General features: G+C 36.9%; 57 protein-coding genes and 2 tRNA genes (2 of these 59 cut by a window edge). 43 read left to right on the forward strand and 16 right to left on the reverse strand.

Annotated elements, in window-relative coordinates; translation table 11 throughout:
- The 3 genes in view from LUD75_RS16385 to LUD75_RS16395 are tightly spaced (at most 47 nt apart) and all read left to right on the forward strand, a layout consistent with a single transcriptional unit that may run on beyond the window.
- Nucleotides 1–2,155 carry the 3' portion of a putative LPS assembly protein LptD gene (locus tag LUD75_RS16385; protein ID WP_232706896.1) on the forward strand. It extends 467 nt beyond the left edge of the window, so only the last 2,155 of its 2,622 coding nucleotides appear in the window; the start codon falls outside the window, past its left edge; it ends in the stop codon at nucleotides 2,153–2,155.
- Nucleotides 2,156–2,202: 47 nt separating this feature from the next.
- A complete protein-coding gene (locus LUD75_RS16390) occupies nucleotides 2,203–2,583 on the forward strand; it encodes a RidA family protein (RefSeq protein WP_232706897.1) in 381 nt (126 codons plus the stop codon).
- A gap of 2 nt (nucleotides 2,584–2,585) precedes the next feature.
- Nucleotides 2,586–3,050 carry a hypothetical protein gene (locus tag LUD75_RS16395; protein ID WP_232706898.1) on the forward strand — a complete coding sequence of 155 codons (465 nt, stop codon included), beginning with the start codon at nucleotides 2,586–2,588 and terminating at the stop codon, nucleotides 3,048–3,050.
- Nucleotides 3,051–3,112: 62 nt separating this feature from the next.
- Here the strand turns inward: LUD75_RS16395 and LUD75_RS16400 are convergent, their stop codons facing one another.
- Together LUD75_RS16400 and LUD75_RS16405 are read right to left on the reverse strand one after the other, a co-directional pair.
- Nucleotides 3,113–3,478 carry a hypothetical protein gene (locus LUD75_RS16400; protein ID WP_232706899.1) on the reverse strand — a complete coding sequence of 122 codons (366 nt, stop codon included), beginning with the start codon at nucleotides 3,476–3,478 and terminating at the stop codon, nucleotides 3,113–3,115.
- 287 nt (nucleotides 3,479–3,765) lie between these two features.
- The gene (locus tag LUD75_RS16405) at nucleotides 3,766–4,254 is read right to left on the reverse strand and encodes a hypothetical protein (protein ID WP_232706900.1); all 489 of its coding nucleotides are present in this window, start codon (nucleotides 4,252–4,254) and stop codon (nucleotides 3,766–3,768) included.
- A gap of 301 nt (nucleotides 4,255–4,555) precedes the next feature.
- Between LUD75_RS16405 and LUD75_RS16410 the strand changes: the two genes are divergently transcribed.
- Genes LUD75_RS16410 through LUD75_RS16420 form a run of 3 tightly spaced genes read left to right on the forward strand, consistent with a single transcriptional unit; the run spans nucleotide 4,556 to nucleotide 7,552 of the window.
- A complete protein-coding gene (locus LUD75_RS16410; protein ID WP_232706901.1) occupies nucleotides 4,556–6,070 on the forward strand; it encodes a hypothetical protein in 1,515 nt (504 codons plus the stop codon).
- Nucleotides 6,071–6,084: 14 nt separating this feature from the next.
- A complete protein-coding gene (locus LUD75_RS16415) occupies nucleotides 6,085–6,663 on the forward strand; it encodes a DUF6705 family protein (protein WP_232706902.1) in 579 nt (192 codons plus the stop codon).
- A 31-nt stretch (nucleotides 6,664–6,694) separates the two neighbouring features.
- Complete coding sequence (locus LUD75_RS16420) at nucleotides 6,695–7,552, forward strand: M23 family metallopeptidase (protein ID WP_232706903.1); 858 nt, start codon at nucleotides 6,695–6,697, stop codon at nucleotides 7,550–7,552.
- A gap of 84 nt (nucleotides 7,553–7,636) precedes the next feature.
- On the opposite strand, the gene asnB is transcribed toward LUD75_RS16420, so the two are convergent.
- On the reverse strand, nucleotides 7,637–9,298 hold the full coding sequence (gene asnB, locus LUD75_RS16425) for an asparagine synthase B (protein ID WP_232706904.1): 1,662 nt from the start codon (nucleotides 9,296–9,298) through the stop codon (nucleotides 7,637–7,639).
- 523 nt (nucleotides 9,299–9,821) lie between these two features.
- Here asnB and LUD75_RS16430 point away from each other — a divergent pair.
- The 8 genes from LUD75_RS16430 to coaE all read left to right on the forward strand — a co-directional run bounded on the left by LUD75_RS16430 (nucleotide 9,822) and on the right by coaE (nucleotide 18,386).
- Nucleotides 9,822–11,108 (forward strand): adenylosuccinate synthase, encoded by a 1,287-nt coding sequence (locus LUD75_RS16430; protein WP_232706905.1) that lies wholly within the window; start codon nucleotides 9,822–9,824, stop codon nucleotides 11,106–11,108.
- A gap of 143 nt (nucleotides 11,109–11,251) precedes the next feature.
- Complete coding sequence (locus tag LUD75_RS16435) at nucleotides 11,252–11,809, forward strand: YMGG-like glycine zipper-containing protein (protein ID WP_232706906.1); 558 nt, start codon at nucleotides 11,252–11,254, stop codon at nucleotides 11,807–11,809.
- Nucleotides 11,810–11,871: 62 nt separating this feature from the next.
- Complete coding sequence (locus LUD75_RS16440; RefSeq protein WP_232706907.1) at nucleotides 11,872–13,479, forward strand: hypothetical protein; 1,608 nt, start codon at nucleotides 11,872–11,874, stop codon at nucleotides 13,477–13,479.
- A 108-nt stretch (nucleotides 13,480–13,587) separates the two neighbouring features.
- Entirely contained in the window at nucleotides 13,588–14,610 is a 1,023-nt protein-coding gene (gene ruvB, locus LUD75_RS16445) for a Holliday junction branch migration DNA helicase RuvB (protein ID WP_232706908.1), read from the forward strand.
- Between the two features lie 284 nt (nucleotides 14,611–14,894).
- Nucleotides 14,895–15,764, forward strand: a complete 870-nt coding sequence (locus LUD75_RS16450; RefSeq protein WP_232706909.1) for a T9SS type A sorting domain-containing protein — start codon at nucleotides 14,895–14,897, stop codon at nucleotides 15,762–15,764.
- 54 nt (nucleotides 15,765–15,818) lie between these two features.
- Entirely contained in the window at nucleotides 15,819–16,685 is an 867-nt protein-coding gene (locus LUD75_RS16455; protein WP_232706910.1) for a T9SS type A sorting domain-containing protein, read from the forward strand.
- A 203-nt stretch (nucleotides 16,686–16,888) separates the two neighbouring features.
- Nucleotides 16,889–17,755, forward strand: a complete 867-nt coding sequence (locus tag LUD75_RS16460) for an MBL fold metallo-hydrolase (RefSeq protein WP_232706911.1) — start codon at nucleotides 16,889–16,891, stop codon at nucleotides 17,753–17,755.
- Between the two features lie 7 nt (nucleotides 17,756–17,762).
- Nucleotides 17,763–18,386 carry a dephospho-CoA kinase gene (gene coaE, locus LUD75_RS16465; RefSeq protein ID WP_232706912.1) on the forward strand — a complete coding sequence of 208 codons (624 nt, stop codon included), beginning with the start codon at nucleotides 17,763–17,765 and terminating at the stop codon, nucleotides 18,384–18,386.
- Between the two features lie 71 nt (nucleotides 18,387–18,457).
- On the opposite strand, the gene LUD75_RS16470 is transcribed toward coaE, so the two are convergent.
- The 10 genes from LUD75_RS16470 to LUD75_RS16515 all read right to left on the reverse strand — a co-directional run bounded on the left by LUD75_RS16470 (nucleotide 18,458) and on the right by LUD75_RS16515 (nucleotide 26,050).
- A complete protein-coding gene (locus tag LUD75_RS16470) occupies nucleotides 18,458–21,355 on the reverse strand; it encodes a reprolysin-like metallopeptidase (RefSeq protein ID WP_232706913.1) in 2,898 nt (965 codons plus the stop codon).
- Between the two features lie 119 nt (nucleotides 21,356–21,474).
- Complete coding sequence (locus LUD75_RS16475; RefSeq protein ID WP_034966230.1) at nucleotides 21,475–21,726, reverse strand: GlsB/YeaQ/YmgE family stress response membrane protein; 252 nt, start codon at nucleotides 21,724–21,726, stop codon at nucleotides 21,475–21,477.
- Between the two features lie 35 nt (nucleotides 21,727–21,761).
- Nucleotides 21,762–22,715 (reverse strand): signal recognition particle-docking protein FtsY, encoded by a 954-nt coding sequence (gene ftsY / locus LUD75_RS16480; protein WP_232706914.1) that lies wholly within the window; start codon nucleotides 22,713–22,715, stop codon nucleotides 21,762–21,764.
- Nucleotides 22,716–22,826: 111 nt separating this feature from the next.
- A complete protein-coding gene (locus tag LUD75_RS16485) occupies nucleotides 22,827–22,982 on the reverse strand; it encodes a DUF4295 family protein (RefSeq protein ID WP_064506456.1) in 156 nt (51 codons plus the stop codon).
- Between the two features lie 19 nt (nucleotides 22,983–23,001).
- Nucleotides 23,002–23,184 (reverse strand): 50S ribosomal protein L33, encoded by a 183-nt coding sequence (rpmG, locus tag LUD75_RS16490; protein ID WP_028123137.1) that lies wholly within the window; start codon nucleotides 23,182–23,184, stop codon nucleotides 23,002–23,004.
- Nucleotides 23,184–23,432, reverse strand: a complete 249-nt coding sequence (gene rpmB / locus LUD75_RS16495; protein WP_028123136.1) for a 50S ribosomal protein L28 — start codon at nucleotides 23,430–23,432, stop codon at nucleotides 23,184–23,186. The genes rpmG and rpmB overlap by 1 nt, the downstream gene beginning before the upstream one ends.
- A gap of 157 nt (nucleotides 23,433–23,589) precedes the next feature.
- Nucleotides 23,590–23,940 (reverse strand): ArsC/Spx/MgsR family protein, encoded by a 351-nt coding sequence (locus LUD75_RS16500; RefSeq protein WP_232706915.1) that lies wholly within the window; start codon nucleotides 23,938–23,940, stop codon nucleotides 23,590–23,592.
- A gap of 68 nt (nucleotides 23,941–24,008) precedes the next feature.
- Nucleotides 24,009–24,623: a deoxynucleoside kinase gene (locus LUD75_RS16505; RefSeq protein ID WP_232706916.1), complete on the reverse strand. Its 615-nt coding sequence runs from the start codon at nucleotides 24,621–24,623 to the stop codon at nucleotides 24,009–24,011.
- A gap of 65 nt (nucleotides 24,624–24,688) precedes the next feature.
- Complete coding sequence (locus LUD75_RS16510; protein WP_232706917.1) at nucleotides 24,689–25,453, reverse strand: hypothetical protein; 765 nt, start codon at nucleotides 25,451–25,453, stop codon at nucleotides 24,689–24,691.
- Nucleotides 25,454–25,483: 30 nt separating this feature from the next.
- On the reverse strand, nucleotides 25,484–26,050 hold the full coding sequence (locus LUD75_RS16515) for a DUF6759 domain-containing protein (protein WP_232706918.1): 567 nt from the start codon (nucleotides 26,048–26,050) through the stop codon (nucleotides 25,484–25,486).
- Nucleotides 26,051–26,289: 239 nt separating this feature from the next.
- On the opposite strand from LUD75_RS16515, the gene tsf reads away from it, so the two are divergent.
- The 6 genes from tsf (at nucleotide 26,290) to LUD75_RS16545 (ending at nucleotide 34,927) form a co-directional block, all read left to right on the forward strand.
- Nucleotides 26,290–27,114, forward strand: a complete 825-nt coding sequence (gene tsf, locus LUD75_RS16520; RefSeq protein WP_232706919.1) for a translation elongation factor Ts — start codon at nucleotides 26,290–26,292, stop codon at nucleotides 27,112–27,114.
- Between the two features lie 116 nt (nucleotides 27,115–27,230).
- Entirely contained in the window at nucleotides 27,231–29,960 is a 2,730-nt protein-coding gene (locus tag LUD75_RS16525; protein ID WP_232706920.1) for a T9SS type B sorting domain-containing protein, read from the forward strand.
- Between the two features lie 58 nt (nucleotides 29,961–30,018).
- Entirely contained in the window at nucleotides 30,019–32,742 is a 2,724-nt protein-coding gene (locus LUD75_RS16530; protein WP_232706921.1) for a T9SS type B sorting domain-containing protein, read from the forward strand.
- Nucleotides 32,743–32,890: 148 nt separating this feature from the next.
- Complete coding sequence (locus LUD75_RS16535) at nucleotides 32,891–33,691, forward strand: hypothetical protein (protein ID WP_232706922.1); 801 nt, start codon at nucleotides 32,891–32,893, stop codon at nucleotides 33,689–33,691.
- Between the two features lie 104 nt (nucleotides 33,692–33,795).
- Nucleotides 33,796–34,476 (forward strand): tRNA (guanosine(46)-N7)-methyltransferase TrmB, encoded by a 681-nt coding sequence (trmB, locus tag LUD75_RS16540; RefSeq protein WP_232706923.1) that lies wholly within the window; start codon nucleotides 33,796–33,798, stop codon nucleotides 34,474–34,476.
- Complete coding sequence (locus LUD75_RS16545; RefSeq protein ID WP_232706924.1) at nucleotides 34,469–34,927, forward strand: DUF6759 domain-containing protein; 459 nt, start codon at nucleotides 34,469–34,471, stop codon at nucleotides 34,925–34,927. The genes trmB and LUD75_RS16545 overlap by 8 nt, the downstream gene beginning before the upstream one ends.
- Before the next feature lie 61 nt (nucleotides 34,928–34,988).
- Here the strand turns inward: LUD75_RS16545 and LUD75_RS16550 are convergent, their stop codons facing one another.
- Nucleotides 34,989–36,008: a glutaminyl-peptide cyclotransferase gene (locus tag LUD75_RS16550; protein ID WP_232706925.1), complete on the reverse strand. Its 1,020-nt coding sequence runs from the start codon at nucleotides 36,006–36,008 to the stop codon at nucleotides 34,989–34,991.
- Nucleotides 36,009–36,207: 199 nt separating this feature from the next.
- Here LUD75_RS16550 and LUD75_RS16555 point away from each other — a divergent pair, with 199 nt between their 5' ends.
- The 3 genes from LUD75_RS16555 to LUD75_RS16565 are packed head-to-tail and all read left to right on the forward strand — an operon-like array spanning nucleotide 36,208 to nucleotide 38,186.
- Nucleotides 36,208–36,702 (forward strand): dihydrofolate reductase, encoded by a 495-nt coding sequence (locus LUD75_RS16555; protein ID WP_232706926.1) that lies wholly within the window; start codon nucleotides 36,208–36,210, stop codon nucleotides 36,700–36,702.
- A gap of 39 nt (nucleotides 36,703–36,741) precedes the next feature.
- Nucleotides 36,742–37,353 carry a recombination mediator RecR gene (gene recR, locus LUD75_RS16560; protein ID WP_232706927.1) on the forward strand — a complete coding sequence of 204 codons (612 nt, stop codon included), beginning with the start codon at nucleotides 36,742–36,744 and terminating at the stop codon, nucleotides 37,351–37,353.
- Nucleotides 37,353–38,186 (forward strand): glycosyltransferase family 2 protein, encoded by an 834-nt coding sequence (locus LUD75_RS16565; protein WP_232706928.1) that lies wholly within the window; start codon nucleotides 37,353–37,355, stop codon nucleotides 38,184–38,186. The genes recR and LUD75_RS16565 overlap by 1 nt, the downstream gene beginning before the upstream one ends.
- On the opposite strand, the gene LUD75_RS16570 is transcribed toward LUD75_RS16565, so the two are convergent.
- Both LUD75_RS16570 and LUD75_RS16575 read right to left on the reverse strand, forming a co-directional pair.
- Entirely contained in the window at nucleotides 38,183–38,698 is a 516-nt protein-coding gene (locus LUD75_RS16570) for a hypothetical protein (RefSeq protein WP_232706929.1), read from the reverse strand. The genes LUD75_RS16565 and LUD75_RS16570 overlap by 4 nt on opposite strands.
- A gap of 33 nt (nucleotides 38,699–38,731) precedes the next feature.
- Nucleotides 38,732–40,066: a PDZ domain-containing protein gene (locus LUD75_RS16575; RefSeq protein ID WP_232706930.1), complete on the reverse strand. Its 1,335-nt coding sequence runs from the start codon at nucleotides 40,064–40,066 to the stop codon at nucleotides 38,732–38,734.
- A gap of 178 nt (nucleotides 40,067–40,244) precedes the next feature.
- On the opposite strand from LUD75_RS16575, the gene LUD75_RS16580 reads away from it, so the two are divergent.
- The 20 genes from LUD75_RS16580 to LUD75_RS16675 all read left to right on the forward strand — a co-directional run.
- Nucleotides 40,245–41,072 (forward strand): energy transducer TonB, encoded by an 828-nt coding sequence (locus tag LUD75_RS16580; RefSeq protein WP_232706931.1) that lies wholly within the window; start codon nucleotides 40,245–40,247, stop codon nucleotides 41,070–41,072.
- A 187-nt stretch (nucleotides 41,073–41,259) separates the two neighbouring features.
- On the forward strand, nucleotides 41,260–42,033 hold the full coding sequence (locus tag LUD75_RS16585; RefSeq protein WP_232706932.1) for an AAA family ATPase: 774 nt from the start codon (nucleotides 41,260–41,262) through the stop codon (nucleotides 42,031–42,033).
- Between the two features lie 81 nt (nucleotides 42,034–42,114).
- Nucleotides 42,115–43,005, forward strand: coding sequence for a ParB/RepB/Spo0J family partition protein (locus LUD75_RS16590; RefSeq protein ID WP_232706933.1), 891 nt, complete (start codon nucleotides 42,115–42,117; stop codon nucleotides 43,003–43,005).
- A complete protein-coding gene (locus tag LUD75_RS16595; RefSeq protein WP_232706934.1) occupies nucleotides 43,006–43,635 on the forward strand; it encodes a DUF5683 domain-containing protein in 630 nt (209 codons plus the stop codon).
- 29 nt (nucleotides 43,636–43,664) lie between these two features.
- The gene (gene dapB / locus LUD75_RS16600; RefSeq protein WP_232706935.1) at nucleotides 43,665–44,363 is read left to right on the forward strand and encodes a 4-hydroxy-tetrahydrodipicolinate reductase; all 699 of its coding nucleotides are present in this window, start codon (nucleotides 43,665–43,667) and stop codon (nucleotides 44,361–44,363) included.
- A gap of 69 nt (nucleotides 44,364–44,432) precedes the next feature.
- Nucleotides 44,433–46,067: a signal peptidase I gene (gene lepB / locus LUD75_RS16605; protein WP_232706936.1), complete on the forward strand. Its 1,635-nt coding sequence runs from the start codon at nucleotides 44,433–44,435 to the stop codon at nucleotides 46,065–46,067.
- A gap of 237 nt (nucleotides 46,068–46,304) precedes the next feature.
- The gene (locus LUD75_RS16610) at nucleotides 46,305–46,922 is read left to right on the forward strand and encodes a WbqC family protein (protein WP_232706937.1); all 618 of its coding nucleotides are present in this window, start codon (nucleotides 46,305–46,307) and stop codon (nucleotides 46,920–46,922) included.
- Nucleotides 46,923–46,983: 61 nt separating this feature from the next.
- Nucleotides 46,984–48,672, forward strand: a complete 1,689-nt coding sequence (locus LUD75_RS16615) for a S8 family serine peptidase (RefSeq protein ID WP_232706938.1) — start codon at nucleotides 46,984–46,986, stop codon at nucleotides 48,670–48,672.
- 107 nt (nucleotides 48,673–48,779) lie between these two features.
- A complete protein-coding gene (locus tag LUD75_RS16620; RefSeq protein ID WP_232706939.1) occupies nucleotides 48,780–49,271 on the forward strand; it encodes a lipocalin family protein in 492 nt (163 codons plus the stop codon).
- Between the two features lie 17 nt (nucleotides 49,272–49,288).
- On the forward strand, nucleotides 49,289–49,987 hold the full coding sequence (locus LUD75_RS16625; protein WP_232706940.1) for an OmpA family protein: 699 nt from the start codon (nucleotides 49,289–49,291) through the stop codon (nucleotides 49,985–49,987).
- A gap of 87 nt (nucleotides 49,988–50,074) precedes the next feature.
- On the forward strand, nucleotides 50,075–50,962 hold the full coding sequence (locus LUD75_RS16630) for a decaprenyl-phosphate phosphoribosyltransferase (protein WP_232706941.1): 888 nt from the start codon (nucleotides 50,075–50,077) through the stop codon (nucleotides 50,960–50,962).
- 78 nt (nucleotides 50,963–51,040) lie between these two features.
- The gene (locus LUD75_RS16635) at nucleotides 51,041–52,357 is read left to right on the forward strand and encodes an FAD-binding oxidoreductase (RefSeq protein WP_232706942.1); all 1,317 of its coding nucleotides are present in this window, start codon (nucleotides 51,041–51,043) and stop codon (nucleotides 52,355–52,357) included.
- A 75-nt stretch (nucleotides 52,358–52,432) separates the two neighbouring features.
- Nucleotides 52,433–53,158: an SDR family NAD(P)-dependent oxidoreductase gene (locus tag LUD75_RS16640; RefSeq protein WP_232706943.1), complete on the forward strand. Its 726-nt coding sequence runs from the start codon at nucleotides 52,433–52,435 to the stop codon at nucleotides 53,156–53,158.
- An 86-nt stretch (nucleotides 53,159–53,244) separates the two neighbouring features.
- Complete coding sequence (locus tag LUD75_RS16645; RefSeq protein ID WP_232706944.1) at nucleotides 53,245–53,832, forward strand: HAD family hydrolase; 588 nt, start codon at nucleotides 53,245–53,247, stop codon at nucleotides 53,830–53,832.
- 51 nt (nucleotides 53,833–53,883) lie between these two features.
- Nucleotides 53,884–55,056, forward strand: coding sequence for a cysteine desulfurase family protein (locus LUD75_RS16650; RefSeq protein WP_232706945.1), 1,173 nt, complete (start codon nucleotides 53,884–53,886; stop codon nucleotides 55,054–55,056).
- A gap of 66 nt (nucleotides 55,057–55,122) precedes the next feature.
- A complete protein-coding gene (gene trxA / locus LUD75_RS16655) occupies nucleotides 55,123–55,440 on the forward strand; it encodes a thioredoxin (RefSeq protein WP_034972729.1) in 318 nt (105 codons plus the stop codon).
- A 139-nt stretch (nucleotides 55,441–55,579) separates the two neighbouring features.
- Nucleotides 55,580–55,653, forward strand: a tRNA-Asp gene (locus LUD75_RS16660).
- 33 nt (nucleotides 55,654–55,686) lie between these two features.
- Nucleotides 55,687–55,760, forward strand: a tRNA-Asp gene (locus LUD75_RS16665).
- A 277-nt stretch (nucleotides 55,761–56,037) separates the two neighbouring features.
- The gene (locus LUD75_RS16670) at nucleotides 56,038–57,504 is read left to right on the forward strand and encodes an ATP-binding protein (protein WP_232706946.1); all 1,467 of its coding nucleotides are present in this window, start codon (nucleotides 56,038–56,040) and stop codon (nucleotides 57,502–57,504) included.
- A 4-nt stretch (nucleotides 57,505–57,508) separates the two neighbouring features.
- On the forward strand, nucleotides 57,509–57,671 hold the beginning of the coding sequence (locus LUD75_RS16675) for a response regulator (protein ID WP_232706947.1). Its footprint extends 3,455 nt past the window's final position; the window shows 163 of its 3,618 coding nt (coding positions 1–163); it begins with the start codon at nucleotides 57,509–57,511; its stop codon lies beyond the right edge, outside the window.

A 57,671-nucleotide genomic window follows, 5' to 3' on the forward strand; every position in this document is an offset into this window, starting at 1 on the left:
TGCAAGGACGGAGGAAAGTGAAGGTGTGATCGTCGCTCAGAAAACCAAAAAGTATAATGATTCGGTGTTTGTAATGAGCCGAGCCATGTACACAACCGACGAATATTTCCTAAAGAAAAAAGATTCGCTTGCGGATTATCATATGTCTGCAAGGATGATCAAACTTCTGAAAGGCAAAGACAATGCACAGATCGTAACAGGACCGATTCAAATGTACATTGAGCAGGTTCCGACACCTTTAATATTACCATTCGCCATTCTTCCTTTTTCTGATAAAAGATCTGCCGGGATTTTGATTCCGAGTTTTGGAGAGCGTCAGGATGTGGGGTTCTTTCTGAATGGTTTGGGATATTATCAGCCGATCGGCGATCATTTTGATTTGAAAATTCTGGCAGATCTCTATACCAAAGGAAGCTGGAACTTAAAACCGGAACTCAACTACCTCAAAAAGTACAGATATTCAGGAAATTTTGCAGCAGATTATGGCTACACCGTTCGTGGTATCAAAGGTTTGGATGATTACTCCAGAACCAAAACATTTAGGATTGCGTGGCGACATTCACAGGATTCTAAAGCCAATCCTTACTTTACCTTCAACGCGAGTGTCGATATCGTAAGCAGCAAGTTTTATAACAATACGGTTAATAACAATTATATCTTCAACCAGAATGTCCTGAACACGCAGCAGACTTCCAGAGTCAACGTGACCAAGCGTTTTCTGAATCTTCCGTTGACGATCAGTGCGAGTATGGCTTATTCCCAGAACTTTGCGACTGGATTGACTGATCTTCGTTTGCCGGATATGACTGTAGCAATCAATCAGTTTTATTTGTTTAAACCAAAAACTGGTGTTAGAACTGGCCTGCTAGAGAATATTAATGTGAATACTGGTTTAGCTTTCAGTAATTATGTGACGACTACGGAAGATCAGCTTTTCAAAAAAGGGATGTGGGAAGACCTGAAAACAGGTGCGAAGAACAACATCTCGATGTCCACAAACACCACTTTGGCAAAGTACTTCACATTCACGATTTCTGCCAATGCAGACAATGTGATTACGACGAAAACATTAGAGAAAAAATACAATCCCATTACCAATCTTGTGGAAGATAACTTCGTGAATGGGATTGCAGGATATTCTACTTTCTCTGCCAGCACCAGTTTGCAGACTGTGTTGTACGGGCAGAAAAACTTCAGCAAAACGTCTCCGATTGTCGCGATCCGTCATATGATCACGCCGAGTATGAGTTTCAATTATTCTCCGGATTTTGGCGACAGATCTTGGGGCTATTTCAAAAATTATTCTAATGCCAGAGGCGAGATGACGCCTTATTCTATCTTCGAACAGGGGATTTATGGGGCACCGACTTCCGGACTCACGCAGAGTGTTGGTTTTAATATCAACAATAACCTGGAGATGAAAGTAAGATCCAAATCGGATTCTACCGGTGTTAAAAAAGTAAAAATCTTCGAAAACCTAAACGTTACAGGGAACTATAACTTCGCAGCAGAGCGAAACAAATGGTCGGTTTTCACAGTGAACGGACAGTCTTCTTTCTTTAATAATAAACTAAATGTCAACACAAGTCTTACTTTAGAACCTTACAGAATTGCTTTCACAGATGGAAGTGACATCGGGGTGAGAACAGAGGATTTCGGACATTTCAGTCTTCAGGGTTTCAATCTTCAGTTGTCATATCCTATGAGTGAGGCAATTTTTGGAAAGAAGGAAGAACTCTCGAAAAAATATAAAAAGAAGGGTGAGATCCGAAATGAAAATTATTTCTTCGATGATGATAATTATTCCCACTACACCCCAACCTGGACCTTGAATGTGAATGCCAATTATGCCTACACCAGAAGTCTTTCCAGATTGCCAACCAAAACGGCAACACTAGGTCTGGACGGCAGCATCAAACTGACACCTTACTGGAATATCAACGGAAGTACCAACTATGACATTGAGCAAAAAGCTCTTGGCTACACCCGTCTTGGGTTTGCAAGAGATCAGCGTAGTTTTACGATCACGTTCAACTGGGTACCGTTTGGGCAGTACAAGGTTTACGATTTCTTCATCGGAATCAAAGCCAACATCCTGAAAGATGCCGTGAAGTACAAGGAGAGAAGTTTCACGCAACCCAACAGTACTTTCTAGGATTTGTCAAAAATTTGTATAGTTTTGTAAAAATTAATATTTAAGCAATGAAGAAGATTATTCATACCTCAGAAGCTCCTGCTGCAATTGGTCCTTATTCACAGGCCACGTTGGTCAACGGGACTTTGTATATTTCCGGTCAGATTCCTGTAGATCCCGAAAACGGCAAACTGGTGGAAGGCATCCAAAAAGAAACACATCAGGTAATGAAAAACCTAAAAGCGATTCTAAAAGCCGCGGATATGGATTTCAGCAATGCGGTGAAAGCTTCTATCTTCCTGAAAAATATGGACGACTTTGCTGAGGTGAATGAGATCTATGCTTCATACTTCGAAAACGAAATCTATCCGGCAAGGGAAACCGTTCAGGTCTCATGCCTTCCCAAAAATGTAGATGTGGAGATCTCGATGATCGCCTTCAAAGATTAAGAATGAATTTCTGTAGGAATACCATAGGTGTTTTGGCTGGCCTGGCAGTCGCTGCTCTCATTATCACACTGGGGATAAAGATTGACTCCTCGTGGGTAACCTACAAACAGTTTGCGCCGTTTGACCATTGGGAAACGCTGCTGAGATCTGTCCAGCACAAGGATTCCTTCTTTGTAGCTCTATTATTCTTCGGAGGATTGGGTGTTACGTTTGGTGGTGTGGTGACTGCCATTATTGTAAAATATGCTAAGGTAGCTTATGCCATTCTGATAGGCTTCATTATGCTTTTCATTGCGATGCTGGATATTATTATCTATCCTTACCATCCGGTTTTCTACAAAATCTCCATCTTCCTCATCTTCTTCCCATTCTCCTGGATTGGCGGGAAAATCACCGAAGTCATCTACGAGAGACGAAAAAAACGAGAGAAACAATTATTACTGAAAAATAAGAAACCACAAGTTTAGGCTTGTGGTTTTTTGTTTGAATTTATTCAGCTGCTATATTTAATAATGCTGTTATTCCTAGACTATTCAATTTTATGGATCTGCTTATATACTCCGATCTGAGTTTTCAGTGAAAGAATTTCTTCATCCCTTTCTTTTAATTGTTCCCGGAGTGCTTTTTCCTTTTCCGTTTCGAAATCCACATCCAGTTTCTGCCCCAGATACATCAGGAAATTAAACTGTATCGCTCTGCTTAGTCGCCACAGGATCTTGGTCTGCAGCGATGATTGTTTGAAGTATTGGTTCAGCGTTGTGGGGATGATGCCGAGGTGATCTGCCACATCTTTTTTCTTCAGGTTTTGTTGTTTGATCTCCCAGTGCACCAGATTACCAATATGCAAAGGATCTGACTCCTCTTTTTGTGAAAATTTTTTTGCAGTTGTTTCCATATCTGTATTTATTAGTTTATTATAAAGCTATTATAAGCTGGTTATAAAGACCAAGTGGGTAATTGATTTTAATAAGTCTGCTGGTTAAAATGCCTAATTATGTTGGTAAAAATGACCAACTTAATTGGTTAAGAAACTGTGGTAAGTTGGTGTTAAAAACCAACTTAGTTATTATTTATTGTTATTTACTTGGTTAAGATAGCCAAGTATTTTGGTTGTTTTAACCTGATTTTATCAAAAAACTCCGCTTATTTGCGGAGTTAGGAAGTTTTGCCGGTGCCGGGCTTCTACTCCGGATTGGTAGGTGTTTTGCCAGTGCCGCCTTGCCCTGCAAAGCGCTGCTTGAGCTGGTTGTAGACGGCATCGGAACCTGCCACGCCCGCCTCTGCAGCAGAGGCGAACAGTTTGTAAAGTGTCAAAGCGCCAACGTAGGCTTCGCTGCCTGCCAGGAGTTGGGTGTCCTGCAATTTTTCTCCCAACTGGTTATGAAGTGCAATCAGTTCGTCCAGCTGGCTGAATAGCGTGAGGTCTGTCTGCATGGCTGTTGGGGAAACGTAGGCAGGCAGGAGAGCGGCGTTGTTCACCCCTGCAGAGATGGCATCTTCTGTAAAGGTTTTGTTGTTGACGTCTATAGCCGGCAGGCTGCTGCGCTCCTCGGTGGTCAGCCCAAGAAGGAATGACAGGTTGGTGAGGATGGTTTGGTAAGCTGTTTTTACTGCAGTGATTTGTGCAGGAGTCGCCGTGATATTAAGGCGATTGTTTGTAAGGTTTGACATAATTGTGTTTTTAAGTAAAATTATATTTCGTTGTCTAAGTAAAATTAAAATAAATATTGATATGACCAAACGGATTGATGGAAATTTTTAATTGTTTTTGTCTTATTGGCAATTGATTTAATTTTTTTGCGTTTTAATTTTCTGTTAATTGGTGTTTTGTGTTAAATTATTGTGATGTGTGTATTGATTTTTATAATTAATTGAAAAATAATTATAAAATAATGTTCATTTTACGGTTTACCGTAATGTTTGTATTGTGAAAAATATTATTTTTATCACACTAACTAAAAACATTTTTTTTATGATGAAAACCTATTTATTCTGGTTTGCTATATTAGCATTCCTTCTGTTGGGCTGTAGGAATGACAATTTCAATCCTAATGACACCAACAGTAACCATCAGGCTTTAAAGTTCCGGATTGTCCCAAAATCGGAAATACCGAAGATCATTGATGAACTGCAGGCGAAGACGGATCACTTCAAAGTCCCATTGAAAAATCTTTCTTCTTCGATTGGGAAAACGGAAACTGTGTTTGGAGAGATCAATACGAATTACATTATTGAAACTACTAACGGCACAGATGAGATTTATTACACATTCGGTGTAATCCCAAGTGCAGCGTATGCTGCTGAAACCTACAATCTGGAAGTGCAAGCAAATGGTACAAACACTGCTATTGCCAAAATATTCGTTTATGAGCCGACGGCAGAGTGGGCACTGAACGGAAATAATAATTACTTGACATTTTCTGGGAGTAAAAAAACCTATTCATTAGACGGGACTCTAGAAGATACAGTAACGTACCTTGCCGGAATGCCTAATTGTGACCCTCCGGTGCCATGTCCGGATTGTCCTGGACCGTCTACTCCTGGTGGTGGAACCGGAGGAAATGGCGGTGGGATTCCTGGCGGTGGAGCTGGTGGAGGCGGTGGGACTGGTGGGGGCTCGGGGGGCGGCACGACTGGTGATGGTGGTGATGGCGGCGGTGGGGGCGGTGGTGGTACGCAATGCCCCGTATGTGTGACGGTAGACCCACAAAGCGGAAACTGTACTCAATGGATTATGGTAACTTGTTCTGGAGGATTGGTTGGAAAATTAATTAAAAACTGCCCTAAAAATGGGAATCTAGGTGGCGGCGGTGGAATCGTGATTTATGATCCAAACAAATCGCCCTGTGCACGAACCAAAAAAATGATTGAAAATAGTGATTTGAAAAATGTAGTGCAGGATCTTAAAACCCATATTGCAAATGGAGCAACCGGAGAGAAAGGATGGAAACTCAATAAAGTTGGCAGTCCAACACAAACGACAGAAAATGGGGATCACAGTGTGGATTTTGGAGATCCTTCTTTATTGAATGGAGGTTATCATAACCATACAGGAACAAAAGTTGATGTATTTTCGCCAACAGATATAGGAACATTGATTGAAATCGCCAGATATAATGGTGCTTCTGATCCTAATAATGCATTTATGGGACTTGTGGCACCAAATAATGTTCATTATGTTATCCGTTTTGGAGATACTCATGCAGGTTTACCAATTACGGGAAGCTATTCTCAGACGCAAATTGAAATTTGGAAAATTGATCAAATAACATTATGGCAACAATTGTTAATGAGTGATAATTATTATTCATTAATTAGCGGAAAAAAAGTGCTGAATGCGAAAGGTCTAGAAAGAATTCTTTTTGATACATTAGAAAAAATGGGATTAAAAAATAAAGTTAATTTACTCAAAATTGATGAAAACAATTCAGTAAGTATTATTGTACAAAATTCTGATAAATCTACTATTTCAATTCCTTGTCCTTAACGAAAATAAACCCTATGAAAAATATTTTATTATTAAGCTTTATAGTTGCAATAGTATCGTGTAAAGCGCAACAGACATATCCATTAAGCCAATCAGCGGTTGACATGCCAGAAAATTCATATTTTAAAGATTTTAATAACGAATTGGATCCTTATATCGGAACTTGGAAAGCGAGTTTCAATGGGAAACTAATAACATTAAACATTAATAAAGAATTGGAAAGAACATTTTCCTTACTTGGAAAATATTATTTAACAGACCAATTAATCGTGAGGTACGAAGTAAGAGATTCAAGCGGTACTGTAATACAAACATCACTAAGTAATACATATCCGGCAGGAGGTTCTGTAAAATATTTAATAATTAGTACGAGTATTAATATAAGAGGTAATAATGAAGTGAATTTTGCTTATGCGGGTGGGAATTGTGGCGTTGGCGGCGGAGAAATTTCATTAAAACAGATAAGTAGTACGCAGTTTTATTGGAGCTATTATCCAGGTGTTACCACTTTAAACGATATAACCTGTCCACCAAACTTAGATTATCATATTTATCTGCCAGAAACGGAGAATCTGGTTTTCACAAAACAATAAATAACAAAGCCTCAGCAATGGGGCTTTCATAATGATGAAAAAATTAATTTCCTTACTGATATTTTTTAAAAGCTTTATGCTATTGTCACAGGAATATCATTTCAGACTATATTATCAAAAGAAAGAAGATACAATCAGTGTTCTTATGGATAATAATGATCCTTATCCTTACTCATTTGAGTTTTTCGATGAGCCAAAAGGAGCAAATATGCGCTCTTTAAGAGAGCTTTTTAGTTCCAAATTTGCTATAGAGGGTAACACTTCCGGATTGATTCTGGCGAAATTTGTGCCTCTTGACGCTAAAAAGCCATTTACTATTAAGGATGTTTCTTTTTTTAAAGTGAAAAAAATATTTTTCAAAGTAGTTGTCGGAAATATCTGGAAAACGGACTATGATGAGAATTATGTCTATGATTTGCCGTATGCCAAAAAGGAAAAGTTTTTACTATATCAAGGCTATGATGGGAATGAAACGCACCAAGGCCAAAATGCTTTAGACTTTTCAATGCCAATTGGGACGGAGGTTCTGGCAGCCAGGGAAGGTTATGTAATAGAACTAAAACAAGACAGCAATACTGGATGTCCAGAGAAAAAATGTGTAAACCAGGGGAATTTTATCAAAATTATTCATCCAGATGGAACTATTGCAGAGTACTATCATCTTAAAATGAACAGTTCTAAGGTAAAATTCGGAGATAAAGTGGAGAAAGGGCAAACTATTGCAGTAAGTGGAAATACTGGCTGGAGTAGCCGTCCACACCTTCATTTTATGTGCTATCTACCAAAGCCAAAAGGAAAAAATATCAGCATTAAAACTTTATTTCGAATAGATAATGGTGATAAAGCTAAGTTTCTTAATCCTGGAAATGCCTATAAAAGGAATTATTAAAATATTTTGATCTTTATGCAAAAAACCACAAGCCAAGCCTGTGGTTTTCTTTTGTAGTTAGTTTATGGTAGTTTTAATAAATGTCTAATAAGCCGTCTCATGCACTTTCACCGCTCTTCCGCTTGGGTCATTCATTTTTTTGAAAGCTTCGTCCCATTCTAATGCAACAGGCGTAGAGCAAGCTACTGATGGGACAGAAGGCACACAACTCGCTGCAGAATCACTTGGGAAGTGGCTTTCGAAGATCGTTCTGTATCGGTATTCTTCTTTGCTCATTGGCACGTTAATCGGGAATCTGAATTTAGCATTCGCCATCATTTCGTCCGTCACTTCATCTTCAGCCACTTGTTTCAAAGTATCAATCCACGAGTATCCAACGCCATCACTGAACTGCTCTTTCTGTCTCCACGCAATGCTTTCCGGCAACAAGTCTTCGAACGCTTTTCTAAGCACCCATTTTTCCATTCTTTCCGGTGTGATCATTTTATCTTTAGGATTGATGGTCATTGCGATGTCCATAAATTCTTTGTCAAGGAAAGGAACTCTGCCTTCGATTCCCCAAGCCATCAAAGATTTGTTGGCTCTAAGACAATCGTAAAGGTGTAGTTTACCCAATTTTCTCACCGTTTCTTCGTGGAAAGCCTGTGCAGATGGTGCTTTGTGGAAATAAAGATAACCTCCGAACAATTCGTCAGAACCTTCGCCAGAAAGTACCATTTTGATTCCCATTGATTTGATGACTCTTGCCAGAAGATACATCGGCGTGGATGCTCTTATCGTCGTTACATCATAAGTTTCCAAATGGTAGATTACATCTTTAATAGCGTCCAAACCTTCCTGAACTGTGTATTTAATTTCGTGGTGTACAGATCCGATGTGATCTGCAGCTTTTCTGGCTGCTGCCAAATCCGGCGAACCTTCCAACCCAACTGCGAAACTGTGCAGTCTTGGATACCAGGCTTCCTGTGTGTCGCCACTCTCAATTCTTTGTCTTGCGTATTTTGCCGTTACAGCTGCGATGATCGAAGAATCCAAACCGCCGGAAAGTAAAACACCGTAAGGCACATCACTCATTAACTGTCTATGAACAGCTTCTTCCAGTCCTTTTCTGATGGCTGCAATGTCGGTTTCGTTATCTTTTACATTGTCGAATTCTGTCCAGTCTCTTTTGTACCATTGCTGAAGTTCCTGTCCATCTTTGCTGTAAAGAAAATGTCCGGGTAAGAATTCTTCGATTTTGTTGCAGACACCTTCAAGGGATTTCAGTTCAGAAGCTACGTAGAAACTTCCGTTTTTGTCCCAGCCCATATATAAAGGCACGATTCCCATATGGTCTCTGCCGATGAGGTAAGCATCATTTTCTTCATCATATAAAGCGAAAGCGAAAATTCCGTTTAGTTTTTCAAGGAAATCTTTTCCGTCTCTTCTGTATAATGCCAAAATAACTTCACAGTCAGATTGGGTTAGAAATTCGTAATCCGGGAATTCTAATCTGAGTTCCTGATGGTTGTATATTTCTCCGTTTACGGCTAGTGCCACTTTATTATCTTTGGTAAATAGCGGCTGTTTTCCGGATGTTGGATCTACGATTGCCAATCTCTCGTGGGAGAAAATGACGTTGTCGTGTTGGTAGATCCCTGACCAGTCCGGACCTCTGTGTCTTATTTTTTTGGACATTTCGAGGATCTGAGGTCTTATCGCTTCATTTTTTTGTTTGGTGTCAAACACACATACAATTCCACACATTATTTTATTTGTTTTTTGATTTTGATTAAAATTATATTGCAAAAGTAGAATTGATAATTCGAAAATAAAATTATTTTTGCTTTAATATTAAAATAATCAGTAAATTAATTTAAATCAGTTGATTATATTCCGAATATTCATTAAAATTAATAATTCTTCTTAAAATTTTATAGATGTTATTTTTAAAGCGTTAATTTATTTAATTTTTTAGAAAATAGATTTAATTTAGATATTATTTGGTTTAAAATTTTAAAAATAACCGATTATTTTTAATAAAAATTTAAGGCGATAAAATAAAGTTTAATTTTTATTAGGATAATTAATAAAAAATGTACGATTTTTGCACCGAAAATTGTATTGTAAATGTGAGGTAAGAAATTACTTCAAATGCATTTATAATTTTTTTCATCATTTGTGTTTTTGCCCTCTTATTTTCATTAGTAAGAGGGTTTTTTGTGCAATCGATTTTGCCAGCCAATATTTAAGATTTAACTTTGTCAATAATCTAAAAAAAGTAAAAAGTATGTCAACTTACGTAGTTGTAGGTCTCCAGTATGGGGACGAAGGAAAAGGAAAGATCACGGATGTCTTATCGGCAAAGTCAGATTATGTTGTTCGTTTTCAGGGCGGAGACAATGCTGGCCACACAGTGTATGTAGGCGATGAGAAATTTGTACTGCATCTTTTGCCTTCCGGTGTTTTGCAATGCAAAGGAAAATGTATCATCGCCAATGGTGTAGTGGTAAATCCAAAAGCTTTTGTGAAAGAAATCAACCAAATCGAAAGCAAAGGAATGCGCACAGATCACGTTTTCATCAGCAGAAGAGCACACGTGATTATGCCTTACCACATTTTGCTGGATACTTATAGAGAAGAAGAGCAGGGCGGAACTCAGATCGGGACTACAAAAAAAGGAATCGGACCTTGTTACGAAGACAAAATAGCAAGAGTCGGAATCCGAATGATCGACCTTCTGAATCCTGAAGTTCTAAGAGAAAAAATCGAGAAAAACCTAAAAACAAAAAATTCACTTTTCGAAAAATACTTCGAGAAGCCAACTTTGGACGTTGAAGAAATTTTCCAGGAATTCATCGCTTTGGGAGAATTGTTGAAAGACAGAATCGTAGATACAGAACTGGAACTGAACGAAGCGATAAGAGACGGAAAAAATATCCTTTTCGAAGGCGCACAGGCTTTGATGCTGGATATCGACTTTGGAACTTACCCGTTTGTAACTTCATCTTCACCTTCTACTGGTGGCGTTTGTACAGGTGCTGGTGTGCCTCCGACGGCGTTGCAAAACTTAATTGGCGTTGCAAAAGCTTATACAACAAGAGTTGGAAACGGTCCTTTCCCTACGGAACTTGACAATGAATTGGGAGAAAATATTCGACAAATCGGAGCAGAATTCGGAGCGACCACAGGAAGACCGAGAAGAACCGGCTGGCTAGACCTTGTTTCCCTGAAACACGCTTGTATGATCAACGGAATCAATAATTTGGTGATTACGAAACTGGATGTTCTTACAGGTATTCATCCTTTGAAAATCGCTACAAAATATAAAACTGAAGACGGAAAAATTATTGATTATTTCACATCTTCTACGACCAAATTGTACGATTACGAACCGCAATACGAAGAGTTAGACGGCTGGGATGAAGATATTACAAATGCAAGAACGTACGACGAGCTTCCTGCAAATGCTAAAAAATATATCGAATTCATCGAGGAGCATTTGGGAATCAACGTTTATTTGGTTTCAGTGGGTCCGGAACGTTCTCAGAATATCATCAGAAAAGAACTTTTCTAAAAAAAATTAATATACTTACAAAGCTTTTCCACAAAGGGAAAGCTTTTTTTGTTTTAACAAACTTTGGCAGTGATTTTATTTTTTGGAATAATAATTGAAAAGTGTAACTCAACAATTCACATTGAGTGAAAAAATGAATGATTATGAAAAAGTTATTTTTAACAGGATTCGCAGCAACATTGATTTTGACATCGTGTAATAAAGATGAAAAAATTCAGACTGCATCCTTAGAACAGCAAAAATTAGATTATCAGGCGAGACAGATCGACCTTGAAAAACAAAAACTTGCAATAGAAAAAGAAAAAATATCTTTCGAGAAACAAAAAGACAGTCTCAACAAAGTAGCGGAAGCAAAAGAAGCTGAAAGAAAAGCCGAAGCTAACAGAGTTGCAAGAAACTCGACGCCTAGAAGAAGTTCATCTTCCGGCAGTTCTGGTGGAGGCGGAGGGTCATCTTCCGGTTCTACAGCATCTAACTCCGGATCATCCAGCTCAGCGGGAACTACCGCAACGCAGAAAAAAGGATGGAGTAGTGCGGCAAAAGGTACTGTGATCGGTACAGTTGGTGGTGCAGCTGCAGGAGCGATTATTTCTAAGAAAAATCCTGGTCTTGGTGCCGTGATTGGTGGTGTTGCCGGTGGTGCAACAGGTTACACAATTGGTAGAGCCAATGACAGAAAAACCGGACGAGTTCAGAAGTAAATTTTCTTCACACTTATATATTAAACACGGAAAGATTGCTTATTTTTAAGCAATCTTTTTTTATGCTTTTCATTTTCTTTACCATTTTGATTTTGCTGGCTGTTAATTTCGGGATCGGAATTATCACCAGGAATTTGCTTAAAATTGAGAGTCAGAATTTCGCGCTGACCTCATTTTTGGGAATGATGGGAATTACAGTAACAGAGACGGTTTTCGCATTCTTCTTTCCACTGAATTCATATTTTGAACTTTTTTTTGTTGTAGCAGGATTGTCTGGAACTGGCTTTTTTTTGATTAAAGAAAAGCTATCAAAATTCAATTTTAAATTTGATTTTTGGTTTTACTTTTTTCTTTTTGTGATCATTTTTTCAGCGTCATTTTCACCTTACTTGTTTGATCATTATGGTTATTATGTTCCAACCATTTCGTATTTGAATGAGGTTGGTTTCGTGAAAGGGATTTCAAATCTTGATTTGTTGCTTGGCCAGACATCGTTTTGGCATATTTATCAGGCTGGATTTTCTCATTTTACAGATCCATTTTTGAAGATTAATTCTTATTTGTTGGTTCTTTTTTTAATTTATATTTATGAACGAAAACAATATTTTTTACTGATTTTGCTTCCCATATTTTTACTTTTCGTTCAGCAGCCAAGTCCGGATTTACCGATATTAATTATCAGTTTAATTGTAATTAATGAATTAATTAATAAAAGAGAAAGCAAAGTCCTTTTGTATTTATCACTATTTGCGGTTTGCATCAAGCCGATTGTTTTTTGGTTGCCGCTTTTTGTGATTTTTAATGATTTCAGTCGGAATAAATTTAAGCTAAAATCAATTTTTCCAATTGCTGTATTTGGGATTTTACTGGTGATGAAAAATCTTTGGCTTTTCGGATTTCCAATATTTCCGGTTTCATTTCCTGATTTTAATTTAGCCTGGAAACCAAGTCAGGAAATGATGACTTACTCATCACAAATTGGCTTAATGAAGTCTTATGATATGAAATATTCTTTTGAACAAGTTTCACGTTTTAATTCGATCAACAAAATATATCATTGGTTTACAATTGGTTATAAATCTGTTTTGAATCTTGGAATCATCATTTCATTAATCATTATTTCAATTGTTGCATTAAAGAAAAAGAATAAATTTTATTATTTATTATTGATTTGTTTACTTTTAAAATCAGTTTTAATACTAGCATTTTCAGCGCAATACAGATTTTTTCTTGATGTTTATTTGATCGCCATATTTTTATTGATTAAGAATTTTTCGGAGCAGAAGGCAGTTTTCACAACAGTTTTTCTGTCAATATTTATCAGCGTGATTTTTACATTTCCCGGATTCATTCAAAAGTATAACATTGGAAAAAGAATGTCGGCGTTTAGTTTTTCTCAACTTTATAAACCACATGTAAGTTCTGCGATCGACATTTACTCAGAATATCAGATTGGGAATTTCATTTTTAATGTGTCAAAATATCCTTTAACTAAAGAAGCTTTTCCTGCACTTAACATTTATGATCTGAAACTTTATGATTATTACGGCATTTTCCCGCAGTATTTCGGAAAGGATTATAAAAATGGATTTTTTCAAAGAAAATTAACAGAAACTGAAAAAGTTCAGTTGAAAAATATCATCTCTGAAACTGAAAAACTGAACCCATAATTCCTCTATTTTTTCTTTATCTTTGAATCTGATTTTCTATCAAAGATTTAGTTTTTAAAACATTGATTTTAAGTCTGATATATAAAGTTTAATATCTAAGTTCCTGTTATGCCCGATTTTTTACATCCCGACAAAGAAAATTATTCCAATGACGATTTGATTCAGGAGGAAAAGATCCGTCCGCAAAGTTTTAATGATTTTGCCGGACAAAGAAAAACCCTTGATAATCTTGAAGTTTTTGTTGCGGCTGCGAAAAATCGTGGTGGCGCCCTGGATCACGTTCTTTTGCACGGTCCACCGGGACTTGGGAAAACGACTTTGGCAAATATTATTGCGAATGAATTGGGTGTTGGCTGCAAAATCACATCTGGTCCGGTTCTCGACAAACCAGGAAGTTTAGCCGGATTGCTGACCAATCTTGAAGAAAATGATGTGCTTTTCATCGATGAAATCCACCGGCTTTCTCCGATTGTAGAAGAATATCTTTACTCCGCAATGGAAGATTACAAGATCGATATTATGCTGGAAACCGGTCCCAATGCACGTTCTGTACAGATCGGACTCAATCCATTTACATTAGTTGGTGCAACTACCAGAAGTGGAATGTTGACCAAGCCAATGCTTGCCAGATTCGGAATTCAGTCACGACTGGAATATTATACTATCGAACTTCTCGGAATGATTATCAAGCGAAGTGCAAGGGTCTTGGGTGTGAAAATCTACGAAGATGCTGCTCTGGAGATCGCCAGAAGAAGTCGCGGAACGCCTAGAATAGCTAATGCACTTTTAAGAAGAGTCCGTGATTTTGCCGAAATCAAAGGTAATGGCGAAATCGAAATTGAGATTACAAAATTTGCACTTAATTCACTCAACGTAGATGAATTTGGTTTGGATGACATGGATAACAAGATTATGCGTGTTATGATCGAGAATTTCCGTGGAAAGCCGGTTGGAATTTCAGCTCTGGCAACTTCTATCGCAGAGAATCCTGAAACATTGGAAGAAGTCTATGAACCATTTCTAATTCAGGAAGGTTTTATCATCAGAACACCACGCGGAAGAGAAGTGACCGATAAAGCCTACAAACATTTGGGTATCTCTAGACCAAAAAATCCAGGTGAACTTTTCTGATAAAATTCATTTTTTATGTACATTGAGAGTACAAATTATGTACATATTATAAAATTTTTCACGATCAAATTATCGCTTTTATAAATCTTTATTAAAATTTAAAATATATAATAATTTAATTATTAATTGTTTTAATTTATTTTATTGACTTTATGTTTGTTGATTTGATAATTTGAAACCTTGTTGTTTTTTGCTTTTTTGTTGATATAAGAGTAAAATTTAAAGGATTCAGAATTCTTATGGCTAATTTTTTATTAATTTAGTATTAATAAAATAAAAGCATAATGAAAAAATCAATTTTCTCTTTTGTGTTTTGTGCAATCGGTGCATTTGCATTTTCACAAACAACTTATACAACCACAAATTTCGGAGCCTGGGATGATCCGGCTCGTTGGGCTGGCGGAATGGTTCCACCAACAACAATTGGTGCTACCGACATCGTCAATCTAAATCACAACACATTTATAAAATCGAAAGATATTGTAAACAACGGTACGATTAATATCAACGCAGGTGCCGGATATCAGGATGGTTCTACGATTACTAATAATGGTAAGATCATTATTGCAAAAAATGCTTCTTTGACGGGAAACAGGAATGCCGGCAATTTTACAAATAATTATGCGATTGATATAAATGGCTCATTGACTCATGTCAAAGATTTGCTTAACTACGGTTATATCTTTAATCAGGGCGATATTTATAATTTTCAAAAATTATTCTATGACGGTGTTACGATGAACTGCAGCGATTGGGGAAGATTGGTCAATAACAATGTACTGTGTAACAACAATGGCGGTTTTGTGAACAATGACTGCGGAAGTGTGACAACTGGAACTCCTGCGATAAACAGTTGTGATGCTTTGAAATCCACCATTATGAATGCGCCGTTGCTGGCAGTCAGTGATGCGAAATCTAAGGATTTAAAAGTCTATCCTAATCCGACAACCGGCGTTTTCACTATAGATTTGGATTCTGACAATTCCGAAGTCAAAATCTTTGATATGACCGGGAAAACTATAGTTACTAAAAGTAGCCAACGGGCAAAAAACAATCAGACTTTTGATATTTCGAATCTGCCAAAAGGAACTTATATTTTGAAGATCAAAACTGCTGACAACAATGAAGTCGTAAAAAAAATCATCAAAAAATAGGACTCGAAACAACAATACATTTTTCACTATATAATTCTAAAAAATAAAAACATTATGAAAAAAGCACTATTAATTTTAGGGATTTTAACTATTGGTTCAAAATTATTTGGTCAAACCACTTACACTACCACGACTTTTGGTAGATGGGATGATCCTGCACATTGGGTAGGAGGTGTAGTTCCTCCAAGTACACTCGGAACGGGAGATGTTGTTAATATAAATCACAACACCTTTTTTTACGGCCAAAATATTATTAACAACGGTACATTCAACATAAAAGCAATCGCAGACTCTCGTGAAGGAACCAAAATTACCAACAACGGTAAAATGATTCTTACCACTGAAGGCAGATTGTATTCAAATGACAATGACAGCGATATCACAAACAATTATGCGATTGATAATTCCGGAGTTATAACTCAAATTGGTACATTTACCAACAATGGCTATGTATTCAATCAAGGTCATATCATTAACTATCAAAAATTATTTTACGATGGTGTAACGATGAACTGCAGTGATTGGGGAACGCTGATCAACAACAATGTGCTGTGTAACAACAATGGCGGATTTGTAAACAATGATTGCGGAAGTGTGACAACAGGTGCTCCTGCCATTACCAGTTGTGACGATTTGAAATCAACTATTATGAATGCCTCACTGGCAGTAGGAGAAACTGGAAAGTCTAAAGAAATGAAAGTTTATCCTAATCCGACAACTGGTGTGTTCAAAATAGATTTGGATTCTAATTCGGAGGTTAAAATCTTCGATATGACAGGGAAAAGCATAGTTTCCAAGAATAGCCAAATAGATGGCAACAGTCAGACTTTTGATATTTCGAATCTGCCTAAAGGAACTTATATTTTGAAGATCAAAACGGCTGATAACAATGAAGTCATTAAGAAAATTATTAAGAAATAAATTATAGACCTTAATATAATTTCAGAAGCGGAAGTACAGATTGTTTGATTTGAGCTTTCGCTTCTTTTTTTTGTGATTGATTTAATTTTTTTATAAATCTACAACTTTGGTAATTCTGCCGAAGTTTTGTATTTTAGCCAAAAGCGACAATTGCATTTGATATTTTGCAAATAAATATCAATCGAGATAAAAAACGAAAATTTATGAAACTGTATCCAATCCAATGTGGGAAATTTAAATTAGACGGCGGCGCAATGTTTGGCGTAGTCCCAAAAACAATTTGGGAAAAGACAAATCCGGCTGACGAAAAAAATCTGATCGAATTAGGAACGCGCTCTCTTCTCGTGGAAGACGGCAAAAAATTAATCCTCATCGATTGCGGACTCGGAAACAAACAGGATGAGAAATTCTTCGGACATTATTCACTTTGGGGCGATGATTCTTTGGATAAGAATTTGAAGAAATTTGGTTTCGTGCGCGATGATATTACGGACGTTTTCCTCACGCACCTTCATTTCGACCATTGCGGTGGCGCAGTAGAGTGGAATGATGACAAAACTGGTTACAGACCTGCATTCAGAAATGCACATTTCTGGACAAATGAAAACCATTGGAAATGGGCAACAGAACCAAATCCCAGAGAAAAGGCAAGCTTCTTGAAGGAGAATATTCTTCCAATGCAGGAAAGCGGACAGCTTAACTTCTTACCTTTGCCAGCAACAGGAAATTACGGCTTTGCACCAGACCTGAAAATGGATGTGATCTTCGTTGATGGTCACACTGAAAAGCAAATGCTGCCAGTTCTCCAGTATCAGGAAAAAACTATTGTCTTCGCAGCAGATTTGATTCCGACTTCAGGTCATATTCCGCAGGTTTATGTGATGGGTTATGATACAAGACCGATGCTGACAATGGAGGAAAAAGGTAAATTTTTAAAACAATGTGTGGATAATGATTACCTTTTGTTTTTCGAACACGATGCGCACAACGAATTGGCAAGTCTGAAGATGACCGAACGCGGCGTGAAACTGGATCAGACTTTTAGTTTTAATGAAGTTTTTGGATATTAATTAAATTATGGAAATACAAGATATAACACAAAATCAGGAAGATATTCCTCCTCCCAGGATCATTGGGCTGACAGGCGGAATAGGGTCAGGGAAAACATCCGTGGCGAAATTTTTGGAGAACAAAGGTTTTCCGGTCTATTATTCAGACGATCAGGCAAAAAATATTGTCAATATTGATCCTGTCTTGAAAGAAAAAATAATTGCACTCCTTGGAGAACAAGCCTACCTGGATGGAATTTACAACAGAAAATATGTTGGAGAAAAAGTTTTCAATGATGCAGAACTTCTGGATCAGTTGAATCATTTGATTCATCCGGCTGTAAGAATGGATTTTGAAAAATGGGTGGCTTCTCAGACTTCAGAGTTTGTTTTTAAAGAAACAGCGCTGTTGTTTGAATTAAAATTAAATGAGCAATGTTACAAATCTCTTTTGGTAACAGCTGATGACAATCTCAGGATCAAAAGAACGATGGATCGCGATCATAAAACCTACCGGGAAATTGAAACCATAATGCAGAATCAAATGCCGGAAAAAGATAAAATGAAACTGGCAGACTACATTATTTTTAACAATTCCGACAGAGATAATCTGGAAGCTGAAACCGATATATTTCTCACAGAGCTCAATTAATCTCAATATATAAAAACAAAAATCCCCGAAATTAACTTTCGGGGATTTCTTATTTAAGTAAAATCTCAATCTTAATTCTTGATGAATTTGGTTTGGGATTTTTCTCCGTTAGATTCTACTGTCAGGATGTAAACACCTTTTGTCAGTTTAGAAACATTTACTTTTCCGTCAGTTGTTCCTTGGTTTACCAGTTGACCTCCAACGTTGTAGATTTCAAATTGGGTTTTAGAAGAAACATTAGAAATATTAATCACGTCAGTTGCAGGATTTGGATAAACCTGAATGTTATTTTTCTTAACATCTGCTACTGCAAGTACTCCGATATTCACTGAGTAATCTTCAACCTGTCCGAAGCTGGAAGTTCCGCAAGGTGTAGAGTTAGGTGTCAAAGAGGAATCGTGAAGACGAACTCTCATTCTTGTTTTTCCAGTAAGAGCAGTTGCCGGAATTGTGATGTTTCCTGTCCAAGGAGATAATTTCTTAGCAGTTGTCAAAACCAATTCACCAGCATCTTCGAAGTCGCCATCTTGGTTGAAATCGATCCAAACAAGAACCTGATCATCAGCATAAGATGTACCGCCAAATGATGCAGAGAAAGGATAAACTTGTCCCTTGTTGACGTTTCCTGTAATAGTTGTGAAATCTTCGTAACCTGCTGTAGAAGTAGATGCGTTGTTGATGTTTGCAAATGTTACGTTAGCAATTTTTTCAAAACTTGTAGAAGTTGCACCAGCTGTACAGTATGCAATACCGGCTGTTGTAAAGTCAACATTAGCATAAGTTCCAACCGTTCCTGTACAGATAGAGGCAACACTTACGTTGTAAGCTGTATTAAGCGTTAATCCTGCGATGGTGTAAGTGTTTGTTGTAAGATTATTTACTTCAGTCCAGGTTGCGTCAGTTGCTTTTTTATATCTTAAAATATAAGTAGCGTCTGCAATTGCATCCCAATCTATTTTAGCACCAGTCTGAGTGATGGCAGAAGCTGCTAATCCTGCAGGAGCAGCACCGTTGCAAGTTACCATTGCAGAAACAGTTACTTTTCCAACAGCGTAGAAAACATTGTCAATAGCTGAAACTCTGATGGTAATAACTGTATTTGTAGGAATACCTGCAAAACTCAAATTCTCCGTTCCGTCATTCGCAGTAGATGCTGCTAAAACTGTCCAGGAAGTACCATTGTTTGTAGTGTAATCTATTTTAACATTTGCAACATTGTAAGGAGCAGCATTTGTTCCTACCACATCCCAAGTGAATGCACCGGCAGCGTTGTTGTAAACTTTGGTTGAGTTAATTTTGAAAGGTCCGGCAGCGCCTACAGTAATGGTTTGAGTACCAATTTGAGTCTGTTGCTGCTTGATGTCAGGATTATTATCTCTAACTGTTACACGGAAATTCATTGTTCTGGCAACATTAGGAACAGCTTCCCAATCTGTAGCACTGGATAAAGTTCCGGCTAAGACGTTACTCAATTTTGGAAAATATCTGTAAGGTAGAGTAGAACTGTTCAAAGATCTGAATTTTGCACCAGAGGTATTATTTCCTGTTACAGTAGTCACAGCAGATGTAGCTGCGTCATATTCTTCCCAGTTATAAGTCAAAGGATTATTTTCAGCGTCTGTTGCAGAAGCCGTTAGGACAAATGCAGTTCCTTTTGGAATTGTTTTGTTTGCTAAAGCCGCAATTACAGGAGGATTGTTTGTGATAGCAGAATTGACATCACAAGTCTGAGAGTTGGCGTAGGTCTGAACTTGCTCAATACTTCTTACGTGGAAATATGCGTCAGAATGTGGCTGTACATCATAGCTTGTAATCCCTGCATAACCCATAATCGTAGATCCGGATCCCGGTTCCATATGCGCAGTATTGTTTGGTGCCGGATGGATGCCGTGAGAAAAAGTATGATCTGCTCCAAACTGGTGTCCCATCTCGTGAGCTACATAATCGATATCGAAGTTGTCACCTTCTGGTCCGCCAGTTCCCGGAGAGGTAAATCCGGATCCTTTGGAAGTGTCATCAGAATTGCTTGCCGGATTTCTACAAACGTTTCCAACATCACCCGCGCTTCCGCCGCCGCCTGATCTTCCGAACAAGTGTCCGATGTCATAAGCTGCATTACCGATCACTGAAGTCAAAGTTTGCTGAAGTTCAAGATTCCAAGCGCCTCCAGCACCTGTAGCTGCTGCAGAATAAGGATCTGTAGAAGCATTGGTGTAAATCAGCTGGGGAAGGTCAAGAACATTCAGGTGGATTGCAAAATCTTTTTCGAAAACGCCATTAACTCTCGTCATTGTAGCATTAATCGCCGCTGCAGCCTGAGCAACACCTCCAAAATAAGTTGTGTATTCTCCGGTTACAGAAATTGCTAATCTGTAAGTTCTGTATTTTTTGTCGCTGGCTCTGCTGAAATCTGTTACATTATGCGTAAAATCCGTAGAGTTAGACAATGCGTCCATTTGCTTTTTACTTAGCAGACTTTCGCTTGTATTACATTCAAATGCTTTGCCGGAGCTTGGTTTGTTTGTTTTTGGAAAAACACCATAGACGGTTTTGTCTGTATTCTGTGGTTCGATAAACTCATAAGCTCCGTTTCTGAACATCATTGCCTGTAAGTCATAAGGAGAAACACTGAATCTTACATAAACAGTCGGATCATCCACTTTTACTCCAGTGTAGGAGCCCAATTGGTAACGGTTTGCCATTTCCTGGTCAACTACAGGAAGACTATAAACGGCAAACTTTTCGATCGTCCCGTCCAAAGTTGGAAGGTTGATAATGACTGGTTTGCTGGTTTTTCCTGTTGGTTCTGCTTGAGAAAGCTGTGATCTGATGGCACCAAGATCTAATGAATAGAACTGTGTAGCTTTAGTTTGTCGTAATTTTTCTCCTTTCATAGAAGTCGGACTCCATTGTGCCAGAGCGCCGGTAATCATTCCTAAAGAAAGAAGAGAGGTAAAGATTTTCTTCATACTTTTAATTTAATTTTTATCAAATATAAAAGTTTTTTATTAGAAATAAACAAAAATGCGCCATAAAATATGACGCATTTAATAATATCGTTTTATTAATGTAGATTAGTTAATCTAAATTATTTGTTCGTTACCATTCGATAAAGGAACAATAGAAGTACTGAACCTCCAATTGCTACCAAGAAACTTGAAAAATTGAATCCGGAAACATCTACTCCTAAAAGCATCGATCCAAGCCAGCCTCCGAGCATTGCTCCTAAAATACCAATAATGATTGTTACTACCCAGCCTCCAGGATCATTCCCGGGATGAATTGCTTTTGCGATTGCTCCGGCGATAAGACCGAAAATAATCCATGTTAAAATACCCATAGTTTAAATTTTTTAATGTTAATAGTGTGATTTGTTTATCTCTTTCTAAAGAATGAGTTTACAAATTCCATACCATTAAAAATTTGAAGATCCTGCATTTTTTCCCCGACGCCAATATATTTTACAGGGATTTGAAATTGGTCTGAGATGCCAATCACGACGCCGCCTTTCGCTGTACCGTCTAACTTTGTAACAGCCAGTGCAGTAACTTCCGTCGCTGCTGTAAATTGTTTTGCCTGTTCAAATGCATTCTGTCCAGTTGAGCCATCCAAAACCAATAAAACTTCGTGAGGCGCGTCGGGTAAAACTTTTTGCATCACCCGTTTTATTTTCGAAAGTTCGTTCATTAAGTTGACTTTGTTGTGAAGTCTTCCAGCGGTATCGATGATCACTACATCGGCATCCTGAGCTACAGCAGATTGTACGGTATCAAATGCCACGGAAGCAGGATCAGAACCCATTTCTTGCTTCACAATCGGAACACCAACTCTTTCGCTCCAGATTACCAATTGATCTACAGCAGCAGCACGGAAAGTATCAGCAGCGCCAAGAACTACTTTCAGTCCTTGAGATTTGAATTGATGGGCTAATTTCCCGATTGTAGTCGTTTTTCCAACACCGTTAACGCCTACAACCATAATGACATAAGGTTTTTTGGTTGTGTCGATGTTATCGGTATCAAGATGTGGATTGTCCAATAATAGCCCGGAGATTTCTTCTTTAAGGATCTCATCAAGTTCGCTAACATTGACATATTTGTCTCTTGCAACGCGTTCCTCAATTCTTTTAATGATTTTGATGGTGGTTTCCGCGCCCACGTCGGAAGCGATGAGAACTTCCTCCAGATTGTCAAGGACTTCATCATCGACTGTGTTTTTGCCGACAACGGCTCTGGATATTTTATCAAAAAAACCCTGGCTGGATTTTTCCAATCCTTTGTCAAGTGTTTCCTTATCTTCTTTTTTGAATATTTTTTTAAACCAACTCATTTGATATATAAATGATTAATGATAATCGATAAATGATTTTACCGGAAACAAATATAACAAAAAAACTACCCTTAAAAAGAGTAGTTTTCTATATTGTATCCGGTTGAGAGATTATTTTTTAAGATAAGCTTCAACTTCGTCAGCGTTCATTACTTTTTCTTCAAAAACGTAAGCTTCAGATTTAGAAGACTTCACCATTTTGATAACTTTGGTCATTTTTTTTGATCCAGCACCACCTTGAAGCGTTGCTACTACTTTTTTTGCCATTGTAAAATATTTTTATAGATTACTTAATCTCTTTGTGAACAGTATATTTCTTAAGAACCGGATTGAATTTTTTAAGCTCCAATCTTTCTGTAGTGTTCTTTTTATTTTTTGTAGTAATGTATCTTGACATTCCTGCTACGCCGCTTTCTCTGTGCTCAGTACATTCTAGAATTACCTGAACTCTGTTACCTTTTTTAGCCATTACTTAGTAGTGTTTTTAATAAATCCATTTCTAGCTGCTCTTTCAAGCGCCTCCTCGATACCAATCTTATTGATAATTCTCAATCCGTGTGCAGAAACTTTCAGGGTTACTGATTTATCTTGCTCAGGAAGAAAAAATTTCTTCTCTAGTAAATTAATTTCAAAACGTCTTTTCGTTTTGTTATTAGCGTGGGAAACGTTGTTTCCTACCATTGCACGCTTACCTGTTATTTGGCAAATTCTTGACATATCTCGATGTTCTTTTGACTAATGAATATTTGAGAGTGCAAAATAAAGGATTATTTTCCAGATAGGCAAATTATTTTAAAAATAATTCATAAAAAAACGAACGTGAAATATTTGATAATTAATATTCCACGTTCGTCCCTGTTTATATAGTGCAATTCTAGTTTTCTATAAAGAATTTAACGTTTTCCAACGGATTTCCCGGCATCGCCACCTTTCCTTTGATCAGGATAGGGCATTGTATTATTTCCGGATTTAAAGCAATGACTTCCAGTGCCTGATCGTCATTCACAGTTTCTGATTCAGAAAAATATTTTTTGTAAAGTTCTGTGGAATGTCTCAGAATTCTACTTGGATTTTTATTTAGTTTTTTGAATAAAGTCCTCAGCTCAAAAAGGCTCAACGGATCTTTTTTGATATCAATGATTTGAAATTTGATATCATTCTCGTCCAGATATTCCAGAATAGCTTTGGATTTTGGACAGCTGTTGTTGTGAATTACTTTTATCATGATGCTTTAAATTAAAATTTGGCGATTCTATTCTTTGAGATTTGTACAATTATTTCGCCAAAAATAATTTAAAACAAACCGTTCAGCTCTGCATCAATTCTTTCCAATATGTACCCGAAATCTTCCTGTTTTTCTACAAAATCCAAGTTGTCAACATCTATTATAAGAAGCTTGCCTTCTTTGTAATTTTCTATCCAGCTCTGGTATTTGTTATTCAGTTTTGAAAGATAATCAATACTGATTCCGGCTTCATATTCACGTCCTCTTTTGGAGATTTGTCTTACCAAAGTAGGGACGTCTGCTCTAAGGTAGATTAGCAAATCCGGTGCCGAAACAAAGTCTTTCATCAAGGAAAAAACTGATAAATAATTCTTAAAATCCCGTTCGGAAAGCAAGTTCATTTCAGCTAAATTCTCAGCAAAAATGTGTGCATCTTCGTAGATTGTTCTGTCCTGAATCACGTTTTTTCCGCTCTCGCGAATCTCCTTCACTTGTCGGAATCTGCTGCCTAAAAAGTAAATCTGAAGTGCAAAACTCCATTTCGACATATCGCCATAAAAATCATCCAAATAAGGGTTGTGATCTACGTCTTCAAATTGTGCTTCCCAATTGTAATGCTTGGACAGCATTGTCGTAAGAGTAGTTTTCCCGGCTCCAATATTTCCTGTAACAGCGATGTGCATTCTTTATTAATTAAATGATTAAAAAATTAAGAGATTAAATATTACAAAATGGTTCTTGAATTTCTTCAATCTTTTAAGTTGTAAAGATAAAGCTTGTCTTTTATGAGAGCCAAAAATCCTGCATTATTTTTATCCACAAGTTTTGCGCTTTCATTTTTGAAGATTTCAGACAGGTTTTTGCCGTCAAACTGATGAACAGTCTGGTCTCCGAAAATCAGAATGTCATTATTGATTCGTCGGAGTTTTCGGGCATTTGAAATTAGAGAAGTGTAGAGTAGTGTTGCTTTGGTATTGTAAACTTCGAAAGTGTTTTCGCGAAGAATGTAGATCCTGTTATTGTAAACCAAAAAATCCTTCAGCGATTGCAGATTAATATTAAAAGGAAAAGAACTGATCGTAGAAGTGCTTCTGAAATTATATTGGATCAAGGTTTTGTTGCTGTCGTCAATCATCCAGGCGTATTGGAGATCTTCTGCGTACACAGCTTTTATAAATCCAAATATAGCGCTCAGATTTATTTTCTGGATCTCGTTCAGATTTTGATCAATGAATTTAATTTCCTGAGCGTTTTCGGAAAACATCACGATATTCAAAGGATTGTTCACGCTCTGGATTTTGTAAGGAAAAGTCAGCATCAGCTTTCCGAGCTGAGTTCCGAGAGAATCATATTTCGTAAAACTTAAATCCTTATTCTTATATAAATAGATGCTTCCGTAATCATCTCCCAAAAGTTCCTGCACATCGTTGGTGTACAAAGAATCCAAGCCTATCTTCTTCTGAGAAAAAAATAGGCTTGAACTTAATATTAATATGAGCGAAAAGAACTTCAATAAAATGGGTTTTCGAAATTAATTCGGAGCTTATCTTTTTCCACCGTTCAGCGTAATAATAAGATCTTTGGTAAGTGCCTTATTTTGATTGTAAGCAGCGTCACAGATTGAGGTTGTCACATTGTAGGTTCCCTTTTCTACCATAATATAATTTTGTCCGTTAGCGGGAACTGTTAAGTTATAGAATTTTTTACCGCTTATTTTGATCACAAGAATACATTTTGATTTGTTTACAAACTGTACGATGGCTTCTTTTTTATTAGGATCATTGTTGAAAAGGCTTGTAAGAACTGCAGCTGTATTCTTTGCCTGCTCAGAAGGCTGTCCTTTTGCTGCCGTTGTTCCCACTTTGGAAGTTTTCTCGATTTTGTTTTCCGTCATTTGGGTAATGGTCGGTTTTGCAACAGTTGATGATTTCCCGTAAGAAAGTGACGGTAATCTTCTTTGCAGTTCCGGAACGGCCGGATGTTTTGGATTGTCCCTGATAAATTTCTCTACTACAGCTCGGTCATTGGTCTTTTTTGCTTCAAAAACGCTGACTTGCGAAAAGATAGAAATGGACATCAGGAAAAACGAAAGTAAAAATATCTTCTTCATTATATATTAAGATCTGTTATTGATTTGTAACGTAAAAATAAATTAATTCTTGTGAATTGATTGGAAATTTATAATAAATAAATGAGAAGTTGACTATTTTGATTTTAAAAACTATTTGCGGATTCTGTTTTATTAAGAATATGAATGTGTATTATTTTTTTATAAAAATCACTATATTTGCACGCTGAAAAACGTGAAAGCGTAAAATCAAAACAAAATAATAAAAAAATAATTTCATTATGTATACACCAGTAGCTGCAGATGTAGCAAAACTAAGAAACACCACAGGTGCAGGAATGATGGATTGCAAGAAAGCTCTTACAGAAGCTGAAGGAGATTTCGAAAAAGCAATCGACATCCTTAGAAAAAAAGGACAAAAAGTTGCTGCTAACAGAGCAGACAGAGATTCTTCTGAAGGTGCAGTGATCGCAAGAGTAAACGAAGACAACACATTGGGAGCAATCATTTCTCTTAACTGTGAGACTGACTTCGTTGCTAAGAATGATGCATTCGTAGAATTGGCTTACGAATTGGCTGAGCAGGCTATCGTATATTCCAACAAAGAAGAGTTTTTGGCTTCTGACTTCCACGGACAGACTGTTGCTGATAAATTGATCGAGCAGACTGGAATCATCGGAGAAAAAATCGAGATCGGTGCTTTTGAAAGTATTCAAGGTGCGTTCTTAGGAGCTTACATCCACGCTGGAAACAAAATTGCTGCCATCACTTCTCTTTCTGCAAAAGTAGACGGAGCTGACGAAGCTGCAAAATCTGTATCTATGCAAGTAGCTGCGATGAACCCAATTGCACTTGACGAGACTAAAGTTTCTCAGGAAACTATCGACAAAGAATTGGAAATCGAAAGAGAATTGTTGACGAAAGAAGGGAAACCTGCAAACATCATCGATAATATCCTGAAAGGAAAAATGCAAAGATTCTACAAAGACAACACTTTGGTACACCAGTCTTTCATCAAAGATGCGGGAATCAGCGTTGCTGACTATGTGAAGTCTGTAAGCGGAGATCTTAAAGTGACAGGATTCGTAAGAGTTGCTTTAGCTTAATCAAGATTCCAAACAAATAAATTAAATCCTGCTGTATTTTTACGGCAGGATTTTTTGTTTGATACCTCATTTAAAAAACAAAATAGACTAAATTTGTAGTCCTAATATTTCATATTTTGAAAAAGAGTTTCCTGTTTATATTAATTTTTATTTCGTCTCTGTTTTTTGCGCAAATGGATGTTGAGCATTGGTTTGCACCAATATTTGATTCTTCTGCCAATACAGAATTGGATAGTGACAGTGGAGATTATCTTTATTTGTCAACAGATAAAACGACTCCCTTTGAAGTGATTATTTATTATCAAAATGTTGAGATAAATAGAGTTAATATAAGTTTTGGAAGTCCTGTGCTTGTTAAAATTGATGATGGTTTTGTCACGACAAAAAATTCCGGTGATTTGTTTTCTGCAAATAAAAAAGGTCTCCATCTGGTGGGGGCTAATAAGTTTTTTGCAAATCTTCGGATTTTAAGAAAAAATCATGCAGAGATTATCAATTCCAAAGGATTGGCAGCATTGGGCGAAACTTTTTATGCAGGTATGGCCAGGCTGTCTGATGCTAAAAGTTATTATAACTATCAAACCAGTATAATTGCTACACAAAATAATACAAAAGTTGATATTTCCGGATATGATCCAGGGTTAAGATTTTCAGACGGGAACACTTATCCAAGCGGTATATCAGTGACGCTGCAAAAAGGTGATTCTTACATAATATCTGCACCATATTCTCTTACCAGTCCAAATGGTTTGATCGGTATGAAAATTCAGGCAACCGGTGGTCCCATAAGTGTGACTAATGGTAATTTTACTGGAACTTACATTGCAGGTACAACTAGTACAGATATACTCATGGATCAGTCGGTCCCTACTAACAGATTGGGTGCTGACTACATCGTTGCAAAAGGAAATGGTGTAGTCACACCCGTTACTCCATCAACTCCATCCGACTATCTGAACGATATGGAGAGAGTTTTGGTTGTAGCAACTAATCCCAATAATCCGACAGTTATATATGTGAATGGAGCAATATACACAACTTTGAATGCCGGAGAATCTGATTTTTTATACACCGATTCTTATAAAGATCTGGATGGCTCGGGAAATTACAGCATGTCAATCAAGGCTGTTGGTGGGGAGATTTATGTTTACCAGCTTTTATCCGGATTACCAACTTCAAAAGCTACAGGTGGTATGAATCTCATTCCATCTCTAAACTGTTTTCTTCCCAATAACATTGTAGAATTACCAGCAATAAATGAGATAGGTCCAAGAAATAACTTTACAACTAAAGTTAATATTTTATCGCAAAAAGGTGCTGTTGTACTATTGAACGGAGATCAGCTTGTAGGACATCCGGTTCCGGATAATACGGACTGGGAATTGTTCGTAAAAGATAACGTTGCGGGAAATGTATCAATTATTTCTGATAAAGCGGCTACAGCGGGTATTGCATCTGGAAATGCTAATGTTGGATATGGTGGTTATTTTGCAGGATTCAGTTCTATACCTGCCATCTCTAAAGTAGGAGACTGCGCAAGAGGACAACATCTCGAAGTGAACGACGGTTATGACTTTTATGAATGGAGACATAATGGTGTACTTCTAGACTCTGGTGCCAAGTTAAGTTCTATAGATCCACGGAGTTATTATCCTTCAAATCCAACAGATGCAGAAGGAATCTATGTCTGCACAATTAGTAAAATAGGATGCGGATCCAAAACGACGACAAGCTTTACCTATCTTAATTGCCCTAATTTAACCACAAAATCACTTCCAATCATCGGGAACTGTAAATCTACAGATCCTATATTGATCGAGTTCACTGCAGATCCTTCAAAAAAAGTTAATTTCAGCAGCATCAGTATTACACAATATCCTGCTGAAGGAACTGTTTCGACGCCTTATATAGATCCTGTTACCAACAAGATTTATATTAAGTATAATGCAGATAATACGCTGCTTCCACAAGTAACTTTCAAATATTATTTTGAAGATACTGATGTTTTTCCAGACCCGGAGGAAGTAACAGTCACTGTCAATATTGCTCAGATTAATTTAAAAAATCCAAAGATTTCAATCATATCGTGTTTGCAAAATCAGATGGGTTCTTATGATTTGAAAAAACAGTTCGAACCCATTAATAATGATCCGAGTATTTCCCGATATGAATATTATGAGGATTCAAATTATGGAAAAAGAATACCAGACTCTCAATTAAATAACTATCCGTATTATACTTCAAAACCTGGAGATTCGGTATATGTTAAAATATATAATACTTTTGATTGTTTCAAAACTGGAGAAATTTCTCTGGAAACCTTTGAATTACCAGTGATTAATACTGTTGATATATCAGATAATACTTCCGTAACAATCAATGTGACAAAAGGGAAGGCTCCTTATTTGTATTATATTAAAAAAGATGGTCCCTTGGATTATCTGCCACAACTTTCTGATTACAGTACTTCCAATGTTCTTCCTGTTAAAGATGGAAAAGGTACTTACACAGTTTATGTAAAGTCAGCTGATGGATGCAATCCGGTAACACAAATATTCGCAGTGATTGGAATTCCAAATGTGATTACACCTAATGGTGATGGAAAAAATGACGTTATTGATATGTCTATGCTTAATTACAAACTGAATCCTAAATTTCAGATTTTTAATAGAAACAGCGTGAAACTATTTGATGGCAATGTTTCTAATAATTTTATTTGGGACGGAAAACAAAATGGAAGACAGCTGCCAACGGGAACTTATTGGTATATATTGCAATGGCAGGATTTCGAAGGTGCAGAACCGGATTTAATGAACGGATGGATTCTCCTTAAAAATAGAAATTAAATAATACCGAAGTAATAAACACTTTTTTTACATTTGTATTAATAACCATATTAATACAATGAAGAAAGTTCTACAGATTTTAATATTCCTTGTTTTCTCATTAAAATCATTTGCTCAGATGGATACCGAGCATTGGTTTGCGCCTATATTCGACACGTTTAATTATTCTCATCCGGATTATGACAATAGTCTGAATGGTGATTTTTTATATCTTTCAACAGATTCGACCGATGAATTCGAAATTATTATCTATTCAGGAGAAGTAGAATTGAACAGGGTTTCTATTCGTAAAGGTAATCCCAAATACGTCAAACTTGCGCCAAAAGTTATCACAACACTAGATGTATCTGACACATTTAAAGTCGCAAAAAGAGGATTACATCTTGTTGGTTCCCGCAAGTTTTTTGCAAACTTAAGAATATTAAGAGGTCCACACGCAGAGATTATTAATTCAAAAGGTTTTGCGGGACTTGGAACAGATTTTTACGCTATAACGTCACCGCTTACCAGGCAGCAGACAAATCTTACTTCACAGGTCAATATACTTGCAACAGAAAATAATACTTCCGTTAAAATCAATGGCTATAATCCCGATATTCTATTCCAAAATGGTTCGCAAGCACCTGAATTAAATATGAGACTGAACAAAGGTGATTCATTTATGGTTTCTGTTCCCAACAGACCGCCTTATGTAGTAGATTCTACAGGATTAGGCGATCCGGATGCGAATTATCTTGGGTTGCTGGGTGCCAATATCCATTCCGATAAGCCTATTACTGTTACTAATGGTAATTTTAATGGGACTTATGTTAATGATTCTGGTGGAAATGATATATTGATGGATCAGGCAACGCCAGTCAATCGTTTGGGCAGAGAATATGTTGTTGCAAAAGGGAATGGACCGATCCGTGCTGCAGATCAGGGAGGAATAGATTCTGAAAGGGTCATAGTGATTGCCACAAAAGATAATACAAAGTTTACTCTTAATGACAGTCCAATTGTTTATACATTAGATAAAGGGAAGTATAAAATTATCTATGGTTCAGAATCCTACATAAAACAAGGGACAGATATTTATAATTTATATATTAAAAGTACTGAAGATATATATGTCTATCAGTTTTTGGCCGGTAATGCACTTTATGACTCTGCTTCTGGCGGTATGAATATGATACCATCATTGAATTGCCTGCTGCCAAACCAAATAGTGGAATTACCAGAAGTAAATCAAATTGGTACGAAGGATGATTTTGAGACTACGGTGAATATCATTACAAAAAAAGGAGCTCAGGTCACAATGAATGGTGAGTCACTGAATGGCTTATACGGACCTTATTCTGTCTCCGGAACGTCGGAGTGGGTTCTTTTTAGTAAAAAAAATGTCAAAGGTAATCTTTCAATATATTCAACGGAGGCGGTCACTGCCGGAGTAGCTGGAGGTAGTAATGCTGTAGGTTATGGTGGGTTTTTTGGTGGTTTCAGTTCTATTCCTCAAATTACAAAAACCGGAGATTGTACTGCTGCTCAGAAATTGCAGGTAGATCATGGTTATGATTCTTACGAGTGGTATTACAACAATGTCCTGATAGCTTCCGGAGCAAATTTGTTTTTCATCGATCCGGAAAATTACGGTTCAGGCAATTATTATTGTAAAATTTTCAAGAAAGACTGCGGCTATTTTATAACGGATGTTTTTGTTTATAATAAATGCCCTCAGATTACCACAAAAAGCTTTACAGAAAGTAACTGTAAAATCCTGAAAATACCTGTAGCTTTTTCTTCAGATCCCTTGAAGCAGGTGAGATGGGATAGTGTACTGATTACAAAACAAGCAGAGAGAGGTGAAGCTTATTTTGATTTGTCTACGCAGCAAATTATTTTTGATCCAAAAAATACAGATTTAAAAGCCGTTACTTTTAAATATTATTTTGAAAGTACTGGGACTCTTCCCGACTCAGAAGAAGTGACAGTTACCGTCAATATTGCACAGATTAATTTACAAAATCCGAAGATTTCAATTTCATCGTGTCTTCAAAATCAGATAGGTTCATATAATTTGAAAGACGAATATGAAACCAAAAATAATGATCCAAGTATTTCACGTTACGCATATTACAAAGATGCAACTTTTGGACAAATCATACCAGATTCCCAATTGGATTCCTATACTGCAAAGCCAGGAGATACAGTATTTGTAAAAATATTTAATAGTTATGACTGCTATAAAACAGGAGAAATCTATCTGAATACTTTTGAACTTCCAGTGATTAAATCGATTGATGTCAAAGGTAATACTTCAGTAACAATTAATGTGACCCAAGGAAAACCACCTTACTTATATTACATCAAAAAAGATGGTGATGTCAATTATTTGCCTCAACTTTCTGATTACAGTTCTTCAAATACACTTCCAATCACAGAAGGAAAGGGTAATTACACAGTTTATGTCAAATCTGCAGATGATTGTGATCCTGTGACCCAGAAATTTTTAGTCATTGGAGTTTCCAATGTGATTACGCCAAATGATGACGGGAAAAATGATATTATAGATATGTCTGTCCTTAATGATAAAGTCAATCCGAAATTCCAGATATTTACAAGAAACACCAAAATGGTTTTTGAAGGAACTATCACCAACAATTTTATCTGGACAGGAAAACAAAATGGGACGCCGCTGCCATCAGAAACTTATTGGTATCTTCTGCAATGGCAGGATTTTGAAGGCGCAGAGCTTAATGTTTTGACTGGCTGGATTCTCCTGAAAAACAGAAATTCAGACTGAAAACAAAAACCTTAACATTCGTTTTCTAAAACAAATTATAATTAAAGTTACTTAACAGATTGCCGATAAAGTTTAATAAAATTTTAACCTTATCGGCATTTTTTTGTAATGATTGTCAATTTTATTCTCTATAAATTTGCCGGATTATATGAAGAAGATTTTTACAATTGTGCTTATGTTTTGTCTGGCAACTGTGTACGGACAGGATTTTGAAGGCGAAATTTTTATCCGGGATAAGTCCAGCCTTTATCTCAATCAGGTTTACGTGACCAATATCAACGCGCACAAAAGTGTTCTTGCCAATTACAACGGCGAGTTCAAAATCGCTGCAAAAGTGGGCGATATTCTAAGATTTACTTCCATCGCAACAGAAAGAAAAGACGTCGAAATGACAGCCGAAATGCTGGAGCGCAGAAAAAACTTTGTAGAGTTGCAGATTGCGTATTACGAGATTCAGGAAGTGATATTAAGCTCCTTCAAACCAACCGGTAATCTCCGCAGGGATGTCGCAATGCTGAAAGGCTCTGAAAAAGCGTTTGAACTTAGAAAAATGATCGGACTGCCAGAGCCAAAGGGCGACGGAACTTCTCCAGAGCTTCCGATTTTAGGATTTAATCAGGGTCTCAGCTTCAGTATTGACAGTATTTTCGATTTGATTTCGGGAGAGAAAAAGAAAAAAGAACGCTATTACCAGTATGAAAGAATGAGCAAGAATATCAAGAATCTTCAGGATTACTTCGGCGACGAGTATTTCATCAAAATGAAAATTCCAAAAGAGCTGATTCCAAATTTTCTTCAATTCATCTACAGTTCGGATAACATCACGGATTATCTGGAAACCAACAATTACGAAGCTGCAAAAACTTATATCGAAAAATACCTTCCGATCTACCTCAGAAGATTACAGAATTCTCATCTGATGCAGGCAACTTCAGAAACTTTAAAATAATATTAATTATCAAATTTTAAACAATAAACAATTATACTATGCAATTTAAAATAAATTGTATAGTTTTGTTGCGTTTTTAAGGCTTAAAAACAACTTTAAACAAAATGGGCAAGAACAAAGCTGCAAGATTCAGAGAAAATACAATTTTACCAAATGTCATCCAGCCAACACGTGATCAGGCAATAAATTCGTTTGAACACAAAGGAAAATGGAAAGAATTTTTTGGAAATGATAATCCGATTGTTTTGGAACTTGGCTGCGGAAAAGGCGAATATTCTGTAGGATTGGCAAAGGCTTTTCCGGAGAAAAATTTCATCGGTGTCGATATCAAAGGTGCCAGATTCTGGTTCGGTGCCAAAGAAGCGATCGAAGGTAATCTGAACAATGTTGCTTTCCTCAGAACCCAAATTGAATTGATAGACAATCTGTTTGCGGAAAATGAAGTTTCCGAGATCTGGATCACATTTCCGGATCCGCAGATAAAATACAGAAGAACGAAGCACAGGCTTACAAACCCTGAGTTTCTGGCAAAATACAGACAAATCCTGAAAAAAGACGGAATCATCCACCTGAAAACCGATTCCGAATACCTGCACGGATACACGCTGGGACTATTGCAAGGTTTGGGTCACGAGATCCTCACTGCGCATCACGACATTTACGGCGCTGCGGAATATCAGCCCGACACACCATTGCTGAAAGATATACGAACGTATTACGAGGAATTGTTCTCTTCCAAAGGAAAGACAATTACCTACATCAAATTCAAATTAAAAAATGAATAGAATATTTTTATTATTTTTTGCCTGCAGTCTAGTGAGTTGTTCAACCACACAATCTGCAAACACCATTTTCGCCAAACAGGATATGTCAGCAGAAGCCGAGCAGGCCAAAGCGCCACAGGCACCCATATCCAAACTGGAAGACAAAGCAGTCACATTACTCAATCAATTATTCAATAGTGATGCTGCAAACAAGAAAATGGTTCTGGTAATTAATAATGAATCTGATTGCGATTTTACGATGAATATTTTGGGTGGTAAAAGTTATGTATTACCAGTTGCATCCAAAAAAACCGAAAGCATAGTCGTAGAACAGGGCGAATATGAAATGAAGTCGGAAGTTTGCAAAAGTCCTTATCAGGCTCACAAAAATTTAGTCGAAAATACGCAGGTCAACATCCGGTATTCTGTTGTTAAAAATCCCGAAACTGACAATTTAGCAACTATCCAATAAAAAAACGAGCTTCATTTTTGAAGCTCGTTTCTGTTATATTAAAGACCTAAATCTCTTGATTCTATTTAATTGAGATCTCATAAATTCTGCTCCAGTTTTTCCCTGTAACCAGCATGTTGTCTCCTTTGAATGCGATTCCGTTCAGAACATCTTCTCCGCCACCTGAGCTCTGTTTAACAATGTTTGTCAGATCTATAATTCCGGTCACTTCTCCATTCGCTGGATTTATTTTTAGAATAATCGGTTTATGCCAAACATTCGAATAGATAAATCCGTTGTGGTATTCCAGTTCGTTTATTTGATCATAACCTTCTTTGTCACTCGCAACCGAAATATATCTTACAACTTCTGAAGGGTTTTCCGGATTTAGGAAATAAATATTTTTTGTTCCATCAGAAACGATGAGGTTTTTTCCGTCATTCGTCATTCCCCAGCCTTCGCCAATGATGTTTGGATATTCGAATTCCTTTTCAAGCTTCATATTAGAATCGTAAATAAATCCTTTCTTGGTTTTATAAGTCAATTGATAAATTTTATTTCCAAAAAGGGTAATTCCTTCAGAAAATATATTTGTAGGCTGTGCAACTTCCTGAAGCGGCTTTGTGGTTCCCAAAGTGTATTTCATAAGCTTCGATTTTCCTTCCAAACCTATACTTTCGTAAACTGTATTGTCGTGCACTTCAAAACCTTCCGTAAAATTATCAGCACTATGCGGATATTGGTTTACAACTTCGTAAGACAGAGGAACTGCTTTAGCTTTTGCAAAAACATTAATCGTTGCATCCTGCTGCAAAACTTCGCCCCCTTTTGTTTTGATATTGAAAGTCACATCATTTTCGCCTAATGTGAAGAATTTTGGATCGATGTTCAAGTCGGTGCTTTCTTTGTCGCCAAAACTGATGGTGATGGCTTCTGCATAGTCCAGAACATCTTGCGGAATCTCAATTTTGTCTCCAAAATGATAGCCGCTGTTTTGCTGGCTTAGGTTGTAATCATTCAAGGAATTCAAAATGTCTTTGTCCTTATTACAGCCTACCAAAACTAAAAGAGCGAAAGCTGATGCTAAAAAAATCTTTTTCATTGAGAAAATATTATTCGCCGGATATTTCCGGAATCGATTTTAATTAATTGTTATGTTTCAATTTTTTTCAATCATTCTTCAAATGCTCAGAACTTGAACACCAAAAAGCTTTGAAACTTCGCCAAAAATACAAAATATGAGAACTAACATCTCATAAATTTTTCTTAATTAAACATAAAAATGTAGATTTGTAAATATTATGATTACGATAATTGCAGCCATCGGCAAAAAAAATGCCTTAGGAAAAGACAACCAACTGCTTTGGCGTCTTCCAAAAGATCTGAAACATTTCAAATCGCTTACCGAAAATCACCCTGTCGTGATGGGAAGGAAAACCTATGAGAGTATTGGTAAGCCTTTGCAAAACAGAACCAATATTGTGGTCAGCAGAAAAGAAAACTGGTTTGCAGAAGATATTCTGATTGTCTCAAAACTGAAGGAAGCTATTAAGTTTGCTAAAAAAATCGATAAGGACGTTTTCATCATTGGAGGCGGTGAGATTTATAATCAGACAATGGAATTGGCTGACAGACTCGAAATCACTTTTGTAGATGACGATTTCGAAGCAGACACTTTCTTTCCAAAAATAGATTTGAAAATCTGGCAAAAAACCAACGAAGAATTCCACGAAAAAGACGAAAAAAACGAACATAATTTCTATTTCCAAACCTACGAGAAAATCAATAAAGACTAAAAATCTTGATTCTTAGATCTTTTGTCTTGTATCTTAATTATGGATTACCCAAGTAAAGTTTTATCGAAAGCTGTAGAAGAAATATCTGGTTTGCCCGGCATCGGGAAAAAATCGGCGCTTCGTCTTGCGTTGCATTTATTGCGTCAGCCGGCTTCGCAGGGAATTTCTTTGGGGACATCGATCCAGAATTTGGTCACCGAGATTAAATACTGCAAAGAATGTCATAATTTTTCGGATTCCGAAGTTTGTGATATTTGCAGTGATCAAAAGCGTAATGACGATCTAATTTGCATCGTGGAAGATGTTCGTGATGTGATGGCGATAGAAAATACCGGAAAATTCCGGGGAAAATATCTGGTTCTTGGCGGCAAAATTTCTCCTATGGAAGGCATTGGTCCAAGCCAGTTAAGGATTGGAAGTATAGAAAAAAAACTGAATAACGGCTTTGTGAAAGAACTTATTTTTGCCCTTAGTGCAACTATGGAAGGCGATACAACGGCTTATTATATTTATAAAAAATTCAAAACATTTCCGGTGGTGTTTTCCAGCATTGCAAGAGGGATCTCCGTAGGTGACGAATTGGAGTACGCAGACGAAATATCTCTCGGAAGATCCATTACCAACAGAACTGTTTATAACGAAGCCGGCTAATGAAAGTAAGTGTAATTATCGTCCATTATCAGGTAAAGGATCTGTTGCGAAACTGTATTCTTTCGATTCAAAAATATTTTCATGAGTTTGATTATGAGATTGTTGTCGTGGACAATCATTCTCCAAATTCAGATTGGAAAGCTCTCATTAACCAATTTCCAAATGTTAATTTTATTGAATTAAAAGAAAATCTAGGTTTCTCAAAAGCAAATAATATTGGCGTAAATGTCGCGAAAGGAGATTACGTTTATGTCCTGAATCCAGATACTGAAATAGAAGGTGATTATTTTAAACAAATTCTTGACTTTGCCGATCAGCAGAAGAAATTTGGAGCATTAGGTTTAAGAATGCACGATGCAAAGGGCAATTTTTTACCGGAAAGTAAACGGTCTGTTCCTGCATTAATCAATTCCTTCGAAAAACTATTCACAAAACTAAACAACGATTCCAAAACCTATTACAGAAATGATATTCCGGAAACTGATATTGCAGAAGTAGAAGTGATGACCGGTGCCAATCTTTTGATGAAGAAATCTGTTTATCAGGAAGTTGGAGGTTTCGATGAGCGTTATTTTATGTATGGAGAAGACATCGATCTTTGCTATACGATTCTTAGGAAAGGTTATAAAAATTTCTACTACGGAAAGGCTTCAATCCTGCATTACAAAGGCGAAAGCACTGTAAAAGATAAAGTCTATCTCAACCGTTTTTTCGGTGCAATGGATATTTTTATTGGCAAATATTACAAAAAGCAGAAACCACTTCAGTATTTGTTAATGAAAATCGGTCTCAAATTCAAACATTTTATAGAAGCGCGAAAAATCAAAAACTAATCTTTCTTTTCCGCATGAAAAGTTGATTCTTCTGCAAATTTCCTTAATTCCTGCATCTCATATTTCGCTTTCGACTGTCCGAATCTTGCTGCAGCATAAGTGAGTCCAATCAAAACCAATACTACGAAAGAACACGGTAATGCCCAAGGATAATTGTTGGTATTGATCTGATTTTCCACATAAAAGAGTGTGAAAAATGTCATCCAAGAAACGGTAAAAAGGAAGTATAAGAACATAAAAAATGTCCACACCGCAGAACTCGGACCAAAAATTCCTCGAATCACGGTTTTTTCATCTTCCTTTTCGATTCTTAGTGCCAGATTGGGTTTCCAGTAGCTTTCCTCTTCCGTCCTCACAAAAATAGTTGCCACTTCTTTATTGATATTCCCAAAAAACTGATCGTGGTGTTTGTCCAGATAATCGCGGAGATTAGCCTCATATTCTTCCAGAGACATATCTGTGTAAAGTTTAAAACGCGGTCTGTTTCGGATGTTGTTCAGTGTTTCGCTCATAGTAAGTATAGTTTTCAGTCATCATTGCTAAAATCATTCCTCAATATAAGGAATTGGATCTTCCAGCGTAAATTCACATTTCATAAGAACACCATTTCTCTTGATTTCCAGATTTATTTTACGGCTCACATTTGTTTTCAGGATTTTATGAATTTTATTTAATGTCATATCCTTTGCCTGTTTGTTGTCGATTGTGATCAATTGGTCGTTTTTGACAATTCCGGCTTTCTGCGCCGGCGAATCTTTTCGGGTTCCGGAAACCAGGAAAATGGGTTTCAAAGTAAACTTGTATTGGAATCTGTCAGGATTAGTGTTGATTACATTGATTTCGTTTGATGCCTGATTAGTTTTCGCTGTCTGTACTTGCACCTGTTCTTTTTCCCAGAGCAATCCGTCCTGTTTTATTTCCAGTCCGCTGCCGTCAATCAAAAATGGATCATCCAGATATCGGTTTGATTTGAGATAAATTCTCTCATCAGCATAATCGAAAATCACCGTAAAACGTCTCAGTATTTCAGATCCAATCGATCCTTTTCTGTCTTCTACAAGCTTCAAATGCTGAATCGAATATTCGTCCGGCATCGATGCAATCGGTTTGTTCAGTTTGAAATTTCCAATTGAAAGAGAATTGATACGGCTTCTTTTTCCAAAAATATCACCACTGAAACCACGTCCCAAAAAATCATCAATATTAGGTCTGTTGTAAATAAAATCCTTGATTAATGCAGGAAAAAGCCAGACAGAATCGGTGTTTCCCAAATCCAAAAGCAGTTTTGAGCTTTGTTTATCATGTTTCATTTCAACATCGGCATTCATATATGGTTTGTTGAATTCCACACTCATCGGAAAATCAGAATATCGGCTGACTCTTTTCGGGAATTTGGATTTGTCTTTGTAAACTGTAATTGTTTCTTTGATGTAATTGATTTCAATCGGGTGATTTTTAAAAAAGTAATAACCGATAATTCCATTAACAGGAATGCCAATGTCTTGAGAAATATTAAACGATTCGTCTAAAACCAAAAAAATCGTGTGTGATTTATCAATGAAGTGTTTACCGATGCTGACGTCATTTTTAATGGATTTTAAAGCTTCAATACTCACCGTTTCTCCCAAGCCTTTGAAGGTGATTTTCTCGATATTTTTGAAGTCAACATCTTTGTTTTCCAGACTGAAAAGCAGCGTTTCAGCAATTCCCGAGTCCAGCATAAAGTTGAGCTCAACACCGTTTACAGTCATCGGAATGAAAATCAGATTATTGATCAGCTTGAATTTGATAACCGTTTTATCACCATTATCCAACACAAATCCGTCCTGAGCTTTGGTAAGGACTGTGAAGAGAAAACAGATGATGTACAGAAATTTCATAACCTTAAATTACATGAATTTTCCACAACTCCAATTTTTTATCATTCAAGTTTGTAAATTACTTATGTTATTCATAATTTATTTGATAATTAGTATAAATAATGGAATATTATTTGATGTGTTTTCAAACAATATTGTAATACCTTACTAATTATTTAATTTAATACTTTTATTTGTCATGAAAAATCTATCATCTCTATTCGGAAAAGATAACCTGGACGAAATTGTTTTCTCCAACAGAAATAAAGCTTACGGTGCCTATGCACTTAGAAACGAGTATTCCAACCAGCTCACAAAAGCATTATTTGTAGGTGTTGCTTTTTTTGCATCAGTATCCGTCATCCCATTGGTTATATCGGCATTTGATGTAAAATCAGACATTCCTATGGATGATGATTCTAAACACGATTTTATTTATGTAGATGAGCATGTTGATACTCCAAAACCAACACCAGAAGCTACAGTTCCAACAAAGGTAAAAACTGTTGCGTCTGAAATAGTTACTCCGGTTAGAGTTGTGAAAAAAAATAAACCTGCACCAACAGAAGATGATAAAAAAGGTGCGGCACTGAGTTCAGAAACTTCGGACGGACCAGAAACGACTTTAACTGTTGCTCCACCGGCTATTAAGGTTGGTCCACCAGTTGTTGCTCCTCCTTACGTTCCTCCTACAAAACCTGTAGATCCTAATGAATTATATACACCTGGTACAGTTGATGTTGCAGCAGATTTCAAAGGCGGCATCAATGCGTTTCGCGACAAAGTTGCTCAAAATTTTGACACAGAATCTGTTGACAAATCCGGCTTAGTTTCAGGCGTTATTACCTTTGTGGTAGAAAAAGACGGGAGCATTTCAAATTTAAAAGTCAATGGTTCCAGTGCTGATTTCAATTCTGAAGCAGAGAGAACCGTAAAGTCTATCAAAACCAAATGGACGCCGGCACAAGTAAAAGGCAAAGCTGTAAGATCATCCTTCAGAATGCCTATTTCCATGAAAATTGAATAGTCTGACAATCAGGGCTATGTAAATATTAAACATTAGGTTTTTTATAATTATCCACATTTTCTAAGGAAATGTGGATAATTTTTTTAGAAGCCAATCGTTTAATTAACAATACTTTAACGGCTTTGCTGGTTTTTCAAAACTTTCCAAGTACTAAAAAATCGTATTTTTGGGGATTAAATTAATATTTATGGCAAAAATTATAGGTGTTGCAAATCAGAAAGGTGGCGTTGGAAAAACAACAACAGCCGTCAATCTGGCATCGGCTTTGGGTGTTTTGGAAAAGAGAATTCTCTTGATAGATGCAGATCCACAGGCCAATGCAAGTTCTGGTTTGGGTGTTGAAGAAGTTAATTTTTCTACCTATCATTTGTTGGAGCACAGCGCAGAAGCGTCGAAATGTATTTTGCCAACGACCTCGCCAAACGTAGATATTATTCCATCACATATTGATTTGGTGGCGGCAGAAATTGAATTGGTAGATCGCGAAAACCGGGAATATATGATGCGCGAAGCCTTGAAATCCATCAAGGACGATTATGATTACATCATCATAGATTGTGCACCGAGTTTAGGTTTGATTACCATTAATGCCTTGACGGCCGCAGATTCTGTCATTATCCCGATTCAATGTGAGTATTTCGCTTTGGAAGGTTTGGGTAAATTATTGAATACCATAAAAAATGTTCAGAAAATCCATAATCCGGATTTGGATATCGAAGGTTTGTTGTTGACAATGTATGACAGCCGTTTGAGATTGTCCAACCAGGTTGTAGAAGAAGTAAATTCTCACTTCCCGGAAATGGTATTCGAAACAATCATCAGCAGAAATGTAAGATTGAGCGAGGCGCCAAGTTTCGGAGAAAGCATCTTGAGTTATGATGCCGAAAGTAAAGGTGCCATCCAATACATCCAGTTGGCAGAAGAGGTTTTGCTGAGAAACGAAAAATTAATTAAAAATTAAAAAGCAGGAAGTCAGAAGCTAGAGGCTGGACGTTAATTTTGAAACTTCCATCATCCATCTTCCATTATCCAACTTAAATATATGAAAGACAAAACTAGAGCAATGGGTCGCGGTCTCGGCGCAATTTTGAATGCCGAAAGCAAATCCAATATCAACTCGGCATCTGATGAAGGCGCAAAATCTTTGGTAGGAAATATCGTTGAAATTTCTATCGAAGATATCTATCCAAATCCCAATCAGCCAAGAACTTATTTCGACGAAAAAGCACTTAATGATCTAGCTGAATCGATCAAAAGTCTAGGCATCATTCAGCCAATTACACTTCGCAAAGATGGGCCGAAATTCGAAATTATTTCCGGAGAAAGACGTTACCGTGCTTCAAAAATTGCTGGTCTTGAAACTATTCCGGCTTACATCCGACTGGTCAACGATCAGGAATTGCTGGAAATGGCTTTGGTAGAGAATATTCAGAGAGAAGATCTTGATCCTATCGAAGTTGCTTTAACTTACCAAAGACTGTTGGACGAAGTTGGGATGACTCAGGAAAATCTTAGTCAACGTGTCGGTAAAGAAAGAAGTACAATTACAAACAGCGTTCGTCTTCTGAAATTATCTCCAGATATTCAAAAAGGTGTGAGAAGCGGTCAGATTTCTGCAGGTCACGGCCGTGCAATTATGGGATTGGATTCTGAAGAGAAACGCCAGATTTTGTTTGACAGAATCATCAAAGAACAGCTGAACGTGAGACAAGCTGAACAGCTGGCAAGTCTTATGAAAAATGCTCAGAATTCTGAAAAACAGGTAAAACAATCCATTATCCCAAATCATTTTAAGAAAGCTCAGAAAAATCTGTCTGATATTCTGAATGTGAATGTCGAAATCAAAACGTCGGCAAACGGAAAAAAAGGGAAAATTGTTCTCGATTTTAAAAATGAAGAAGAGCTGGAAAGCATTCTTGCACACATTAGTTAAATGAAAAAATTACTGTTAGTTTTTTTGATCCTTTCTTTTAGTTTTGCTTTTTCACAGGTCAATCCGAATGATACGATCCGTGTGGAAAATCTTCCAAAAGACAGTATTCCTGCTGCGAAAAAATCTGAAGCTCAGATTCTCGGAGAAATCGATCAAAAAAATGCACCTTTAAAAATAACAAAACTAAGTCCGGCAAAAGCAGGTTTGTATTCAGCCGTTTTACCGGGACTTGGACAGCTTTATAACAAAAAATACTGGAAAATCCCGTTGGTATGGGGTGCTGTTGGAACTGGTGTCGGAATTGCACTTTGGAACGATAAGCAATATAAAATCTACAGAGGCTACTATGTTGCAAAATTGAACGGAACGCCAAATGAGTTTGTAGATAACAATCCAAGATTTACCAAAGAGGTTTTTGGAAACGCTCAGGATCAATACAAAAGACAGCGCGATTACGCCATTGGCATTGCAGCTTTGATCTACATTTTAAATATCGTGGATGCCGTTGTAGATGCTCATTTGTACGAAGGCCGGCACGATCCGGATTTGGCAATTACGCCAACCATCATAAACGATCAATTCACAAATTCTTATGCAAAAGCAGGGTTGAGCCTTAATTTTAGATTTTAAATTAAATTCCCTTTTAATAATATAGAAGTATGAAAATAGCATTGGTAGGTTACGGAAAAATGGGAAAAATCATTGACGAGATTTCTCAGAGCCGTGGTCACGAAATCGTAGCAAGATTACGAGAAACACCAACTCCTGAAAACCTGAACAATCCCGATGTTGTCATAGAATTTTCCAATCCGGAAGTCGCTTTTGAAAACATCAAAACCTGTCTGGAAAATAAAATTCCTGTCATCTGCGGAACTACAGGCTGGCTGGATCAAAAACCGGAAATCGAAAAGATTGCGCTGGAAAATAATACCGCTTTTTTATACGGATCCAATTTCAGTCTGGGCGTGAATCTTTTTTTCGCACTCAACGAGAATTTGGCTAGAATGATGAATAAATTCTCCGAATATAATTGTCAGTTAGAGGAAATTCATCACATCCACAAGCTGGATGCACCAAGTGGAACAGCTATTTCTCTGGCAGAAGGAATCATCAATAATTCAAACTTCGAAGCCTGGAAACTGGGCGAAACCAAAGAAAAAGAATTGGGAATTTTTGCGATCCGCGAAGATGAAGTTCCGGGAACTCATAGCGTTTTCTACAGATCGGAAGTGGACGAGATTGAAATCAAACATACCGCTTACAACAGAAACGGATTTGCTTTAGGCGCAGTAATTGCCGCAGAATGGATCGTTGATAAAAAAGGCGTTTTTGCAATGAAAGATGTTTTAGGATTGTAAATTCTGTAACAAAAACTGCATAGAACAAACTAATAACACAAATACTATAATTTCTAAAATAAAATCAGAATGAATTATATAATTACGGCACTTGTCTATATTATTCTTATAAGTGTACTTCTTTTTGTTTCTTCGTGGAAACTTTTCAAGAAGATGGGTTATAAACCTTATATGGCATTAGTTCCAGTTAAGAACTATCAGATTATTCTGAAAGAAACAAAACACCCAACTTGGTGGGCATTTCTTATATATTTTCCGGTCGTAGGAACGATAATGATGATTGTTTTTCATCTATTTTTAATGAGAAAATTTGGGAAAACCAGTTTTGTAGATAAATTACTTACTGTACTTTTAGGATATTTATATCTTGCAAAGGTTAATTATTTTTCTAATCCTGAAGTTGTTATTGACGAAGAAGAGGAAGAGGAGCAGAAAAAAGAAACCTTCTTAGGTTCAGTGACTTTTGCTGTAGTTTTTGCGACTTTGATACATACTCTTGTTATACAACCATTTGGTATTCCAACAGGCTCTATGGAGAGAACACTTCTTGTTGGTGATTTTCTTTTCGTGAATAAATGGAGCTATGGCTTCAGATTGCCAATGAGACCTATAGCAATTCCGTTTTTGCAAGGAACAATTTATGATGCTGGACAAAAAGGCAACCCAAAAGATGATCCAAAATCTTACGTTGAAGCTATAAAATTACCTTATTACAGAATATTCCAATTTAATACACCACAAAGATATGATATCGTAGTTTTCAATTATCCGCAAGATTCTGTTCACGTTGCAACAGACAGAAAAGACCCTTATGTGAAAAGATGCGTCGGAATTCCAGGTGATGTGATTGAGTTTCGTGCCGGAAGATTATTTGTCAACAATGCACCGGAAAAAATCCTTGGTGATGAGCAGCAGCAGCATAGATTTATAGTGAAATCAAATTCACAATTAGACATTCAGCAACTTTACAAAGCTTACGGCTTTTTACCAGTTGTGGAAGAACAAACAAATTCCGGTTTTCAATATGGCTTCCAGGGTTTAACAGATCAGACTGCAAAAGAGATCAAAGAACTTCCGGGTGTGACAGAAATTAAGGAAGAAATTGAAGAGAAAGGAGCTGGCGCAGTAAGATTCAAACTGAATGCAGATAAAACAGCTTACACAAAAAATATTGATACCGTTAATTCTATCTATCCGATCAACAAACCGTGGAATCAGGATTGGTATGGACCTCTCAGAATTCCTAAAAAAGGCGATGTTGTAAAATTGGATCAGGAATCGCTTCCGCAATACCGTTGGATCATTTCAGAATATGAACACAACAAATTGGAGAACAAAGGCGGAAAAATCTATATAAACGGACAGGAAACCAACCAATATACCATCAAGCAGAATTATTATATGATGATCGGGGACAACCGTGATGCGTCATTGGATGCTAGATACTTTGGGGTTGTACCGGAAGAAAATATCGTCGGACGCCCGATGTTTACTTGGTTGAGTGTGGAAGGCTTGTTCTCAGACGCAAGTTCTACATATCAGGCTCCAGGCAAAAGAGTTCGTTGGGACAGAATGTTCAAAGCGACAAACACCGGAGAAGCCAACAAAACTTCATATTGGTGGGTGGCAGTCCTGATTTTGGTGCTGTTCTTCGGATGGGATTTCTTCGCCAATATGTTCAAAAAGAAAAAAGAAGAAGATTAGTAATTAGGAGCTAAATCCCGCTATCCACTATATCTTTTTTTGCTTAGAAAGATTTGTCTTTAGTAGAAATTTTTTGACAAAGCAAAAAAAGGATGCCGCTTCTATCGGGGCTAAGGGATTTGTCATCCAAATAAAATTTCTACACTTGCTTGAAGTTTTTTAACTTTAATCAGGTTTAATAATATCACACTTTGTCAAAGTTTCAAATCTTTGACAAAGTTTTTAGTTTTAACAAATATGAACAACAAGATTCTTTTACCCATATTTTATCTACCACCTATTTCGTGGTTCTCAGTTTTTTTGGATCCGGAAAATGAAATTACTTTGGAGCAATTTGAAAATTTTCCAAAACAGACTTACAGAAATCGGGCAGTCATTTATGGTGCCAATGGAAAATTACCGCTTATCATTCCAATCAAACACACGGGGAAACGTGAAATGAAAGATATTGAAATTTCTTTCGCGGAAGATTGGCAGAAACTCCATTGGAAATCCATCAAAACAGCTTACCAGAGCACACCATACTTCGAATATTATGAAGACAAACTAAAAACTATTTTCGAAGGAAAAACGAATTCACTGATAGAATTCAATCTAAATGCTTTGAAAGTTGTGCTTAATATCCTTAAAACCGAAAAAGAATTTACTTTGACAGAGGAATATCTAAAAACACCGGAATTTGAAAATTTCAGAGAAAAATTCTCAGCCAAATCCGAATCAGAAACCGAGTTTGCGGAATATTACCAAAGCTTTTCAGAGAAGTATGGCTTCCTGAAAGATCTGTCAATTTTGGACTTGATCTGTAACATTGGACCGGAAAGTCTGACTTATATAAAAAATATTAAAATCAATTAATTTTAGAATAACTATTTATGATCAGTAATTCTATTTTATTTGAAACAAATACTTATCTAATATGAAACATTTATTAATAGCGGCAGCTTTTTATGCCGGAGTTGCAACAATTGCTGCACAGACAGCTACTCCTGAAAATGATAAAGATCTGAAAACGTGGTATCACAAAGATTATGCGACTACCAAAGTCTATGGTGTGAATACAGAAAATGCCTATAAATTCTTGGAATCTAAAGGACTTAAACCAAAAACTGTTGTAGTTGGTGTTTTGGATAGCGGTGTAGAAGTAGATCATCCGGGATTGGTAAAAAATATGTGGAAAAATCCAAATGAGGTTCCAAATAACGGAAAAGATGATGACGGAAATGGTTATATCGATGATGTTTACGGCTGGAATTTCCTGGGTGGAAAAAATGGTGACATCGATGTTGATAATATGGAAGTTACTAGAGTTGTAAAAAAATACAAACCACTTTTCGAAGGCGACGATTCTGCAAAAAATAAAGAGAATCAAACCAAAATGCCTGAGGATTTTGCAATGTACATGAAAGCTAAGGAGATCTTTACCAAAAAAGGTGAGGAAGCAAAACAAAGTCTTCAGCTTTATACAATGATCAACAATGCCATTCCAGATATGGTGAAATTGCTGAACGGTAAAAACTTAACCAAAGAAACTTTAGCAGGCATCAAACCGGCAAACCAGCAGGAAGCAATGGCAATGCAGGTTCTTGCTCAGATGTCAAATGATCCTCAGATTGCAGGAAAACCAGCACCGGAAGTTGAGAAATATCTGAAAGATCAGATGAAAGAGGCTTTGGATTATTTCACGCCACAAGCTGAGAAAGGTTTTAATTTAGATTTTGATCCTAGAGCTTCTATCGTTGGAGACAATTATGACGATTACTCTGAGAAAAGTTACGGAAACAACCATTACGAAGGTCCGGATGCAAAACACGGAACGCACGTTGCAGGAATCATTGCAGGTCTGGCAAACGGAGCAGAAAATCAGTATGGTGTTGCGTCCAGAGTGGCAAAGATTATGACTGTAAGAGCAGTTCCTGATGGCGACGAGAGAGATAAAGACGTTGCAAATGCTGTTCGTTATGCAGTGGACAACGGTGCGAAAATCCTTAATATGAGTTTCGGAAAACCAGTTTCTCCTGGTAAAAATGTAGTTTGGGATGCATTCAAATATGCAGAAAGCAAAGGTGTTCTTTTGGTAAAAGCAGCAGGAAATGAAAATGAAGACATTGCAGAACACCAGTATTTCCCAACCAATTTCAAATCTCAGTCAGATGAGAAGCCATTTATCAATAATATGATTGTAGTTGGATCAAACACCAATGATGCTGCTGCTTTGAAATCAAGTTTCTCCAATTATGACAAGAAAATGGTAGATGTTTTCGCACCGGGTTCACAGATTTATTCTACTGTTCCCGACGGCAAATACGAATATTTGCAGGGAACTTCTATGGCATCACCTGTGGTGGCTGGTTCTGCTGCGGTTTTGTTAGCTTACATGCCAAATTTGAAACCTGAGCAGATCATAGAATCTTTGGTTAAAACATCAAATGCCAATGCAGTAAACGGTTTTGAGAATTTGTCAAGATCAGCAGGTGTGATTGATGTAGCGAAAGCTGCAGAATATGCTTACAACAATTTTTACAGAGCCAACTCATCATCAAAGGCCGTAAAAAAATCTGTTAAAAAAGAAAAAACGCATAAAGCGATTGATAAGTCTAAACTTTAATTAGTACACTTTTAGGCTAAAACAAAAAATCTGAGAATTTCTCAGATTTTTTGTTTTTTATCTTTTGGCATAGTTTTTTATGATACCTTAGTATTAATTTTAAAACTATGAAACAATTATTTTTTTTCGGAATGGTATCAGCAAGTTTGCTTGTTACCTCTTGTGCAAGTAAAACCGGCGTAAGCGCAGGTGAAGCACAGACAATGCGTTCTGATGTGATGAAACTAAAAGGTCAGTGGGATATTTCAAACGTAGATTATAACAAGGAGTTCAGTGTGAAGCCTTTTGACGAAGGTGTTGGCATCAGCTGTTTTGTAGGAAGTTCTTGGACTTTCATTCCAAATAATTATACAGGAACATACACAATTCACGGAAGTTCTGCTTGTCCTGAAAGAACACAGAATATTACATTTAGTGTAGATAAAATGGGCGTTGTTTCCATCAAAAAAGTAGGTGAAGGCGAAAAAGCGAAGAGAGTAGGATCCGGCTACAAACTGATGTTGGAAAATGCTACAGCAACTACTTTTACTTTGGTTCAATCTGTGAATGCAGATGGAAAACCAATGGACATCAGATATAATTTTATCAGAACTAAATAACCTTAAATAAATTAAAAATGAAATTTACAAAATTAAATATTGCAGCTTTTATGATCTCCGGATCATTACTGATTACAAGCTGTGAAGCGGTGCAAAACGCAAACAATACACAGAAAGGTGCCGCGATTGGTACAGCTGCAGGTGCGGTTCTTGGTGGAATCCTAGGAAACAATCTTGGAAAAGGTGGAAATGCTCCTCTTGGTGCAGTTTTAGGTGGTGTAGTTGGAGGTGTTGCCGGTGGTGTCATTGGTAACAAAATGGACAAACAAGCCAAAGAAATCAAAGACGTATTACCAGGAGCAGAAGTGGAAAGAGTAGGAGAAGGAATCAAAGTGACTCTTCACGAGAATACGGTTAATTTCGATTTCAACTCATCTACTTTAACGACTCTTGCAAAGACCAATCTTGATAAATTGGTTACAGTTCTTAGAAATAATCCTGATACCAACATTAATATCTACGGTCATACAGACAGTATTGGTAGTGATGAAGTGAACTTGAGAATCTCTGCTCAGAGAGCTGCTGCTGTTAAAAATTACTTTACAGCGCAAGGTATTGCTTCTTCCAGATTGTTTACAGAAGGCTTAGGAAAATCTAGTCCGGTTGCTTCTAATGATACAGATGCAGGAAGAGCACAAAACAGACGTGTAGAGTTTGCCATTACAGCAAATGAGAAAATGATCAATGATGCCGCTCAATCTGCTGGGTCAAATTAATAATTATTCATTTTCAAAGAAATAACAAACCGCAATTTGCGGTTTTTTTATTTTAATGCTACTTTTGTAAGATTATTAAAACTATTGATGAAAAACTATTTAAAATTAATCAGAGTGGAACAATGGGTCAAGAATCTGTTTGTTTTTGCTCCGTTATTTTTTTCAGGTAAAATTACCAATTCTTATTTGTTCTACGAGAGTATTTTCGCATTTCTGGTTTTCTCTTTGACAGCAAGTTCTATTTATATAATCAATGATTATTTTGATATCGAATCCGACAAAAAACATCCCGAGAAGAAAAGCCGTCCATTAGCAAGTGGTGCGGTTTCCAAGAGAAGTGCGGAGATTTTATTTGTCTTTTTGGTATTGTTGTCAATAGCTTCTATTTTCTTTGGTAATTATATTTTTCATACTAATTTTTGGAAGTTCGGGGTAATTATAGGATTCTATTTTGTGATGAATCTTTTATATACGTTTAAACTAAAACATGTAGCAATTGTTGATATCTGTATTATTGCGATTGGATTTGTTCTCAGGGTTTTAGCAGGTGGATATGTCACTGGGATTATTGTGACCAATTGGGCAATTCTATTGACTTTCGTTTTAGCCTTAGTTTTAGCAATCGGAAAAAGAAGAGGTGAATTGATCAATGCCCAGATTTCCGGGAAAACCAGAAAAGCACTGGACGGCTATAATGTTCAGTTTGCAGATATTGCCTTGTCTATAAGCTGTACTTTGGCGATTATATGTTATTTGATGTTCACCTTGTCGCCGGAAGTTCAGGCGCGATTTCATCCAAGGGTTTTTTACACCGTGATATTTGTTGTGTTTGCATTTCTGAGATATTTGCAGCAAACGTTGGTTTACAACAAAACCGAATCACCAACCAAAATAGTTTATAAAGACCGGTATATTCAGATTACAATTGTACTTTGGGTAATTGTTTTCTTGCTGCAAATCTATTTTAAAAAGTAAATCGCAAGAAAGATTAAAAACAATGATGAAGATATTGATGCGAGTCAAATTGACTTATAAAAAAATACACATTTACAGATGAAACCAAATTTTGTACAGAAAGTGACTAACTGGGGAAATTTCCCAGTGGTCGAAAAAGAAATGCGGTCAGACGATTCTGTTTCGAAGATTAAAAAATTTGTAAAAGATCATAACGAAGTCATCGCAAGAGGAAACGGACGTTGCTACGGCGATGCTTCTCTTGGTGAACATATTTTCTCAACCAAAAGACTCAACAAGTTTATTTCTTTTGATAGATTAAATGGCGTGATCGAATGCGAATCCGGCGTTCTTTTATCCGATATTTTGGAGGTTTCTGTTCCGCAAGGTTATTTTCTTTACGTGACGCCGGGAACCAAATATATTTCCGTTGGTGGCGCCATCGCATCCGATGTTCACGGGAAAAACCACCACGCAGAAGGTTGCTTTTCGGAATATGTGATTGAATTTAAATTGGTGAACGAAAATGCCGAAGTCATCACTTGCTCACGTGAACAAAACTCAGACAAATTTTGGGCAACGATTGGCGGAATGGGATTAACAGGAATTATTCTCTCAGCCAAATTCAAACTGAAAAATATAGAATCCGTTTACATCAAGCAGGAAAGTATCAAAGCTGAAAATCTGGATGAGGTTTTCCGATTGTTTGATGAAAGCGAAGATTGGACTTACAACGTCGCTTGGATTGATTGTTTTCAAAAAGGAAAAAACTTAGGAAGATCAATTTTAATGAGAGGCGAACACGCTTTGAAAGCCGAATTGCCAACCAACCTTCAAAAGAAAACTTTAAAGCTGAAAGAGAAACCAAAGCCGACGATTCCATTCTATTTTCCTGGATTTGTTCTTAATTCTTTGAGTATTAAGATTTTCAATTTCCTTTATTATAACAAGCAGACGAAGAAACAACTCAATAATTTCATTGATTACGAAACGTTTTTCTACCCATTGGATGTGATTAATGAATGGAACAAGATTTACGGAAAAAGTGGATTTATCCAATACCAGATGGTCATCCCGAAAGAAAATGGCAAAGAAGGAATGCGACAAATCCTTGAGACGATTGCAAAAAGTGGAAACGGTTCTTTCTTAGCAGTTCTAAAGTTATTCGGGAAAAATAATCCACAAGCTTACAATTCTTTCCCAGTTGAAGGTTACACTCTGGCTTTGGACTTTAAAGTGAACAAAGGTCTGAAAAAACTCGTTGACCAACTCGATACAATTGTAGAAAATTTCGGTGGAAGAATTTATTTGACCAAAGACAGTATGAGCCGTTCATCGCTCACGAATTATCTTCAAAACGTTGATTCCTCAAAGTTTGTTTCACTTCAGCATAAGAGAATTATTAATAATGGTTGATAGTTTTTTGTTGATGGTTGATAGAAATCTATTCTCTACCAGCAACTGACAACTAACAACCGACAACTAATTACTATGATAATATTAGGTTCCAATTCCGAAGTTGCACAGGCATTTGTAGAAGAATGTTTGGCGAAAGGCGAAAAATTCCAGACCATTTATCTCCTAAGTTCCAATCCCGAAACGACGGAGAAATTCGCCGGACATATTCAGGTGAAGTTTTTTCAACATTCCGAGATCATTCCTTTGGATCTGATGAATGACATCGATTATAAAACTCTGGAAAATATCAATTCTGATGTTCTGTTTTGCGCGACTGGCTATCTTGGTCTGGGAACGGAAGAAGGACTTTACGATGATGAAAATACAGAAAGAATCATTGATGTGAATTATGCGAAATTAGTTCCTGTTCTCAACTTCTTCGCCAAAAGAATGGAATCCAAAAGAGCCGGAACAATGATTGTTTTGTCATCTGTCGCAGGCGAAAGAGGAAGACAAAGTAATTTCATTTATGGTTCTGCAAAAGCAGCTTTGACGGCTTATTTAAGCGGATTGAGAAATTATCTTTTTGATAAAAAAGTCCACGTGTTGACCGTGAAACCTGGTTTTATGGACACCAAAATGACAGAAGGTTTACCACTAAATCCAGCTCTTACAGCTTCTCCAAAAAAAGCAGCCGAAGGAATTTATAAAGCTTTTAAAAATAAAAAGAATGTTGCCTACGTTTTACCAATTTGGGCGTTTGTAATGCTAATCATTAGAAACATTCCTGAGTTTATTTTTAAGAAACTTAAATTATAATTGATGAATGATAGGTCATAATTGACTTCACTTTTAACTCAAAAGAGCGATGCAAATAATCATTTATCATTCATAATTCATCACTTATGAAAAAACTATATCTATTCGATTTCGACGGAACGCTTACTTACAAAGACACGATGTTTTTGTTTTTGAAGTTTTACAATCCTTCCAAATATTCGTTTCAATTTCTGAAGCATGTGCCACTTTTTATTTTATTAAAATTAAAATTAGCCAGTGCAGAAGCGGTGAAAAAGAGTTTTATCTCATCCATCTTAAAAGGTGAATCCAAATATCAGATTGAGAAAAAAGCAAAACTGTTCTTCGAGGAGAATTATCCAAGTTTGTTCAGGGAAAATGCTTTGGATTTCATTAATAATATCAACAGAGAAAATACGGAATCTTACATCGTTTCAGCGTCTTTGGATATTTGGGTAAAACCATTTGCGGAGAAGTTTGATATGACTTTGCTGGCTACAAAAGCGGAGTTCAAAGATGATATTTTTACAGGGAAGTTCATCGGCAAAAATTGTAATAAAGACGAGAAAGTCTGCAGAATAGAAGCGGAACTTGGTGACAAGAAATTCGACAAGATCATAGCTTTCGGAGACACTTTTGGGGACAAACCAATGTTTAAGTTTGCCAATGAATCGCATTACCGATTTTTTCACTAATTTAGTACCTTAATTTTTCGAACTTTTTCGGCTTCAAAATCTAAATTTAAAATGGAAAGAATTTATCTGGATAATGCTGCAACTACGCCTCTCGACGATGAGGTGATAGACTGTATGGTAAATGTAATGAAATTCAATTATGGCAATCCGTCGTCCACGCACAGCTTGGGACAGGAGGCCAAAACCGTTTTGGAGGAAGTAAGGCGAAAGATTGCAGATTCTTTGAAAGTAACACCTGGAGAGATTGTTTTCACCTCTTGTGGAACAGAATCCAACAACATGATCATCAAATCCGCGGTCAATTATCTTGGCGTGGAAAGAATCATCACTTCCGCTTTGGAACACAAATGTGTTGCCGAAACCTGCCTCGAAATGAAAAAATTGAAAGGCGTAGAATTGGTTTATCTAAGACCAGATTCCAACGGCGATTTTGATTTAAATAAATTAGAAGAAGCGTTAAAATCATCAGATAAGAAAACTTTAGTAACATTGATGCACGCCAACAACGAGATCGGGAATCTTCTCGACATCGAAAAAGTAGCGCATCTTTGCAAAGAAAATAATGCACTTTTCCATTCCGACACAGTTCAGACAATGGCACATCTTGACTTGGATTTTTCTAAAATCCCAGTTGATTTCGCGTCTTGTAGCGCGCACAAATTCCACGGCCCAAAAGGTGCTGGGTTTGCATTCGTAAGAAAATCTTCAGGATTGAAAGGAATCATCACTGGAGGACCACAGGAAAGAAGCTTGAGAGCTGGTACAGAAAACGTAACAGGAATCGCAGGTTTGGGCAAAGCTTGGGAAATATCTCAGGAAAAAATGGAGGAATATAAAAACCATATTCTTGACATCAAACATTACGCAATCCAACAATTAACAGAGAAAATATCAGGAATCAAATTCAACGGAAGAAGTGCGGACGACGAAAGCCTCTATACGGTTTTAAACGTTTTGCTTCCATACAAAAATCCTCTAATCGGATTGCAATTGGATATGAAAGGCATTGCCATTTCTCAAGGAAGTGCTTGTAGCTCAGGTGCTTCAAAGCCTTCAATGGTTTTGATGTCCGTGTTGTCAGAAGATGATTTGGATAACAAAACACCTTTAAGAATTTCATTCAGTCATTACACCAAAAAATCGGATATTGATGCTTTGGTTGCAGCTTTGGAGGAAATAGGCAGCCAGTTCGTTATAGAAAAAGCCGATAGTTTACATAGATAATCAACAGAAAAAATAGAATATAAATTTTGTAGTTTTGTATTACAAATTAACAAAGAAAAAGAAATCATGGCAGTAGAAATTACAGATCAGTCCTTTCAGGAAACAGTATTAAATTCAGATAAACCAGTTTTAGTTGACTTTTGGGCAGCTTGGTGCGGACCTTGTAGAATGCTTGGCCCAATCATCGAAGAAGTAGCAAACGACTTTGAAGGTAGAGCTTTGGTAGGAAAAGTAGATGTTGATAACAATCAGCAGATCTCTGTAGATTACGGGATCAGAAATATTCCTACAGTTTTGATCTTCAAAAACGGTGAAGTTGTAGATAAAATCGTAGGTGTAGCACCAAAAGAGGTGATCGCTGAGAAGCTGAATGCTTACTTGTAAGAAATTAATATAATTGAAAATGAACGCTTTTCCTCGGGAGAGGCGTTTTTTTTTATATAAAATTTGCAGTTGTGGATTATTGTTGTATTTTTGCAACCACAATAAACGACGATAGTTTTTCTAAGTTTGTTGGGCAAGAGATCCGGTAGTTCAGCTGGTTAGAATGCCGCCCTGTCACGGCGGAGGTCGCGGGTTCGAGTCCCGTCCGGATCGCATAAAGTTTTATCAATTGCTTTTCAAAAAATTGATCCGGTAGTTCAGCTGGTTAGAATGCCGCCCTGTCACGGCGGAGGTCGCGGGTTCGAGTCCCGTCCGGATCGCAAATCCTACAATTTTATTGTAGGATTTTTTCGTTTGTATAATCTTGAGTTTAATTGGACGCTTTAAAATTATTTTTAAGCGTTTTTATTTTTAATTAGTTATAAAAATAAAAGAATAGTTTGTAATTATTTAAAAATAATGGATTATGAATTGTCAAGATTTTATTTAGTGATTTATTTCTTAAATATACTTTAGATAATGGCGTGCTTTTTGAAAATATGTGAGTATTTTTGAAACTAAGGAAACGTAAACCAGGTATTAGACCATTTATATATTATGATTTTAATTGTCGATGATAATCAGAACAATATTTATTCATTAAAAAAATTACTGGAATCCAAAGATTTTCAGGTCGATACGGCTGAATCTGGTGAGCAGGCATTGGGAAAAGCACTCAAAAATAATTATGCATTGATTATTTTGGATGTTCAGATGCCGGGAATGGATGGCTTTGAAGTAGCAGAATCCTTTGCCGGATATAGCAAAACAAAAGATATTCCAATCATATTTTTATCCGCTGTCAACACAGAAAAACAATTTATTACCCGTGGTTATGAATCCGGCGGGATAGATTACGTGACAAAACCGATAGACCCGGAAATTCTTCTGCTCAAAGTCAAAACTTTTTATAACCTGCAGGAGAATAATCTTGCCATGAAAAAAAGCCAGCAAAGTCTGGAACTGGAAGTACAGGGCAGGAGAGAAGCGCAGGTGACAATGAGATCCGAAATCGATCATTTTCATTTGATGCTGGAAGCCTTGCCTCAGATTGCATTCACTCTGGATGCAGACGGCGCAGTTACTTTTGTGAACAGCAAATGGTACGAATATTCCGCCTCAGAAAAAGTTTTTCCTAAAACACATTCCGACGATCACAGTATTCTGCTGGAGTTTGAACGCTGCCGAAAGAAAAAGAAAGCACTTGAGTTAGAAATTCGGATCAAGAATAGGGAAACCGGCGACTACAGATTTCATTTGCTGAGAATGTCTCCCGTTTTCGACGGAAAGTCAATTAAAAACTGGGTGGGAACTTTCACTGATATAGACGATCAGAAGAAGATTGAAAAGGAAAAAGACGAATTCCTGAGTATTGCCAGCCACGAACTCAAAACACCTTTGACCAGCATCAAGGCTTACATGCAGCTGTTGGAACGAAAACTGAAAATTAATGAAGAAAAATCAGAAGCTGCTTATGTGACAAAAGCTTTATCACAAGTTGAAAAATTGAATAGCCTGATCACAGATCTGCTGGACGTTTCCAAAATTGAAAACGGAAAACTCAAGATCAATAAAAAAAGAAATAACCTGGATAATGTAATCAACAATGCCATTGACACGATCATTCAGACACACGATGATAAAGTGAAAATCACACGACACGGTTTCATTCCTGCTATTCAGATTCCATTTGATGAGATCAGAATCGAGCAGGTTTTGATTAATTTTCTGACGAATGCGATCAAATATTCTCCGGAAAATAACCAAATCATTGTCACAACTTTTGTAGATGAAACCGAAGTAAGAGTAAGTGTTACCGACTTCGGAATCGGAATTCCGGATTTCAAACAGGATGCTGTCTTCAAGAAATTTTACAGAGTCGAAGAATCGTCTCTGCAGTTTCAGGGAATGGGGATTGGTTTGTATATTTGTTCCGAGATCATCAACCAGCACGACGGAACAATCGGGTTATCGAGTGTGATAGAAGAAGGTTCTACATTTTATTTCACATTACCTTTAAATTAATTTTATGCCGAAAAAAGTTATCAGAAATCTACAATTCGGGATTGGATTTTCATTATTTATATTAATTGCGAGTTCCATTGCGTCCTATTGGAGCATTCAGAAACAAATGGAACATCGTGAAAATGTCTCCAAAAGCAGAAAATCTATGACTGCTGTAAAAGATGTTT

This window comes from Epilithonimonas sp. JDS (genome assembly GCF_021261315.1).
GTDB lineage: Bacteria > Bacteroidota > Bacteroidia > Flavobacteriales > Weeksellaceae > Epilithonimonas.

Bases quoted from the DNA above. Each gene is read 5' to 3' on its own strand.
- LUD75_RS16390 (WP_232706897.1), top strand. From the start codon at position 2,203: ATGAAGAAGATTATTCATACCTCAGAAGCTCCTGCTGCAATTGGTCCT.
- LUD75_RS16395 (WP_232706898.1), top strand. From the start codon at position 2,586: ATGAATTTCTGTAGGAATACCATAGGTGTTTTGGCTGGCCTGGCAGTC.
- LUD75_RS16400 (WP_232706899.1), bottom strand. From the start codon at position 3,478: ATGGAAACAACTGCAAAAAAATTTTCACAAAAAGAGGAGTCAGATCCT.
- LUD75_RS16405 (WP_232706900.1), bottom strand. From the start codon at position 4,254: ATGTCAAACCTTACAAACAATCGCCTTAATATCACGGCGACTCCTGCA.
- LUD75_RS16410 (WP_232706901.1), top strand. From the start codon at position 4,556: ATGATGAAAACCTATTTATTCTGGTTTGCTATATTAGCATTCCTTCTG.
- LUD75_RS16415 (WP_232706902.1), top strand. From the start codon at position 6,085: ATGAAAAATATTTTATTATTAAGCTTTATAGTTGCAATAGTATCGTGT.
- LUD75_RS16420 (WP_232706903.1), top strand. From the start codon at position 6,695: ATGATGAAAAAATTAATTTCCTTACTGATATTTTTTAAAAGCTTTATG.
- asnB (WP_232706904.1), bottom strand. From the start codon at position 9,298: ATGTGTGGAATTGTATGTGTGTTTGACACCAAACAAAAAAATGAAGCG.
- LUD75_RS16430 (WP_232706905.1), top strand. From the start codon at position 9,822: ATGTCAACTTACGTAGTTGTAGGTCTCCAGTATGGGGACGAAGGAAAA.
- LUD75_RS16435 (WP_232706906.1), top strand. From the start codon at position 11,252: ATGAAAAAGTTATTTTTAACAGGATTCGCAGCAACATTGATTTTGACA.
- LUD75_RS16440 (WP_232706907.1), top strand. From the start codon at position 11,872: ATGCTTTTCATTTTCTTTACCATTTTGATTTTGCTGGCTGTTAATTTC.
- ruvB (WP_232706908.1), top strand. From the start codon at position 13,588: ATGCCCGATTTTTTACATCCCGACAAAGAAAATTATTCCAATGACGAT.
- LUD75_RS16450 (WP_232706909.1), top strand. From the start codon at position 14,895: ATGAAAAAATCAATTTTCTCTTTTGTGTTTTGTGCAATCGGTGCATTT.
- LUD75_RS16455 (WP_232706910.1), top strand. From the start codon at position 15,819: ATGAAAAAAGCACTATTAATTTTAGGGATTTTAACTATTGGTTCAAAA.
- LUD75_RS16460 (WP_232706911.1), top strand. From the start codon at position 16,889: ATGAAACTGTATCCAATCCAATGTGGGAAATTTAAATTAGACGGCGGC.
- coaE (WP_232706912.1), top strand. From the start codon at position 17,763: ATGGAAATACAAGATATAACACAAAATCAGGAAGATATTCCTCCTCCC.
- LUD75_RS16470 (WP_232706913.1), bottom strand. From the start codon at position 21,355: ATGAAGAAAATCTTTACCTCTCTTCTTTCTTTAGGAATGATTACCGGC.
- LUD75_RS16475 (WP_034966230.1), bottom strand. From the start codon at position 21,726: ATGGGTATTTTAACATGGATTATTTTCGGTCTTATCGCCGGAGCAATC.
- ftsY (WP_232706914.1), bottom strand. From the start codon at position 22,715: ATGAGTTGGTTTAAAAAAATATTCAAAAAAGAAGATAAGGAAACACTT.
- LUD75_RS16485 (WP_064506456.1), bottom strand. From the start codon at position 22,982: ATGGCAAAAAAAGTAGTAGCAACGCTTCAAGGTGGTGCTGGATCAAAA.
- rpmG (WP_028123137.1), bottom strand. From the start codon at position 23,184: ATGGCTAAAAAAGGTAACAGAGTTCAGGTAATTCTAGAATGTACTGAG.
- rpmB (WP_028123136.1), bottom strand. From the start codon at position 23,432: ATGTCAAGAATTTGCCAAATAACAGGTAAGCGTGCAATGGTAGGAAAC.
- LUD75_RS16500 (WP_232706915.1), bottom strand. From the start codon at position 23,940: ATGATAAAAGTAATTCACAACAACAGCTGTCCAAAATCCAAAGCTATT.
- LUD75_RS16505 (WP_232706916.1), bottom strand. From the start codon at position 24,623: ATGCACATCGCTGTTACAGGAAATATTGGAGCCGGGAAAACTACTCTT.
- LUD75_RS16515 (WP_232706918.1), bottom strand. From the start codon at position 26,050: ATGAAGAAGATATTTTTACTTTCGTTTTTCCTGATGTCCATTTCTATC.
- tsf (WP_232706919.1), top strand. From the start codon at position 26,290: ATGTATACACCAGTAGCTGCAGATGTAGCAAAACTAAGAAACACCACA.
- LUD75_RS16530 (WP_232706921.1), top strand. From the start codon at position 30,019: ATGAAGAAAGTTCTACAGATTTTAATATTCCTTGTTTTCTCATTAAAA.
- LUD75_RS16535 (WP_232706922.1), top strand. From the start codon at position 32,891: ATGAAGAAGATTTTTACAATTGTGCTTATGTTTTGTCTGGCAACTGTG.
- trmB (WP_232706923.1), top strand. From the start codon at position 33,796: ATGGGCAAGAACAAAGCTGCAAGATTCAGAGAAAATACAATTTTACCA.
- LUD75_RS16545 (WP_232706924.1), top strand. From the start codon at position 34,469: ATGAATAGAATATTTTTATTATTTTTTGCCTGCAGTCTAGTGAGTTGT.
- LUD75_RS16550 (WP_232706925.1), bottom strand. From the start codon at position 36,008: ATGAAAAAGATTTTTTTAGCATCAGCTTTCGCTCTTTTAGTTTTGGTA.
- LUD75_RS16555 (WP_232706926.1), top strand. From the start codon at position 36,208: ATGATTACGATAATTGCAGCCATCGGCAAAAAAAATGCCTTAGGAAAA.
- recR (WP_232706927.1), top strand. From the start codon at position 36,742: ATGGATTACCCAAGTAAAGTTTTATCGAAAGCTGTAGAAGAAATATCT.
- LUD75_RS16565 (WP_232706928.1), top strand. From the start codon at position 37,353: ATGAAAGTAAGTGTAATTATCGTCCATTATCAGGTAAAGGATCTGTTG.
- LUD75_RS16570 (WP_232706929.1), bottom strand. From the start codon at position 38,698: ATGAGCGAAACACTGAACAACATCCGAAACAGACCGCGTTTTAAACTT.
- LUD75_RS16575 (WP_232706930.1), bottom strand. From the start codon at position 40,066: ATGAAATTTCTGTACATCATCTGTTTTCTCTTCACAGTCCTTACCAAA.
- LUD75_RS16580 (WP_232706931.1), top strand. From the start codon at position 40,245: ATGAAAAATCTATCATCTCTATTCGGAAAAGATAACCTGGACGAAATT.
- LUD75_RS16585 (WP_232706932.1), top strand. From the start codon at position 41,260: ATGGCAAAAATTATAGGTGTTGCAAATCAGAAAGGTGGCGTTGGAAAA.
- LUD75_RS16590 (WP_232706933.1), top strand. From the start codon at position 42,115: ATGAAAGACAAAACTAGAGCAATGGGTCGCGGTCTCGGCGCAATTTTG.
- LUD75_RS16595 (WP_232706934.1), top strand. From the start codon at position 43,006: ATGAAAAAATTACTGTTAGTTTTTTTGATCCTTTCTTTTAGTTTTGCT.
- dapB (WP_232706935.1), top strand. From the start codon at position 43,665: ATGAAAATAGCATTGGTAGGTTACGGAAAAATGGGAAAAATCATTGAC.
- lepB (WP_232706936.1), top strand. From the start codon at position 44,433: ATGAATTATATAATTACGGCACTTGTCTATATTATTCTTATAAGTGTA.
- LUD75_RS16610 (WP_232706937.1), top strand. From the start codon at position 46,305: ATGAACAACAAGATTCTTTTACCCATATTTTATCTACCACCTATTTCG.
- LUD75_RS16615 (WP_232706938.1), top strand. From the start codon at position 46,984: ATGAAACATTTATTAATAGCGGCAGCTTTTTATGCCGGAGTTGCAACA.
- LUD75_RS16620 (WP_232706939.1), top strand. From the start codon at position 48,780: ATGAAACAATTATTTTTTTTCGGAATGGTATCAGCAAGTTTGCTTGTT.
- LUD75_RS16625 (WP_232706940.1), top strand. From the start codon at position 49,289: ATGAAATTTACAAAATTAAATATTGCAGCTTTTATGATCTCCGGATCA.
- LUD75_RS16630 (WP_232706941.1), top strand. From the start codon at position 50,075: ATGAAAAACTATTTAAAATTAATCAGAGTGGAACAATGGGTCAAGAAT.
- LUD75_RS16635 (WP_232706942.1), top strand. From the start codon at position 51,041: ATGAAACCAAATTTTGTACAGAAAGTGACTAACTGGGGAAATTTCCCA.
- LUD75_RS16640 (WP_232706943.1), top strand. From the start codon at position 52,433: ATGATAATATTAGGTTCCAATTCCGAAGTTGCACAGGCATTTGTAGAA.
- LUD75_RS16645 (WP_232706944.1), top strand. From the start codon at position 53,245: ATGAAAAAACTATATCTATTCGATTTCGACGGAACGCTTACTTACAAA.
- LUD75_RS16650 (WP_232706945.1), top strand. From the start codon at position 53,884: ATGGAAAGAATTTATCTGGATAATGCTGCAACTACGCCTCTCGACGAT.
- trxA (WP_034972729.1), top strand. From the start codon at position 55,123: ATGGCAGTAGAAATTACAGATCAGTCCTTTCAGGAAACAGTATTAAAT.
- LUD75_RS16670 (WP_232706946.1), top strand. From the start codon at position 56,038: ATGATTTTAATTGTCGATGATAATCAGAACAATATTTATTCATTAAAA.